Here is a 57,017-nt window from a genome sequence, read left to right on the forward strand (position 1 = left end):
TGGCGAGCGATGTCTGCCGCAAGATCGCGCCAGCCTTCGAAATCAAGGCTATCAACCATGGCGTTGCCTGCCACCATGCCGAGCGGACAGCAGAGGTCGCATGACACCGGTCCTGCTCGTTCAAAATCTCAAGAAATATTTTCCGGTTGGCGGCGGCTTTCCCGGCATCAGAAAACGCGTCGTCTACGCGGTCGATGACGTCACCTTCAGCATCGCGCGTGGGGAAACGCTGTCGCTGGTTGGCGAAAGCGGTTGCGGCAAGTCAACCGTCGGCAAGGCGATCCTGAAACTTTTTCCGCTGACCGGCGGCGATGTCATCTTGAATGGCGAGCGCTTCGACACGCTGGAGGGCCGCGCGCTGCAGGAGAAGCGGCGCTTCATCCAGGTGGTATTTCAGGATCCCTTCTCCAGCCTCAATCCGCGCATGAAGGTTGGCGATATCATCGCCGAGCCGCTGCGCAATTTCAAACTCGCTGAGGACCGTCAAACACTCGACAAGCGGCTTGCCGAGATCATTGCAAAGGTGGGCTTGCCGCGTGACGCCGCCGGGCGTTTTCCTCACGAGTTTTCCGGCGGGCAGCGCCAACGCATCGGCATTGCGCGCGCGCTTGCCGCGAGCCCCGACCTTATCATCTGCGACGAGGCCGTCTCGGCCCTCGACGTCTCGGTCAAGGCCCAGATCGTCAACCTCCTGCAGGATCTTCAGCGTGAGCTTGGCCTGACGCTTCTCTTCATCAGTCATGATCTGGCAATCGTCGAGCACATGACCCACCACGTGGCCGTCATGTATCTCGGGCGCATCGTCGAGATGGGCCCGCGCGAGGCTCTGTTTGCTGCGCCTCGCCATCCCTATACGCAGGCGCTTCTTTCCGCCGTGCCCTCGCTTGATCCTGACAAACGCGACGGGCGCATCATCCTGTCAGGCGATGTACCAAGCCCGATGTCGCCGCCATCGGGATGCCGTTTCCACACCCGCTGCCCGCAGGCCTTTGCGCGTTGCCGGGTGGAAGAGCCGGCAACCCGACAGGTGGGCCCTGATCATGTCGCGGCCTGCCATCTGAATGATCAGGCACCACAGCCGACGGGGGGTGCGACATGAGCCGGGTCCTGTCCATCGCCGCTGCCCAGCTGGGGCCCATCCAGCGCGCTGACAGCCGCGCGGCAGTGGTGACGCGCATGATTGCGCTTATGGAAGCTGCCAAAGCCAATGGCTGCGATCTCGTGGTGTTTCCCGAGCTTTGTCTCACGACGTTCTTCCCGCGCTGGTTCATGGAGGATGAGGCGGAGATCGACAGCTTCTTTGAGCGCGAGATGCCGTCCAACGAGACGGCGCCCCTGTTCACCTGCGCGCGCGAGCTTCAACTGGCCTTCTCCTTCGGCTTTGCCGAACTGGCGCAGGAAGATGGCCGCACACGACGCTTCAACACGCAGATCCTGGTCGGCAAGGATGGCCGCATCCTCAGCACATACCGCAAGATCCATCTGCCCGGGCATGCCGAGCACGAGCCATGGCGCGCGTTCCAGCATCTGGAAAAGCGCTATTTCGAAGTGGGCAATCTGTCCTGGCCGGTGGTGCGCGCGAGCTGTCTTCATGACGGCCTCTTCGGCCAGATGATCTGCAATGACCGGCGCTGGCCCGAAAGCTACCGCGTCATGGGATTGCAGGGCGTCGAGATGATCCTTCTTGGCTACAACACGCCCGTCCATAATCCGCCCGCACCTGCTCATGACCGCTTAAGCGATTTCCACAATCACCTCGTCATGCAGGCCGGCGCCTACCAGAATGCGAGCTTCGTGGTGGGCGTTGCCAAATGCGGGCTTGAGGAAGGCTGCGAGATGATCGGCGGCTCGTGTATCATTGCTCCCACCGGCGAGATCGTGGCGCAGGCGGTGACGCGCGAGGATGAGCTGGTGGTGGCGCGCTGCGATCTTGATCTTGGCCAGAGCTACAGGAATTCCACCTTCAATTTCGCCCGCCATCGCGAGCCGGAGCATTACCGCATGATTGTGGAGCGCAAAGGCGCCATAACACCGCCTTAAGCACAAAGGGACATCCCATGCACGACCTTATCCTCAGCGGCGGACACGTCATCGACCCCAGCCAGAAGCACGACGGCGTGGGCGATGTGGCCTTCACCAATGGCAAGGTCTCGGGCTTTGGCAAGGCCCTCGGCCCGGCCAAAGAGACGCGCTCGATGGCCGGCTATATCGTGACGCCCGGCCTCATCGACATGCACACTCATGTCTATTGGGGCGGCACCTCGCTTGGTATTGATGCCGATGAATTCTGCCGCTCCTCGGGGGTGACAACGAGCGTCGATACCGGCAGCGCCGGGCCGGGAAACTTCATGGGCTTTCGCCGCCATGTGATCGAGACATCGCAGGCACGCATTCTCGCCTATCTCCATGTCAGCCATGCCGGCATCTATGGCTTCGACCACCGGGTGATGGTGGGCGAGAGCCGGGAAATCCTCCATCTCAACCCCATCGATTGCGTGAAGGTGGCGGAGGAGAACCGCGATCTGATTGTGGGCATCAAGGTGCGCGTCGGGCTCCATTCGTCAGGCACGAATGGCGAGGCGGCGCTTGATATCGCGCTGCAGGTGGCGGCTGAAACCGGCCTGCCGCTGATGGCCCATATCGATTATCCGCCGCCAAGCTATGAGCATGTGGTGAACCGGCTTCGCGGCGGCGATATCCTCACGCACGCCTTCCGCCCCTTCCCCAACGCGCCGTGTACCGCGCAGGGGACCGTCAAGCCTGAGGTGAAGGCAGCCCGCGCACGCGGCGTGCTGTTTGACATCGGCCATGGCAAGGGCTCGTTTTCCTTTAAGACCACGCGCGCCATGCTGGCGAACGGCTTTATGCCCGACACCATCTCGTCTGACGTGCACACGCTGTGCATCAACGGGCCGGCCTATGACCTTGTGACCACCATGTCGAAGTTTTTAGTGATGGGGGTGAGCATGTACGAGGTGGTGAAGGCCTCGACGCTCAATGCGGGGCTGGCGCTGCAGCGCACCGAATATGGCTCGCTCAAAGTCGGCTCGCTCGGCGATGCCTCGATCCTCTCGGTGAAGGACGGCAAGTTTGATTATGAGGATGTCACCGGCGAGCACATGACGGGCGACAAAAAGATCATTGCCGAGGGCGTGGTGCTGAAGGGCAGATGGTGGCACCCGAAGCGGAGCCGGAAATTCGCGGTGGTGGGGTGAGACTAAAATAGGGTTCCTATCCATTTAAAAAATGGAAATTTGAACTGAATGGCGCTGGCTACCAACCAAGTAACGATAAGGCGTCGCCCCCATTTAACTAATGCCTCTCCATCCTTTGGACCTTGCTTCTTAAGGTACTCCGCTGCCCCTTTGCCCATCCCCTGAAAATATTCACTTATCGCTTTACGCCCGCCCTTCACAAACGGCGATGACCATTTTCCAGCCGCGAGCATCGCTTCCGCGATGCGTTTGAACACATTGTTGACGCTTTCAAGAGCGTCATACGCAAGTAAATTTCCACCAACTTCGATCGGATCGTAAGGTGTTTTCTTCTGATAATCTTGTTTTGCAATTTCGTTGATGGCATCAGGAATTTCACTGTGAATGAATTCTTGACTTTCTTTGTCCCGGAGCTGTTCCTCCGCTTCTTTCAGAAGCGCCGGCACGGCAACGATCTGTTCCGGCGTCAGACGATCTTTTTCAGCATTGCGCTTGAATTATCGCCAGTCAGGAAACTGGCGCATCGTTCGGTCAAATTGCAACGTCAGCGCATGGTAGCGCACCGCAAGAATGTCCGGCCATTCCTCTGAAACTTTGGACGCATAGCCAAACAACATCGCCTCATTATGCGCGATTGAATGCATCTCTAAATTGGTTGGCGGTGAGGCTGGGATGCGTTCGCCAATGCGGCGCAAATAGGCGATTGCCCGCCGATCAATATTGGCTTCGGACTCAGCATCATCCGCCAATTCGTTCAAACTCTGTTTGAGTGCTTCCAGTGCGTCTGACAGTTTGGTCTCAACGATATCAGCGGGTGCCAAAGAAGACGGCAGCTGGAGCTTACCGTCCTGCCATATCGGCTCGAGCGACGCCGGTTTCTGCGGTGGTATCTCGATTATCGTGTCTTCCGGTGGCGGCTTCTTTTGCTTGCCGAGTTCCTCCTCCCTTGCCGCCGCGACGATGCGCTTCATCTCGGCATTGACGCGGGCAGGGTCCTTCCAGAATTCATCGGGGATCAGCGCGATGTCGTGCCAGACCGCAAGCGCCTTTTTGCGCGTGAGGCCAAAGAGCGAGGGACCGCGCGACGGCGTTCCCTGCAACACGCCGGGGAAGGCTTTGCCGTTCCATGTCCCTCCGCCATACCAATCGGCCCAGATGTCGAAGTCATCGCCCATGCCGCGGAGGTCTTGCGCGAACTTGGACCATTCGGCGCTGATCTCTGACGGCATGCCGTCCGGCCACAACGTGGAGAGGGTGCGCGCGCGACGCGGCCCGGCCTTCCCGTCCAGCGCCGCGAGATCAATAGCAAAGGCGGCGGCGGAAAAGGAGGCGGCGGCGGAGGCGTAGGCGGCGTAGGCGGAGGCGGCGGAGGCGTAGGCGGCGGAGGCGTAGGCGGCGTAGGCGGAGGCGGCGGCGGAGGCGTAGGCGTAGGCGGAGGCGGCGGCGGAAAAGGAGGCGGCGGCGCGAAAACGCTCTCTTTCACTGGTTGGCGCAAGAGAAGCAACCAGTGAAAGAGCATTGCATCTCAGAACGCCTAAAAGATGACGCGCCCCTTCACTTTGTGGTGATGCCCCTCGTTCGCTTGCCGGGACAAATGATCGCAACAGGGGCACAACCCTGAGCGCCGCCCGCCCAGCGAGCAGAATGCAATCCTCGCGGCTGCGGCCTTTCAGCCGTGTTTCGAACCAGGCTCGCCGCTCCTCATGGTTTCCCGTAACCGGAAAATCCTCCGCGCCTTTTGCTGCCTTCGCCATTCCCTGCCCCCGGCACTTCTCTGCCTGAAGCATGAAAGCGCGGCAACCCTCTCCTCTCCCCAGCCAAGAGAAGGGGACGGCGACGCCGCCGGATGAGGGGCGGGGCGGCACACATGTTGAGGCTGAAGGTTGGCGCCGGCTGAAGGTGCCGTCAGTGCTGCGGTCACCTCGAGAGCGATGCGCTTGCCAGTTTGCGGTCAGCCGCTGGCGCGCGCCACACACAGGTCACATGACGCGACAGGGACGACAATTGAATGACGAACGTTCGAGATCCGTGGAGCGGACCGGCAGATGGCAGACGATCCGCAGTTTTCACGCGAACCGCTTCAGGCGGCGCCATCAACCATGATGTGGAGAGGAAGGCGCCGCCGAACACCAGCGTCAGCGACAGGACAGAACCAATCAGCAGAACCCGCATTGTCGTCAGCCTCCGTGATGAAATCGGTTGAACCTGCCCGGAAGGTCACGCTCACCGAGGTGACGGGCGGGAATGGACGCGCGCAGTCTCGCCCACCCTCGCGCGTCACATTCAGGCGTTGTCGACGAGCTTCTTCACCACGTCCTTGGCATCGCCCACGGCCTTCTGGGTCTTGCCCTTGCTTTCCTGCATGGCGCCTTCGACCTCAAGCCTCGGGTTGCCAATCATCTCTCCGGTGGCCTGCTTGATCTTGCCGGCAGCTTCGTTGGCAACACCTTTTGCCTTGTCCATCGTGCTTCCCATGATCTCTCTCCTGTTGTCTGGCGCGGGATCAGACCCGCTGTTTCAACAACCGGTGAGGACGCAACATGTTCCTGAAACGCTCATGAGAATGTGAGGAACGACGCCGGCTCGTTGTCGAATTCCGCCGCACCCGTCGGGCGGAAACGAAGCGTTGACAGCGTGCCCTGAGGCAGCGCCGCGCTCATGGTGAAGGTGCCGTTCAATTGCATGGCAAACAGCTTGATCAGTTGCAGGCCGACGCTTTCTGCCTCATCCAGCGAGAAATGCGCCGGCAGACCGACGCCATCATCCCGGACGCTGATTTCAGCACTCCCGTTGGCTGCATCAGCCCGCAAACGGACCGTCAACCTGCCCGAGCGGCTGTCTGGAAATCCATGCTCGAGCGCGTTGTTGATACATTCGGCGATCACCAGCCCGGTCGGCAGAAACTCGTCCTGTGACAGCAAAATCGTGTCACCCGCCACATCGATATCAACTGCTTGTCCCTGGCCGCCAACCTCCACGCAACGGGAGGCGAGATCGCGAACAAATTGCGCATCAAGCTGACCGCCGCTTCGTGACGGCTCAAGAAACAGACGATTGATGCTGGCAATGGTGCCGATGCGCTGCGCTGCCTCGACCAGAGCGCGGTGCGCATTTGTGTCGCCAATCGCGCGTGCCTGCAGGTTGAGCAATGCCGAGACCGCATTGAGATTATTGCCGATGCGGTGCTGCAGCTCGACAAACAGGGCATCACGCTGCGAGAGCGCGGCGATCGCCTCATTGCGGGCGCCGGCAAGTTCCGTCTGGGCGGCCACCATGCGGTCGATCACCAGGATGTCGACCCCGACCACGACGAGATAGAAGATCAGCGCAAGCATTGTCGTGCTGTCGGTAGCAAACGACCAATGAGGGGGCAGGAAGAAATACCAGGAGGCAAGGCCAGATAGAACAGCGCAAAAAATTCCCGCGCGCGTTCCCATGAAAAATGTCGAGAGCACGACTGCGGGAAAGAACGTTATGTAAGGAAAGCCGTCCGGCAGGACGCCATCGAGAGCGACGCGACTTGCAAGCGCTGCAGCAAACAGGGCAAAACTGGCGAGAACGCCAAAAAGCGGATCGCTTCTCCACCGGCCGGAGAGAGAAGCCACCGATTGCGCCATTACTCTCATGAGTACGTTTCTACCACAATTTCCATGACAGTGCCGGCAAGGCTCCTGCTTCATAATCCTCGTATCGCCAGACTGAAGCACAAGGCTCAGCAATATGATTTGACGCGCGTCAGGACAACAAACCCGAGGTGCGAATAATGATTGGGCATGCGTGAATTACGCGCAACACGCGATCTTGTTCCAGGAACATTTGACGCTGCCCGGCGTTGTTGCTGGAAAGGGCGTCAGTTTCTCTATTTTTCAGACAGCGCGCCCTTTGTCACACAAATGGGAGATATGAGCATGAATGGTATTTCGGCTGTTTCAGAAGATATGCTCAACGCAGTTTCCTCGGCTTCCAAGAGCGTCAAGGATGCGGCAAGTTCGGCAGCAAAAGCTGTCAGCAAGGACGCGTCGTGCCTGAGCGATACGGTCGGCCGGGAGGCCTCCGAGGTTGCTGACAAGGTCAGCGCGCACCTCAAGGATATTGGCGTTGATACCGGCGTGATGGCCAACGCCGCCAAGGAGCAGGTGAGCGAACTCCAGCGCCTGATTGGTGAGGAATTGCGCGCACGCCCGCTGCGCGCTCTGGGCATCGCCGCGGTGCTCGGGGTGTTCGTCGGCCTCATCTCGGCGCGCTAGGTCATGTGGCAGTCATTGCTACTTCTGGCGGCAAGCGAGGCGTCGGGCCTGGTCCGCCGCACCGTGCGGGCAGCCCTTTGCTATGGCGTGGCGATTATGTCCGTCCTCTTCGGTGTGGGATTTGCTCTTGTTGCGTTGAGAAACTGGCTCGCTCTCGCCTATCCCGATATCAATGCCGATCTGCTGATTGCAGCTGCAATGGCTGTCATCGCCGGCATGGCCTATGCGGGCGGTGTTGCCCTCCAGCACTATCGCCAGCGCCGCGAAACCCTGCGTGCGGCATCTCTTATCGCTGCGCCCGTCATCGCGGGTGCCGTCAGAAAGATGCCGCTGGCATCGGCCGCCTTGATCCTGGTTGCGGCGGTTGGCCTGTTCGCCGGCCGCGCCATCGCCAATGGAAAATAGGTGCCGCGGCGGCGTCGGGCGCCTTGCATCGGCGCGCGCAACAGACAATGCGATCGACAGCGGCAATCTTATCGAGATCAGGGATTAGACAGGCGCCTCCATGAAAATTGCCTATGGCTATGACATCGAGATCGAATGCGCCAATGAAACGCCCGTCATCGCCCTTGTGGATATTCATCCAACGCGGCGAGGGGATATTTGCCGCAACGATATTCCGGTCATCCGCTCACTGTCTTTTCCCGATCGCGATATCTCAAGCGAGCTTTACCAGGACAAGTTCGGCAATCTGTGTCGTCGGTTCGTCGCCCCTGCAGGGCGCCTCTCGCTGTGCGCATCCGGGCTGATTTCAGATAGCGGAATGCCGGATGGCTGCGACACGGACGCGGCTATGGTGCGCATCGAGGATCTGCCGAGCGATGTGCTTGAGTTCACATTGGGCAGCCGCTACTGCGAAACCGATATTTTGAGCGAACAAGCCTGGGCACGCTTCGGTCGTCCTGATCTTGGCTGGTGGACGGTGCAGGCCATATGCGATTACGTCCATGATCACATCACGTTTGACTATCTCCAGGCGCGCAGTACGCGATCGGCTGCGGAGGGCTTGCGTGAGCGCATCGGCGTGTGTCGTGATTTCGCCCATCTGGCGATCACGCTATGCCGTTGTCTCAATATTCCTGCCCGCTACTGCACCGGCTATCTCGGCGACATAGGGGTCCCTGCCGACCCCAATCCCATGGATTTCAGCGCCTGGTTTGAGGCCTATCTCGATGGACGCTGGTGGACGTTTGATGCACGGCACAACCAGCCGCGCATCGGCAGGATCGTTATCGCCCGCGGTCGTGATGCAACCGATGTACCAATCCTCAATTCCTACGGACCGCACGTGCTGCGGCGCTTCGACATTCTCACCCAGGAGATGGCCAGCAATGCCGACGTCCCTCCCTCTCCGCTCATGAATACGTTTGTTCAGTTAAGTTGAGGCGGGATCGGCAGGGCCTGCCTGCATCAGCTGATCGGTACCCGATCATCATGCTGTCGATGACGCCGAGTGTGGTGGTCTTCGGCAAACGCTCAGCACGTTTTGTCCGCGTCGCATCAACAGTGAAAACGCAAACGGATCACCCCGCCCGGCGCGGTTGGCACAATTTCGCCCTGCAACTGGCCGGCCAAACCTTTCAGGATCCGCGATGGCTGCTGGCTGTCTGGCAGCGTGCCATCGATCACCGCCTGCAATTCCACGCGACCATCTTCCATCGCTTCAAGCGAGATCGAGACTGATTGCGTGTCCGCTCCCTTGAATCCGGTCATGATGGCATCGACCAGCACCAGCCCCAAAGGGATGGCCCGGTCCACAGCAAGGCCTGCGTCACTCGTGATTTTAGCTTCGATCGACCGGCCGCTCTCGTTAAGGGCGCTGGCAAGTGTCAAAATGATTTCTTCCGTAAACGGTTTCAGCGGCACCGGCTGCATGTGGTTATCCGTCAGCGCCAATCGGTAGGCAACGGAGAGGACCAGCACCTTGGCCTCCATCTCGGCCAGGCTGGTGTCGGTACGGCTGCCCTGCTGCCGGCGCGACAGCGACATGTAGCTCTGAATAACCTGCAGGCTGTTTTTCAGGCGATGATGAAGCTCCCGGTTGAGAAAGCGGTTGGACGCCAGGGACTGGCTGAGGGCGCTTTCGCGCTTGATCGATTCATCGATCATGTCGTTAAAAGCCAGCGCCACCGATCTGATATCGGCCGGCATCTTTTCACCAACCGGCGCAAGTTCAGCCTTGCCGTGGGCGCGGGCACGCGCCGCCTGCTCGATACCCGAAATCCATCTGGTGATGCCGGTTCGAACAAAATGGGCATAGCTTGCAAACAGAGCCGCAAGCATCAGCACGGGGAGAGAGACAAGCATCACGAAGCGAAACCACGCATCGGCGCGCGGCTTATCGTCGAAGCGAGCGAGAATATAGAGGTCGGAATTGGAGATGGCTTCGGTGGTGTAATTGTATTCTTTTCCGTCCTGAGCGGAGGCACGCCAATGCGCCGATCCAGCCACAATGTTTTCGGCTTGCGGCAGCCATGACATGTCCTCCTCCCTCGCACCTCGCACCGCCATGGGTATGAGCCCCGGGCTCATCAGCGCGACAATCATCGACTTTCCCGAACCAAGTTCAAAAAAGCGATCGAGCAAGGACGGATCGACGAATGTCACTGATTCCCATTGGCTGCCGTTTTCCAGCACCGACCGTTCATAGACCGCCAGATGGCGTTCATTGCCTGCCCGCACCGGCCCGTAATCGGCTTCAACTTCAAGCGGGCTGAACGGCAATCTGACGTGGGGTTTTTCCCGGTATTCAGCCAACACCCGCAACGCCAGATCCTGGGTGATTGACGCGGTCCGCGAGGAAAAACACGACCGGCCATCAGCGTTGTTGATGGCGATGGCATTATAGCCTTCCATTTTATACAGCAATTGCGCCGCAACCGCGTAGCAGTCGATTGCGCCACCCGGTTGCGCCTGGATCGATTCGGTCAGGATAAAGACTGTCCGCAACACGCTGGTGACCCAGACGTCGGTTCGCACCGCAAAATCGGAAACTGCCTGGCCGCGCTCGTTTTCGATGCTTGTCAGAATCGACTGATAATTTCCGAATGCAAAAACAACGCTGAGACCGGCAATCGGAATCACAATCAGAATCATCAACGCCAACAGGCGTGCGCGGACGGTCATTAATCCCAGGCGTGTCAGCATCGGCGCGGCTAGGGCGTTGCGGAGCGATTGATGACAGCCAGGACAGACTTGTCAGCGGGCATATCGTCCACACCCGACATGCCAAGCAATTCAGCCAGCTTCACGCGCGCCCGATTGACGCGGCTTTTCACCGTTCCAATCGCAATACCGCAGATCTCCGCCGTCTCTTGGTAGCTCATGCCGGACGCGCCAACCATGATCAGCACTTCGCGCTGTTCTTCTGGCAGCTTGGCCAGCGCCACCCGGAAATCGGCGAGATCGAGGCTTCCCTCCTGTCCGCCGGAGACTGCGACATTCTGCGAGAACATCCCGTCGGTGTCCTGCACTTCGCGACCACGCTTGCGGTAGGCGGAGAAATAGGTGTTGCGCAGGATCGTGAACAGCCACGCTCTGATGCTGGTGCCTTCATGAAAGCTGGCGGCATGGCTCCAGGCCTTCAGGAGCGTGTCCTGGACCAGATCATCGGCCAGCTGGATAGAGCCGCTCAGGGACGCGGCGAAAACACGAAGCCGCGGGATTTCGGAGATCAGAAGCTCGCGGAAAGCCTTTCCGGCGGAATAAGCAGTCTTCTCGCAAGGCGCTGCTATCGACGCCGTTACCAGGACGATTGCATCACTGGTCATTGCTCTGCTCCTTGGCTTCCAGCTCAGCCAGAAGGGCCAGGAATCGATCGGGGATCGGCGCGCTCACCAGATCGTCGAAATGAGCTTTCAAACCGCGACCGATTGCATCCTGGACTTTGGGGTCCAGCGTTCCGGTCCGATGATCGTCGCCGAAGGCTGTCGATGTGTGCATTGATGAATCTTTTTCTTTGTCAGACATCATTTCAAGGTCCCGAAGAACAGCATCTGCAAAAATAATCAGCGCTCTCTTTACCTCATTCAATTCGCCAACGCACCAAATGCTCCCGGGTTCCACTTAAATTTAAAAATAAATTTCTTGCCAAAACGTATGAAGTCGCGATGCTCAACGCTACATCAGACGAGGTGTTTTTATGTCGATATCCAAGGAAATAGCCGCTCATCTTCCGTATCTTAGGCGGTTTGCGCGAGCGCTCAGCGGGTCGCAGCAAAGCGGCGACGCCTATGTTGTGGCAACACTTGAAGCGTTGATCGCCGACCCCACCATCTTCCCGCGCGACATGCCAGGCCGTCATGCCCTCTATCGCGTCTTTCTGGCGCTGTGGTCGACCACCAGCCAGCGCTCCCTTCCCGTTCCAGACGTTGACCGGCAGACGAGTGCCGAGCGCAATCTTGAAACGTTGACGCCGCGCCCACGACAGGCATTCCTTCTTTGCGCAGTTGAAGGGTTTTCCATCGATGAGGTCGCGCGCATCCTGTCCACCTCACGAGAGGACGCATCAGCCCTTATCCACAAGGCAGGCCAGGAAATCGCCGATCAGGTTGCGACCGATGTGCTGATCATCGAAGACGAGCCGATCATCGCCCTTGATATCGAGGCGCTGGTGGGAGATCTGGGCCACCGCGTTGTCGGTATTGCCCGCACTCATCGCGAGGCCGTCATCCTGGTCGCCAGCAAGACCCCGGGGTTGGTGCTTGCCGATATTCAACTTGCCGATGGCAGTTCGGGGCTGGACGCCGTCAACGAAATTCTCACTGCGGTCAACGTTCCGGTGATTTTCATCACCGCCTATCCTGAACGCCTGTTGACCGGTGACAAGCCCGAACCTGCTTTTCTCATCACCAAACCATTTCAGCCGGACGCGGTGAAGGCGGCGATCAGTCAGGCGCTGTTCTTTGACAGGAAAGCCCTGCAACCTGCCTGAGCAGGTAAAGCGCGCTGGCCTGCCGGCCTGCCTCTCGCCGCATCAAAAAATTACCCTTCGGCTCTCCATAGCCCGGATCGCCGTCAGGCTCTCCGTAGCAGCCCGGCGATCGCCGAAATGGCGAAGGCAATGAGGGCGACAACGAAGACGATCTGCGCAGCCGATACAGCGGTGCCGGCAAGGCCGCCGAAGCCGAGCGCAGCAGCGATCAGAGCGACGATAAGAAAGATAATGGCCCATTGGAACATGACTGCCTCCTAGAATGATGTGTGACAGGGAAGGAACGTCATTGTGTGCTGATTGTTCCAGGCGCGTGACAGGGTGGGTGGTGCCCATCCTGACGCTGAAGCCGCGTGAACTGCGCTGATGTGCCGGGCTCGGACGTTGATCTGTTGGCGATGGCGGCACGGTTTGAGAAGGAGCCACCCTCCCACTCCCGCGCTCCGCCCTGCGTCACATAAAGGACGCGCGAAACGCGGCAGCGCTTGGGCTCGTCCGGGCTTTCCGGCCGGCCAGTTGATCCACACTGATGGCCTCAATGGTGATCCGCGCCATCGCCTCTATGCAATCAATCAGCGGCACGCCCACCCGTGATGCCAGCGTCCCGGCGATCCCCGCAAGCCCGGCGCCGCCTAGAATGACGCGCTCCGCGCCATCGCCCGCGCATGCCGATATCTCTCCTGCGAGCGCATCCAGTGCACGGTCCGGATCGCGGGCGATCTCCCCACCGGTCATTGCCGTCGCCTTGATCGAGGCAAGACGGGCGGTGAGCCCGATGGATGCCACGAACTCCTCGAGCATCGGCACCCAGGCCGCGCCTCCGGTGACAATGGAAAACCGGCCCGCTGACCGCGATGCAAGGTGGCACGACGCCTCGGCCATACCAATCACCGGGACCGCCGATATCTCGCGCAACGCGGCCAGCGCCGGATCGCCGAAACAGGCGAGCATCACGGCATCAAGCGGCGTGCTGCAATGTCCGGCCAAGGCATCGAGCGCCGCATGCCCTCCAACAGCAAAGCTTGGCCGCGACGTGATATAGGGCGAACCAAACCGGCCGGTAACGCCCACAAGCTCGGTGCCCATTGGCAGAAACGATTGCGCCGCTTTCACCACCCGCGCGGTAATGTCCTGCGTCATGTTCGGGTTGATCACGAGGATGCGCATATGCGGCTTATCGTCCGGTTTTGGGCGGGGGCGCATTTCGCCCGGCGATACGCCCCTCGCGCCATTGTTCGACAGACATGGTCGGCAGATCAAAATAATCGCGCGTTGACGCGTAACCCTGCCCACCCATCCGGCCAATGGCATCCAGCGCCACAGGATCGACGTGATGGTTGGCGGGGTCAACCGTATCGGCATGAAAATGCGCAAAAACCACTTCGCCCAAGATGATCTCGCGTGAAGAGCCGATGCTCAGCGTCGTGTGATGGCGGCATTCAAATGCTGCGGGCGCCTCGCCAATCCACGGGCTTTGCACCTTCACGCCCGTCATCGCAGTCAGGCCGGCCTCGCGAAGTTCGTCGATGTCGGGACCAAAAGGCACGGCGCAAACGTTCATCGCCGCCAGAATGGTGTCCGATACGATGTTTACGGTAAAGACCTGGCTCTCGCGCACATTGCGACCGGTATCCTTCTGCGCGCCGGTCGGGCGATACTCGACGCCCAGAGCAAGGATGGCCGGGTCCGCCGACAGGCAATTGAAAAAGCTGAACGGTGCGGCGTTGACGACACCCTCCTTCGAGATCGTGGTCACCAGCGCGATGGGGCGCGGAACAACGGCACCGATCAGCAGCTTGTAGCGCTCGCGCGGGGTCAGTTTAGCGAAGTCGAAGGTGGTGATGCCGGTCGCTTCATCCGGTCTGGCAGCGTCCAGCGCAGGTGGGTGTGAAGTCAGGTTCATGGCCGGGCTGCTTCCTCTTTTCAGGTATAGAACGCGAGGAGTTCGCGAAATTCCGTGGCGCCGCGCGGCGCAGCATGGTTCGATCCTTGTTCCGGTTCTTTGCCCTGGTCAGGCTGCGGAGCCTTACTGCCATGGCACAACTAGAAAATCTACAAAACCGCTTGCTTCATTAATTTGCAGACAATGCGATGCGTCGATGATTTGAACCCCGTCAAGCACGCTCTTTAAAGCCGCAACAGGAGCCATTGAACAGGCAGACGCGACTACTGTTGCGCGAGGATACAACGCACCTGCCTCTGTGCCCCGACTGCGACATTCGGCGGCGGCTGGCTGGCGCATGTTTCGCGCGCCACCGGGCAGCGGGGCGCAAAGGAACACGCTGTGGGCCTGCTCTCCAGCGAAGGCGGCGCGCCAGAGATCGCATTGAGGCGCGCGCCCTTGACCGCGCCGTGGAGGTTCGCGGCCAGCAGCCCCTTGGTGTAGGGATGGCGGGCATCGCGGATGATATCATGCACGGTGCCCGTTTCGATGATCTCGCCCGCATACATCACCGCGACCCGGTCCGAGACCTCGACGACAACACCGATATCATGCGTGACGAAAATCATGCCCATGCCGAACTGGCGCTGCAGATCACGCAGCAGCAGCAGGATCTGGATCTGCACGGTCGCATCGAGCGCGGTGGTCGGCTCATCGGCCAGGAGCAGTTTGGGACGACACGCCAATGCCAGCGCAATCATGGCGCGCTGGCGCATCCCGCCGGACATTTCATGCGGATAAGCCCTCAGCCGACGCTCAGGTGAGGGCATCTGCACGCTTTTGAACATATCGAGCGCCCGCGCCATGGCTTCTGAGCGTGAGCAGCCTTCATGACGCATCACCGTTTCCGCGATCTGATCACCGATGCGATAAACAGGATCAAGCGCCAGCATCGGGTCCTGAAAGACCATCGAGACCGTACGTCCGCGATGATCCGCCAGCGCGCGCCCTTGCAGCGCCAGCACATCCTGACCATCAACGCGCAGCGTGCCGCCGATCTCGGTCCGGTTCTCCGGCAGAAGGCGCAGCAAGGTTTTCAGCGTCACGCTTTTGCCCGAACCGCTCTCGCCCAGAATACCCAGCGTTTCTCCTGATTGGAGCGTGAGGCTTACGCCGTTCACCGCGTGCACTGTGCGCTCGCCATGAAAGCGCACCGTCAGGTTTTCCATGTCGAGCAGGGGCGCGCTCATGCCTCCACCCCCCGGTTGCGATGGTTCGATCCGGGAATATGAATATGGCAGGCCACCTGATGCCCCTCGCCCGGCAGCCCGAAGAGACCAGGCTCAACCGCCGCGCAGATCGTGTCCGCATGCTTGCATCGCGTATGAAACCGGCACCCGGCGGGCGGATTGATCGGGTTGGGCGGATCGCCCGTCAGAGGGGCCTCCATCGTGCGCCGATCCGGGTCCATCGAGGGCATCGCCGACAGAAGCGCCGCAGTATAGGGATGCGCCGGCGCGGAATAGATCGCCTCCACCGTGCCGATCTCGGCCACTTGCCCGAGATACATCACCATCACCCGGTCGCTCATATGCCGCACGACATTGAGGTCATGCGAGATGAACACATAGGTGAGGCCCAGCTCCGCCTTGAGATCGGCCAGCAGGTTGAGAACCTGCGCTTCCACCGATTTGTCGAGCGCGGAAACAGATTCATCGAGCACGACGATTTTCGGTGAAAAGGCCAGCGCCCGCGCAATATTGACACGCTGGCGCTGCCCGCCGGAGAGTTCATGGGGATAACGGCCGGCGAAGCGGCGCGGCTCGAGCCCCACACGCTCCAGCAGCTCATGCGCCAGCCGGGCCGCCTGCTGCGGGCTCATCCCGTTCACCTTGGGGCCAAAGGCGATCGCATCTTCCATCGTCAGGCGCGGATTGAGCGACGCGTAGCTGTCCTGAAACACCATCTGGATCTGGCGACGCAATTCGCGCGCGGAGATATGCTTGCCCAGCAATTTGCCACCAAGCGTGATGGTGCCCGCATCGGGGGAGATGAGATCGACAATCAGCCGGGCGGTGGTGGATTTCCCGCACCCGCTTTCACCGACGATCCCCAGCGTTTCACCTTCAGCAAGATCGAAGCTGACATTGTCCACAGCACGAACCACGCCGCGCGATGAGCCCAGGAGCCCACCCTTGAGGCGGAAATGCTTCACCAGATTCTGGGCGGAGAAGAGCGGCGCGGGGATCATGATTTGAGATCCATCGCCGAGCGCAACCCGTCCGAGAACAGGTTGAATGAAATCGAGGTGCAGAAAATCATCAGGCCTGGGAGCGCTGCCACCCAGGGCTGCACGTAGATGGCATTGCGCAAGGTATTGAGCATCAGGCCCCATTCGGGCTCCGGCGGCTTGACGCCCAGCCCGAGGAAGGAAAGCCCGGAGGCGAGGATCAGCGAGACGGAGATCAACCCCGTCGCATACACAAAAATCGGACCAAGCACATTGCCCAGCACATGCACGCGCACGATGGTCATGGATGAAGCGCCCGAAGCGCGGGCCGCTTCGATGTATTCGAGTTTGCGCACGCCGGTGGTGACGCTTTCAGCAATGCGGGCAATGGGGGGAATAAACACAATCGAGAGCGAAAGCAGCCCGTTAAAAATGCCGGCCCCCAGCGCACCCGAGAGCGCGATTGCCAGCAAAACCGAGGGGAAAGCGAAGAACACATCGACGGTGCGCATCAGGAGGCTGTTCACCTTCCCACCGACGAAGCCGGCCGTGATCCCGATGAACGCGCCGAAAAAGAAGGCGATGAAGACGGGAGTGACGCCCATCAGCAGGGACAGGCGAGCCCCGTAGATGAGGCGCGACAGCATATCCCGGCCAAGTTCGTCGGTTCCCAGCGGGAATCCGGCTGTGCCGATCGGCCGCAGACGGCGGAGCAATTGTCCGCGATAGGGATCATTGGGCGCGATGTAGGGGGCAAAAAGGGCCATCAGCACCAGCGCCAGGATGACGAGGAGCGCGAACATCGCGACGGGGTCACGCCGCAGCCTGCCAATCACTCCGGACCAATAGCCGGGAGAAACCTCAAAGGGTGCTGAATTTTGCGATGCGGAGAGGCTGCTCATGATGTCAGGTCCGCTGCACGCGCGGATCGAGCATGGTTTGAACCACGTCCACGATCAGATTGAGCGCCACGAAAAACAGCGCCAGGATGAGGATCGTGCCTTGCAGCAACGGCAAATCACGCTGAAAGATCGCCTGCCCGAGCAGAAAGCCGGTTCCCGGCCAGGAAAAAACGGTCTCGATCAGGATCGATCCACCCAGCAGATAACCCAGTTGAAGTCCCATCACTGCGAGCGCCGTGGGCGCCGCGTTTTTCACGACGTGTCGGAAAACACCAAAATCCAGCAGACCCTTGGCCCGCTGGCCGACAATGAACTCCTGGCTGAGAATATCAGCCACCAGAGCCCGTACTGTCCGCGCAACAATCCCCATCGGGATCACGGACATGGTGATCGCGGGTAGGATGAGATGGCGCACATGCAACCAATTCCAGGCCCAGTCAGCCGATCCGCCCGGCCCGGCGCCAGTGGCGGGCAACCAGTTGAGCTGAACGGAAAAAATGATCACCAGCACCATGCCCAGCCAGTAATGCGGCACCGAAACCCCGATGATCGAAATGAATGAGGCCAGCCTGTCCACCCAGCCGCCGCGGAAATACCCGGCAACAAAGCCGAATAATCCGCCGAGCAGAAAGCCGATGAGCGTCGCGAGAACCGCCAGCATCAAGGTGTTGCCCAGCGCCTTGGATAATTCCAGAGCCACGGGCCTGCCAGTGGCAATGGAGACACCCAGATCACCCTGCACTGTCTTTGCCAGCCAGATGAAATACTGCACGGGCAGTGGCTTGTCGAAGCCGTAGAGCCGTCGCATCTCGGCTTGAAGCTGCGCCGAGGCGTCGGGCGGGAGAACCGAAGTCAGCGGGTCTCCCGGCGCGATATGCACGAGCATGAAGCATACAACACTGACGCCAAACGCCACCGGCAGGGTGTAGAGCAGCCGCTTGGCAATATACATCAACATGCAAAGCAACTTTCAACAAGGCAGGTTGGATCAGGGTGCCGGATCGGAAAACTGATCATGGGCCCGCAGGATGCCGCTTCGGTCCGAACGCCGCAGCGATTTTTCCAACCGCACTGGAGACCCCGCCGGACTGGTGCCGGCGGGGCGAGAGAGATCACTCGACCGACATCGGCGCGATATCGATGAACCAGCTCTTGGGTTGAACAACGCCTGTCACTTTTGCACTCATGGCGCGCGGGCCGGCATCATGGGCCACCCAGATGAACGGCGCTTCCTCGACAATACGCTTGTGCAAGGCGGCAAGCGCCGTATCGCGATCCTTGGCATCGAAGGTCGAGCGCGCCTTGGAGATCAGCCCGTCGAACTCGTCATTGCCGAAATAGCCCCAATTGTTCGAGACCGGCGGGAAGGTTTTCGTGGAGGTGAAGCGGACCATCGCGAAGAAAGGGTCCATGGTCGCGAAGGTGACGTTGATCGCGTTGGCGCCACGGGCCTTCGGGTCTTTTGCTCCTTCACGCCAGTTGGTGAAAACCGCATTCCACTCGATGACATCCAGTTCGACATCGAAGAAGCAGTCCTTCAGCGATTGCTGGAGGAACTCGTTCATCGGCACCGGCTGCATCTGGCCGGAGCCGGAAGCCGAGGTGAGCACTTTCACCTTCATGGGCTTGGCGGCCGAATATCCGGCTTCCGTCATCAGCTTTTTGGCTGCGGCGGCGTCATATTTGATGTCGAAGGTCGGGTTTCCCCACCAAGGATGGCTCGGATCAACGGAGCCTTTCGGCACGCCCATCATACCACCCAGAAGCGTCTTTAGTTCGTCGCGGTTGATGCACAGGTTGGCGGCATGGCGCGTGCGCTTGTCGAGCCAGGGAGACCCCTCGACGAATGAAAGCTGCCAGGGCCAGACATGCGGCTGCGGGTTTGAGTAAATCTTGAAGCCGCCACTCGTGATACGCGGCATCGCGTCTGGTGCCGGCGATTCAATCCAGTCGACCTGATTGGAAAGCAGCGCGGCGGTGCGGGCGTTTGCATCCGCCAGCGGCAGCAGCACGACGCGGTCGATCTTGGGCGTGCGCTTGGGATCCCAATATCCCTTGTTGGCGACCATTTCGAAACGCTCGCGCGGCTGGAGGCGAACCCCCTTGAACGGACCAGTGCCCGAAGGTTCGGCTGCAAAGGCTAACCAGGCCTGCTTGCCTCGCTCTGCGGCATCGCTCACGGAGGCCGGGACTGCGGCAAGCTTCGCTGCCCAATGGGCCGGAGAGGCCATGAACAGGTTTGTCAGATTGATGGGGAGGAAGCTGTCGGGCTCGGAGGTCGTCAGTTCCACCGTCAGATCATCGATCTTGCGCGCCGTACGCAGTGTCGGCATGCGCGAGACGGTGACGCCAACCTGGCTGGCGTCAAAATGGGCGGCTTCCTTCTTCAGAACCTTCTCGACATTCCACACGACAGCATCCGCAGTGAAGGCGGAACCATCATGGAACTTCACACCGGGGCGGAGCTTGAATATCCATTTTGTCTTGTCGGCGGCATCCACCGCCCATTCCGTTGCGAGACCCGGAATGACCACGCTCGCCTTGTCGGCTGACGACAGATCCCAATGCGTCAGCGCATCATACATCGGGATGCCGGTGAAGCGATTCCCTTCAAAGCCCTGATCCGGCTGGCCATGGGTACGCGGAATATCTGCCGCCGTCATGCCGATCCGCAGCACTTTCTCCTGCGCCGAAACTCCTCCGAGCATCGCCCCCAAGGCGATGCCCGCCAAAAGACTGCGACTGAGAACAGATGTCTTCATTTTCTTATTCCCCTCCATTTTCCGATACCCCTCCGCTGTTATGGCGTCTGCCAGACTGCTTTCAGGGCAACTAGCATGCCAGTTGGTTTTCCCGTCGATTGATCCTTATCAACGCTACTCTTGGCGGGGCAAGAAAGCGAGTATTGGCATTCCGCGTCATATTTTTAGACACTTCTCTATTTTGAGCAGATCAAACTTGCAGGCGATACGCCTAAAAACGAGGCGAACGCACAAATTTTAACACGGCCACACAAACGGAAACGTCTCAGAAAGCGCCCAGTCCCGCGCCCTGTTGCGACGTCCATCATCGCCATCCGCCGGATGATCTCGCGGCTGGTCTTGCAGTAGCGGAAGATGAACGGACTGCTCATACCCAGAAGACTACCGCCATAGGCTCAAACGACAAGCCGGTTTTCCTCTGGCAGTGCTGCGAGCGGGGCATTTACTGAAGCGCCGGATATCGCCGCGGTTTTTTGACAAACACGAAAAATAACGAGGTCGGCGGTGCGTGGCTGGTGCTGCTGGACAGGATTGAACTGTCGACCTCTCCATTACCAATGGAGTGCTCTACCACTGAGCTACAGCAGCCTGCAAATGGCCAAAACCAAATCTGGCGAAACACTTATAACGAATCGTTATCACCCGAAAGCCGGTGACAATCAATCGGCGCCGTTCCTGCCATAAGCAGGCTGCGCAGGCAAGCGCGAGGGCGCCGTTCAACCACCGAGATAAACCCCGCCATTGGCATGGAGCACCTGGCCGGTTACGTAGCGCCCGCCGGGGCCGGCAAGGAAGCGGCAGATGGCGGCGATATCGTCGGGCACGCCGCGCCGGCCGAGCAGCGTTGACTGCGTGGCGTGATGGCGCGGCTGCTGATGGCCGGTCGACGCGCCGCGCACCGTGTCCATCAGGCCGGGCGAGACGTTGTTGACGGTAATCGCATGAGGCCCAAGGTCATGAGCGAGTGCCCGGGTCAAGCCGACGAGACCAGCCTTGGCGGTAACCACATGAGGTCTGTCGGCGGCCCCCGTATGCGCCGTCAGCCCGCCGATATTGATGATAGTGCCGGCCCCGCTCGCTTTCAGCGCCGGCAGGGCGGCCTGCACACAGTGAAAGGCGCCATCGAGGCAGATCGCCAGAACGGTTTTCCAGGTGGCAAAATCAAGCGTGTCAAAGGCGCGCTCACCGCGCACCGCAGCATTGTTGACGACAATATCGAGCCTGCCGAAGCGGGCAAGCGTGGCAGCGATCATGGCATCGACGGCGGCACGGTCGGTGACGTCGGCCATCGCCACCATGGCGCGGTCACTGCCGATTTCGTCTGCCACCGCCTCGACCTCATCGCGGCTGGCGCGGGTGTTGACGATGATGCTGGCTCCGCCCGCCGCCAGGCTGAGCGCAATCGCCCGGCCGATATTGCGACCGGCTCCGGTGACGAGGGCTACCTTGCCGTCAAGTTCCTGCATGTGCGTGTCCCTTTCTAGCCGACGGCACGGCGCGGATCAGCGCCAACACCGGCAATCCAGTTGGCGAAACCGATGATGGCGAAGGTGAGGAGCAGCATCGTCACGCCGATGATGGCGATGGCGCCCAGATCACCGCTTTCGTTGAGATCGAAGATCACCACCGACAACACCTTGGTGTTTTGCGAGGAGAGAATGACGGCAGCCGACAGCTCACGCACAACGCCGATGAAGATCAGGCACCAGCCGGCGATGACGCCGCTTTTGAGCAGCGGCGCGGTAATGCGGCGCAACGTCCCCAGGCGCGTGGCGCCAAGAATGCGCGAGGCCTCCTCCAGCTCCGGATGGAGACCGCGAAAGGAGGCACGCATCTGCTGATAGGCGACTGGCAGCTCGATGGTGAGAAAGGCAAAGAAGAGGATCCACAACGTGCCGTAGAGCACGAGCGGGCCGCGCGTATAAGCAAGGAAGAGACCAACGCCCAGAACGATGCCGGGAATGGCGAGTGGAGCGCTCACCAGCGCTTCCAGCAGACGCCCCGTCCTGCCGCCCTGGCGGGCGACCCTATAGGCGATGAGGAGCGCGAGGATGGTGCCGGCACTGGCGGTTCCCAGCGCCAGAACGAAGGTATTGGCGAAAGCCCGCCGGGTCTGGGAAAATTCAATGAAGACGAAATTGACGTGGGCCAACGTCAGGTTGGCAAGATCGAGCGGGCCAGCGGGCACGCGCGAAAAGGCCGCCTTCAGCAACGCGCCATAGGGCAGGAAAAGCGGCAGCGCCAGAACCATCATGACCAGGGCAAAGGCCGGCCAGCGCCAGATACCAAGCGCCATGAGGCGCGCCTCCCCGCTCTTGCCGCCCACCACCGCATAGCCGCGCCGGCCGAGCAGACGGCTTTGCATGAACAAAAGAAGCATGGTGACAAGCAGCAACGGCAGGGCGGCGGCGGCGGCGACTTCCGGTTTCGGGGGAAACTGGAAGAGGGAATAGATTTTGGTCGTGATGGTATGAAAGCCTGCCGGAATGGCCAGGATGGCGGGTGAGCCGAAGAGGGTCATCGCCTGGAGGAAAGCGACGAGCGCGCCGGCCAGCAAAGCCGGCAGTGCGAGTGGCAGCGTGATCGCGCGCACGACCCGCCAGCGGCTGGCGCCAAGAATGCCGGCGGCGTCCTCAAGATCGGCTGGAATGCGATCAAGCGCGTTCGACAGCACGACGAACACATAGGGCGCGGTGTAGCAGGTGACGACAAAAACGAGGCCTGAGAAGGTATAGATATCAAACAGGGCTTCAGTGCCCCCGCTCATCTCGCGCCACAGGCGATTAAGGATGCCGCTATTGGGGGCAGCCAGGATTTCCCAGGAGATGGCGCCAAGAAAAGGCGGAGTAACGAAGCTGGCGGTGAGGAGCGCGCGGACGATCCGCCGCCCCGGCAGATTGGTGCGCGAGACCAGCCAGGCCAGAGGTGCCGCGCTTATCGCCGCGAAAACCGCCACCAGTCCGGCAAGGCTGAACGTGGTGATCAGCGGATCCAGCAAATCGGGATCGCTGACAAGATCGCCGAAATTGGCAAGCGTCGGCATGCCTTTCGCATTCGTGAAGGCAAACACCGCCAGCCACAACAGAGGCAGCCCGACGAGCGCCGACAAAAAAAGAACAATCGCGCCAAGCACGCCGGCGGAGAGGTCAATCCCCGCCGGATGCCGGCCATCCGCCGTCGCAAACGATTTCAGCGCCGGCGTTGCTGTCATGTTTTGAAGTAGCGCAAATAGCGCTTCTTGATATCACCCACCTGGCTGTCGACGCTGACCGGATCATCCTTCATCAGCTTGATCTCGGACAGTGGCTTGCGCCCCTGCGGCTCCTTGATGTCGGGGCGCAGCGAGCGCAATCCCCCCTTGTCGACGATCAGCTGCTGCGCCTCGAGCGTGAAACTCCACGCGTGGAAGAGGCGCGCGGCATTGGGATGCTGGGCGCTTTTCATGACACCCGTCGGGCCGATGACAAGAGGCGTTCCTTCGCTGGGATAAACGACCTCGATCGGGGCGCCACGCTCCTTTTCCAGAAAGACGTTGTACTCATTGCCATCGATCATGACGGGACGCTCGCCGGCAACCACCTTGCGCGGCGGATCGGTCGATGACTGGACCTGCATCACCTGCTGCGCGGCAAGCTTTTCAAAATAGGACCAGCCGAGATCACGCGCCATCTGGAAGGTGGCGGTGAGGATGGTGCCGGAATAGCCGGGATGGGCCTTGACCAGTTTTCCCTGCCATTTGGGTTCAAGCAGGTCGGCAAAGCTCTTGGGCGCGTCCTTCGCCTCGACCAGATTGGTGTTATAGGCGATCACGCTCAGGCTCGATCGCATGGCGGCGAAATAGCCTTCCGGGTCGAAGCTGCCTGCCGGATAGATTTTCTGGACTTCGTCGGGCAGGGCGGAAGCCAGCCAGCCCTCGCGCTTCCAGAAAATGAAATGGGCGGCATCCGAGCTGTTGACGATATCGACGTTGTAGATCTTGCTCGAATATTCCTGGCCGATTTTCGAGAATTGCCGCTCGGCGCCATTGCGTTCAACGACCACGTCGATACCAGGATATTTTTTCTCGAAAGCCTTCGCCAATTCCTCGGCGACCTTCACTTCGATCGAGGTGTAATAAACGACCTTGCCTTCCTTGCGGGCTGCCTCCTCAAGCTCGGGCGTGATCTTATATGTCGGGGTTTGTGCCTGCGCTGCCATGGTCATGACAATCAGCAGGGCCAATGATCGGCATATTCCGTTGATCATAGAGTTCCTCCCTTTTTTAGTCTGTTTTATTTTCGTACGTCTTGTCGTTCCAACCTCGTCATAACGTCACCGGACGGCAGCGCTGCGGGTCGAAGCGAACCCACACCGCGCCGCTCTCAGGAATGCGCAGATCGGGCGTGGTGGACGCCCGCAATGTCGTACCATTGGCAAGGACCAGCGAGAGATCGCGCGTTGCGCCAAGGAAAGTATGGCGGGTGACACGGGCCTGCACCGTGTTGACGCCCTCTTCAGCGCGGATATCAAGCTCGTGAAAGCGGATGGAAAACGCTCCCCTCGCATCTTTCGTAAACAACGGTTCGGCGCAGCGCACGACGCCAGCACCGATATCGAGATGGATATCATCGAGCGCTTTACCGCTCAGCACGTTGGCGCCACCCAGAAAGTTCGCGACGAAGCCGGAACGCGGGCGCGAGTAGATGTCTTCTGGCGAGCCGATCTGTTCGATACGCCCGCCATTCATGACGACGATGATGTCGGCAGCCGTCATCGCTTCGGCCTGGTCATGAGTGACGTAGACTGTCGTGTAGCGGAACTCGTCATGGAGGCGGCGCACCTCGAAACGCATTTCCTCACGCAACGCCGCATCGAGATTGGAGAGCGGCTCGTCGAGCAACAGGATTTCCGGATCAACCACCAGGGCGCGCGCCAGTGCCACGCGCTGCTGCTGGCCACCCGACAATTCGCCGGGATAGCGCTCAGCGAGGTGGTCCAGCTTGACAGCCGACAGCATCCTGCCAACGGCAGCGCCGATCTGCGCCTTGTCGATTTTTCGTAACGTCAGACCAAAGGCGACGTTTTCAAAAATTGTCATATGGGGCCATAGCGCATAGGACTGGAAGATCATCGACATGCCGCGCCGCTCGGGCGCCAGCACGTTTCCCGGTCGCGACAGAATATTGCCGCCCACGCTGATGGTGCCTGTGCTGGGCTCGACGAAGCCGGCAATCAGCCGCAAGGTTGTGGTCTTGCCGCAGCCCGACGGGCCCAGCAGGCACACCAGAGCGCCGCGCTCGACTGCAAGATCGATGGAATCGAGGACTGTTGTCGAACCATAATGCTTGCTGACACGTTCGAGGAGGAGGTGGCTCATGCGACGACCCGCTCCTCACGGTGGCCGGTGCGCCGGCGGGCGCCAGCCGCCACATGAGCCTTGAGTGCTGCGGATGCGGCGGCCGGATCGCGTGCGGCCAAAGCCTCGACGATGGCGCGGTGTTCGGTATTGGACACCGACAGGCCACCACCTCGCAGCAGACCGTTGCGGCGGATGGTGTGCAGTTCGTTGGTGAGGCGCTGGTATATCTCGATCAAACGACCATTGCCGGTCATCTCGAAAATGCGGCGATGGAAGGTAAGATTCAACGGAAAGTAGCGGTGAAAATCCGCCGGGTCGAGATAGGTTTCCATTTCATCGACGCGAGCGCGAAGCTCAGTGATTTCCTCGTCGCTGATGCGTGGCGCCAGGAGCGCACCAGCAAGACCTTCCAACGCCTCGCGCACGACATACATTTCCCGCGCCTCGGCCTCGCTCACGACACGCACGAAGGCGCCCCGATTTTTTTCGATCCTGACAAGTCCCGCCGCCTCAAGAGCACGCAGCGCCTCGCGCACGGAGGAGCGCCCTACTCCCAGACGTTCGGCGATTTTGACTTCCTTGATCTGCTCGCCTGAATCAAGGTCGCCGGCAAGAATGAGACGCATCACCTCCGCCTCCACCAGGCTCGAGAGTGAAGCCGTGCGGACCAGGGCGATGGCAGCCGGCGTGTCGATCACGAGGTCAACTCCCGGTGAATTCAGGCTTGCGCTTTTCCATGAACGCCTTGCGGCCCTCGCGATAATCGGCGCTGGCAAAACACGCCGCCACCATGCGATCGCAAAGCGCGATATCCTGCTCAGCCGGATCTTTGAGGATTTCGATGCTCGCCTGTTTCAGTGTCGCAATCGTCAGCGGCGCGTTGTCGGCGATCATGCCGGCGGTCGCCATGACGGTTTCCTCAAGCTTGTCGTCAGCCACCACCTGATTGACAAGCTGCAGGCGGAACGCCTCCTCGCTTGAAAACTGACGGGCGGTGAAGAAGATTTCCTTGGTTGCCACCGGGCCGATGGTCTCGATGTAACGGCGCAGCCCATTATAACCATAGCCGAGGCCCAGTTTGGCGGCTGGCAGGGCGAATTTTGATTTCTCAGTGGCAAACCGCATATCGCAGCACACTGCGAGATTGAGACCGCCACCGATGCAGAAACCGCGGATCATGGCGATCGTCGGTTTCGGCATGCGGTAGATGCGGGTGTACACGCGGTCGACGAGGGCGTTATAGCTTTTCACCGCTTCCTCGCCGGCGCGCTCACTTTCAAACTTCGAAATGTCCGCCCCTGAAACGAACGCCTTGCCGCCGGCGCCCGTCAGTACGATCACACGAACTGAAGGATCGGTGACGAAATCGTCGAGGATCTTCTCGGCTGCTTCCCACATGTCGAAGGAGACGGCATTGTGTTTTTCAGGGTTGTTGAAGGTCATGATGGCGACCTTCCCCTCTTTGCGCGACAGCATTTTATCAGTCATCGTCTGGGTCCCTCAAATGGTTCCGGCAGCACGCAAGGCTGCGATCTCGTCGGCGCCGAGGCCGATCTCGTGTAAAATTTCGTCCGTTTCGCCACCACAGTCCGGCGGCGCACGATCAAGATGGCTTGGGGTCCGGCTGAGGCGTACCGGCTGGGCCATCAGCCTCATATCGCCATCCGCCACTTTGGCAGCGATGCCGAGATGGTGCACCTGCGGGTCGTCGAACATTTCGTCGATGCGATAGATCGGGCCGCAGGGAACCCCCGCTGCATTCAATCGCTCGACCCAGGTGCTGGTGGGTGCGGTGAGGAAAACAGCTTCAAGTTCGCGATTAAGCGCGTCGCGATTGTCCGAGCGCAACACCATCGTCTTGTACTCATCTCGCGCCAGCAGGCTTTCGGCATCAAGCGCTTTGGCGCAACGCTCCCAGATCGACTGTCCGGTGGTCGCCAGATTGAGGAAGCCGTCGCTCGTCCTGAAGACGCCGGTCGGGATGCTGGTCGGGTGGTTATTGCCGGCCTGCCTGGCGACTTCGCCCTTCACCAGAAAGCGCGCCGCCTGAAAATCGAGCATGAAGGCCTGCGCCTGCAGCAGCGAGGTCTGTACCCATTGCCCTTCGCCCGACACGTCCCGCTCCAGCAGGGCGGTCAGAATGCCCAGCGCGCAGAAGAGGCCGGCCGTCAGATCCGCCAGCGGAATGCCAACCCGCACCGGACCATCGCCCGGCAGGCCGGTGATCGACATCAGGCCGCCCATGCCCTGGGCAATCTGGTCGAAGCCCGGACGCTTGGCATAGGGGCCATCCTGGCCGAAGCCCGATATGCTGGCGTAGATGAGGCGCGGATTGATCACCTTCAGATCGTCATAGGCAATGCCGAGACGATGCTTCACGTCCGGGCGGAAATTTTCGACGATCACATCGGCACCCGCCACCATGCGCTTCAACAAGGCGATGCCATCGGGCGATTTCAGATCAAGCGTCATCGAGCGCTTGTTGCGGTGCAGATTCATGAAATCCGGGCCCTCGCGCGGACCGCCCAGTGCTTCGCCTTCATCCAGATGCGGTGGCATCTCGATCTTGATGACGTCAGCCCCCCAATCAGCGAGCTGGCGCACACAAGTCGGGCCGGAGCGCACCCGCGTCAGGTCGAGCACGCGAAATCTCTTGAGAGCAGCAGAAGCCTGCGGCGCCGGCATGGTCATCCCCCAAAGATCAGACGTTGGCCGCCTGATATTGGCCTGACGCTTCACGTCGGCCTTTGATGACAGCATCTTGTCGATTGTCGACAATGTCAACCGCCCGAACGCGCAGGCAGCCGAGCGGTGATTTCAATCGCCGCGCTGCTGTTTTCAGCCGTGGCGAAGGGCAGCGACAATGGCAAGGAGGGCCTGTGTCGAGCCATCGATCGCGGCCGGCGCCGCCTTGCCCTGAAGAGCCGGGAGAAGGGCCGAGGCGCGTTCCTTGCCAAGCTCGACGCCCCATTGGTCGAATGAATTGATGCCCCAGATCATTCCTTCGACGAAAACGCGATGCTCGTAGAGTGCCAGCAGCATGCCGAACATCGCCGGATCAAGACGCGGGTACAGGATCATCGTCGAGGGCCGGTCGCCTTGAAAGACCCGATGAGGAGCCAGTCTGGCGATGGCGGCATCATCCATCCCTTGCGCTTTCAGTATCGCCTCGACCTCGCCCCGGTTCCTGCCCTGCATGAGGGCCTGCGCCTGGGCCAGGCAATTGGCGACAAGGACGTCGTGCTGATCGCCATCAGCATTTGTCGGGTTGGCGGCAAGCAGGAATTCGACCGGCACGATGTCGCTTCCCTGATGCAGGAACTGGAAGAAGGAATGCTGACTGTTGGTGCCGGGCTCTCCCCAGATGAGCGGGCCGGTCGGGCCATCAACAGGCGTGCCATCGGCCTGCACCGACTTGCCATTTGATTCCATGTCGACCTGCTGGATGAGGGCTGGAAAGCGGGCAAGGCGCTGATCATAGGGGATGATGGCACGGCTGGCATAGCCACAGACAGAGCGGTGATAAACGCCGATGACGCCCAGCAGCAGCGGGATGTTGTCGCGCGGTGGGGCGGTGCGGAAATGATCATCGACCATCCGCGCGCCTTCCAGCATGGCGCGGAAATGAGTGGCGCCGATCAGGATGGCGAGGCTGAGGCCGACGGACGACCACAGAGAATAGCGCCCGCCGACCCAGTCCCAGAAACCGAAAATGCGCTCCGGCGGAATACCGAATGCCGCCACGGCGGCGTGGTTCGTCGATACAGCGCAGAAATGGCGTGCCACCGCCGATTCACCGAGATGCCCGGCAAGCCAGGCCCGCGCCGCGCGCGCATTCATCATCGTTTCAACCGTGGTGAAGGTCTTGGAGACGACAATCACCAGAGTTTCTGCCGGCTCCAGCCCGGCCAGCGCTTCGCAGAGATCAGCACCATCGACATTGGCGATAAAATGGCAGGTGAGATGAGGTGCGCCGAAGGGCTTCAGCGCCCGTGCTGCACAGGCCGGCCCCAGATCGGAACCGCCGATACCGATATGAACAATATGGCGGATGGGGCAGGTGGCCGGATTGCGCATCGCCTCGGCAAAGGCGAGCATCCGCTCGCGCTCTATCACTACATCGGCCATGACGTCGCGGCCATCAACGAGCGCGGGCCGGTCGGTCATAGCGCGCAGGGCCACGTGCAGAACCGCACGGTTTTCGGTGATGTTAAGGCACTCTCCAGCAAACATCGCGTCGCGGGCGGTGGTGACGCCGGCTGCATCGGCAAGCGACAATAGCAGGTCGAGCGTCTCGTCCGTCAGTTTCTGCTTGGCAAAATCGACATGAAGACCGCCCAGTCGGCGGCTGAAGCGGGTAGCGCGAGTGCTGTCGGCGGCGAACAGATCAGCAATGCGGCGCGGGGCGAGCGCGGCATGGTGCGCGGCAAGGCGCGCCAGCGACGATTTAACCAATCGTGTCATGTCAGCTTCTGCTCCTGCCTGACGAATGGGCCGTCGACCCGGTCGATCCTTTTCCTTGACCACAAGCGTGCTCGCTGCCTAGCCTGAAATCTGTCCCGGAGAACCGCATAATCATGACGCCGAAAGATATTCTGGCGAAGCTCGTTTCGTTTCCGACCATTCCTGCCGTGTCCAATCTCGATCTCATCGGCTGGGTAGGCGATTATCTCGCCCGCCACAGCGTGCCCTTCACGCTTATCCCCAGTCCCGACGGAACGAAAGCCAATCTCTTCGCGACCATCGGCCCCGATGTTCCAGGTGGAGTGGTGCTGTCAGGCCATACCGATGTCGTGCCGGTCGACGGGCAGACCTGGGCCAGCGACCCGTTCACGCTGACACTGCGTGGCGACAAGCTCTATGGGCGCGGCACCTGCGATATGAAGGGATTTGACGCCGTGGCGCTGGCGCTGGTGCCGGACATGCTGGCGGCCGGGCTGAAGCGGCCGATCCATCTGGCGCTCTCCTATGATGAGGAAATCGGCTGCCTCGGCGCGCCGTTGATGGTGGAGCGGATGGTCGCCGACGGGCTGAGGCCGGCAGCCGTCATTGTTGGTGAGCCCTCACGCATGAAAGTCGTCAGCGCGCATAAAAGCGGCCTGCGCTACTGGGTCAAGGTGACGGGTAAATCCGTGCATTCGAGCCGGATCGATACGGGCGTCAGTGCGGTGATGGTGGCGGCACGGCTGGTCACCTGGCATGATGACCGCTTGCGCCGGAATGCCGCGCAGGCCGACAAATCCAATCCTTTCGAGCCGCCCTACACGACGCTCCATTGCGGCACGATCGAAGGCGGAACAGCCCCCAACATCACCGCTGAACATTGCCGTTTCACAGCTGAAATCCGCGCCATCCCGAGCGAAGACGGCGAAGCACTGCTCGATGAATTTCGCCAGTTCGTCGATCGCGACGTCGTGCCGGAAATGAAGCGCATCGCGCCTGAAAGCCGCGTTGATATTGACGTGTGGACATCAGTGAAGGGGCTGCGACCGGAAGACAATGGCGTGGCCGAAGCACTGGCCAGACGTCTGACGGGCGATAATGGAACGCATGTGGTCGCCTACGGAACCGAAGGCGGTATCTTTCAGGCAGGCGGCTATTCAACCGTCGTCTGTGGACCGGGCGATATTGCCCAGGCTCACCAGGCGGACGAATTTATCGAGGAAGGCGAAATGGTGGCGGCCGAGCGCTTCGTGCGCGGCATCATCGCCGAGCTGGCGGCGTAACACGGCCTTGCGGTCAATTCGTCACAACGCCCTTCCCCGCCAGGCGTTGTAAGGCTGGCATGCCGGCAACGGGTGATCCGGGAGATGAAAATGCGTTATGCTGTGTTGACTGCCACCCTATCTGCCGTGCTTGCCTGTCATCCGGCGTCGGCGCAATCACCTGCGGCGCTCGTGAGCCCAACGCTGGAGGCAGCGAAAGCACGCGGCCATGTCCTGTGCGGCGTCAATGAAGGGCTGACCGGCTTTGCCGCACGCGATGCCACCGGCGAATGGCAGGGCTTCGAGGCCGACATCTGTCGCGCCGTTGCCGCCGCCACTCTCGGCAAAGGCGAGGCGGTGCGCTACGTGCCGCTCGATACCAATAGCCGTTTCTCCGCCCTGCAGGCCGGCAAGGTCGATATTCTGGCGCGCAACACGACGTGGACCATGGAGCGTCAGGTCAAATTCGGCTTTGAATTCGTCGGGATCAGCTTTTTTGACGGCCAGGGCTTCATGATCCGCGCCGATCGCGGCGTCGTCTCGGCGCTGCAACTGGCCGGCACGCGTATCTGTGTGGTGGCTGGTACCACCAGCGAGGCCAATCTCAACATCTATCTGCAGCAGCAGGGCGTGCCGTTCACCGCTTTGCCATTAGCCTCGCACCAGCAGAATATCGAGGCCTATCGCGCCGGCAAATGCGATGTTTATTCTGCGGATTATTCTACCTTGTTTTCACTTCGCACCTCCCTCGAACAGCCAACCGACCATGCGATCCTGCCCGAGCTCATTTCCAAGGAACCGATTGGTATTGCCGTGCGCGAGGATGACAGGGCGTGGGGCGAGATCGTCCGCTGGACGCTCAACGGCCTGATCAACGCCGAGGAATTCGGTCTCACCCGTGCCATTGCCCTCAGCGGGGCGGCGGCCGGCGATGCGGCACGCCTGATGGAAGGCTCGGATGTGTCGGGGGTACGACTTGGGCTGAAGCGAGGCTGGCTTGGCGCTGCGGTAGCAGCCGTTGGCAATTACGCCGAGCTTTTCGACCGCACCATTGGCGATGCCGGGCCGCTTGGCATGAAGCGCGGCCTCAACGCGTTATGGCGCAATGGTGGCATTCTCTATGCCCCGCCGATGTGGTGAGGAGCGTCGATGTCCATCGAGCGGCGGACTTTCCTGCTGGCTTCCCTTGCCGGCCTGACTGCAACAAGCGCCCGGGCGGAAATCCCGCTGGCGTTCAAACCCGGCGATTCGCCGCTGATCAGCAGCGAAACCGAGCAGGGCATGGTGCGCTATATCGGCCTTTATCGCCAGATTGCGGCGAGCGGCGGCTGGCCGCGGATCGAGACCAACGGGCTGCAGGCGGGAGACAATACGGCTGACGTTGCCGTCCTGCGCCGACGGCTGGTGGCGTCGGGCGATCTCCCGCGCGCCAGCAATGAGACGGCTTTTGACGGCGAATTGCGTGATGCGGTGCTGCGCTTTCAGGCACGCCACGGCGTCGCTCTCAATGGCCGGGTGACCGGCATCACGCTTGCCCACATGAACGTTTCGGCCGCCGACCGTGCTGTGCAACTTGAGGCCAATCTGGAACGGTTGCGTCAAATCCTGCCCAGGGTCAGCCGCAGCCGCCATGTGGTGATGAACGCGCCTTCCTTTGAAGCCCAGGCGGTTGGCGATGGCCGCGTGCAACTGGTCACCCGCGTGATTGTCGGCAAGCGGGCGACACCAACCCCCGTCATCAGCGCCGCCATCCAGAATGTCGATCTGCTGCCCTACTGGCATGTGCCGTCAACCATCGCGTTCCGTGATCTCGTGCCGACGGTGAGAAAGGATCCGACCTATCTCGCCTCGAGGAAAATTCGCGTCTACTCCTCGTTTGGCGGGCAGGAGATCGACCCGGCGGTCGTCAACTGGTCCGGGCAGGAGGCACAGCGCTACGTCTTCCGCCAGGACCCGGGACTGCAGAATGCCCTTGGCCTCATCCGCCTCGACATGCCCAACCGCGAAATCGTTTACATGCACGATACACCGACCAAGGAATTATTCGCGCGTGATGAGCGTGCCTACAGCGCCGGCTGCATCCGTGTGCAGTCGATTTTCGACCTCGCCACCTGGGTTCTGAACGGCACCGATGGGTGGTCACGGGGGCGCCTTGAACAGGCCACCAGCGGGGGCCAGAAGACAACGATCCATCTGCCGCAGCCGGTGCCGGTGCATTTTGTCTATATGACTGCCTGGGAGGATCAGGGTCAGATCCACTTCCGCAACGACCTCTATAATCGCGACGCGTCCGCCTCGACATTAGCCCAAACAGCCGATGCGGCAGGACGAGCCCCCTTCCAGCAGATCGCGCCCTAAGGCCGCGATCAGAGTCAACGACAGCCAAGGAGATGATGATGGCTCAAAAGGTCACCTGGCAGGGGGTCTATCCGGCAGTAACAACCCAGTTCAACGATGATTTCAGCCTCAACATCGCCGCCACCCACAAGGTGATGGAAGGGCTGGTGCGCGACGGCGTGTCAGGACTAGTCGTCTGCGGTACGGTTGGCGAGAACGGAACGCTGGCGCGCCACGAGAAGATCGCGGTCATGGAAGCAGCCAAAGACGCAGCGCGCGGGCGGGTGCCGGTCATTTGCGGGGTGGCTGAATTCTCCGCCGCCTTCGCCGGAGAGATGGCCAAAGAGGCGCAGCGCGTCGGTATTGACGGCATCATGGTGATGCCAGCCATGGTCTATACCGCAAAGCCCCATGAGACGGTCGCCTTCTACCGCGCGGTGGCGAAAGCCTCCGACATGCCGATCATGGTCTACAATAATCCCCCGATCTATCGCACCGACGTGACGCCGGCGATGCTGGCCGAGCTTGCCGATTGCGAGACCATTGTCAGTTTCAAGGAAAGCTCGGGTGCCACCAACCGCTTTAGCGATGTGCGCAATCACGTGGGTGAGCGCTATGTGATGTTCTGTGGCCTTGATGACGTGGTGGTGGAAAGCGTGGCCATGGGGGCGGTTGGCTGGGTGTCGGGCCTGTCGAATGCCTTTCCGGTCGAGGGTGAAACCTTGTTCCGCCTGGCACGCGCCGGGCGCTTTGCCGAGGCGATGGCGCTATATGACTGGTTCATGCCGCTCCTCCATCTCGATGCCCGGGCGGACCTCGTGCAGTGTATCAAGCTGTGCGAGGCGATCATGGGACGTGGCAGCGCGCTCACCCGCCCGCCCCGGCTGGCGCTGCCGGCAGCGGAAGCGGCGCATGTTGAGGCGCTGATGGCAAGAGCGCTTGCCAACCGGCCGGCGCTTCCCGATGTCGGATTAAAGAACGCCGCCTGAGGCAGCGATGACAATATCGACATTCTTTTGCATCGATGGCCATACCTGCGGCAATCCGGTGCGTGTGGTAACCGGCGGGTCCATCCCGCAGCTTGCGGGCGCGACCATGTTCGAGCGCCGCCAGCATTTTCTGGCAGAATTCGACTGGATCCGCACCGGGCTGATGTTCGAGCCGCGCGGCCACGACATGATGTCGGGCTCGATCCTCTATCCGCCGACGCGGGATGATTGCGATGTCGGCATCCTGTTTATCGAAACCTCCGGCTGCCTGCCGATGTGCGGGCATGGAACGATCGGCACCGTCACCACCATCATCGAGCACGGGCTCGTCAAGCCCAGGGAGCCGGGCGTGCTTTATCTCGATACGCCTGCCGGCAAGGTGGTGGCGCGGTACGCCCAAGAGGGCCGCTATGTCGAGAGCGTGCGCCTTACCAATGTGCCCTCCTATCTGCATGGGCAGGGTTACCGGATCGATGTCGAGGGGCTTGGCGAGATCAGCGTCGATGTTGCCTATGGCGGCAATTTCTACGCCATCGTCGAACCACAGGCGCATTATCGCGATCTGTCGGAGGTAAAACCCTCCGATATTCTGGCCTGGAGCCCGAAATTGCGCAAAGCCTTCAACGCGCGCCATGCCATCGTCCATCCCGAGAACCCGGCGCTTGATCGCCTCACGCATGTCCTGTGGACCGGCAAGGCGACGAAGCCTGGCGCCAGCGCCCGCAATGCGGTGTTCTATGGCGACAAGGCGATTGATCGCAGCCCGTGCGGCACCGGCACTTCGGCGCGCATGGCGCAGCTGGCTGCCACGGGGCGGTTGAACGACGGCGAGGATTTCGTCCATGAATCGATCATCGGCTCGCTGTTCAACGGGCGCATCGACGGGCGCACCCATGTCGGCCACAAGGACGCCATCATTCCCTCGGTCGAAGGCTGGGCGCGGGTGACGGGCATGAACACCATCACCATTGATGAGCGCGACCCGTTCGCCGCCGGCTTTTCGGTCGCCGATCCCAACTGAACGGAATTCCTATGAACCCTATTTTTGCCGATCTGCCGACAACGGTGTTCGAAGTGATGTCACGGCTGGCGCGCGAGCATGACGCGGTCAATCTGGGTCAGGGCTTTCCCGACGATCCGGGCCCGGCGGATGTGCGGGCAAAGGCTGCCGCAAGCGTCGTTGACGGGTGGAACCAGTATCCACCGATGATGGGCATCCCCGAATTGCGTCTGGCTGTTGCAGCGCATCACCGGCGCTTCTACGGGCTCGACATCGATGCCGAGCACGAGGTGATGGTGACGTCTGGCGCGACGGAAGCGCTGGCCGGCGCTATTTTCTCTCTGATAACACCCGGCGATGAGGTGGTGCTGTTCGAGCCGCTTTACGACGCCTATCTGCCACTTGTCAGGCGCGCTGGCGGCGTGCCGCGGCTGGTGACGCTGAAACCACCCCATTGGCGGTTCAGCGAAAGCGATCTGAGCGCTGCCTTCAGCGCGAAAACCAAAGTGGTCCTTATCAACGACCCGCTCAATCCGGCAGCCTCGATCTGGCCGATCGAGGATCTCGACATGCTGGCCCGCTTTGTTGAAAAATCGGGCGCGGTCGTCATCCAGGATGCGGTGTGGGAACATGTGATTTTCGACGGGCGCGCGTTTACCCCGCTGATCACACGGCCCGGCATGCGCGAGAGGGTGGTGCATATCGGCTCGGCGGGAAAAATCTTTTCGCTGACCGGTTGGAAAGTGGGGCTGGTGACAGCGGCGCCCGCCCTCATGCGCGTGCTGGCCAAAGCGCACCAGTTCCTGACCTTTACAACCCCGCCCAATCTGCAGGCGGCGGTAGCCTATGGCCTGGCGAAAGAGGATCGCTATTTCACGACGATGCGCAGCGATTTTGCCAAGGCCCGTGACTATTTTGCCAACGGCTTGCGGCAGATGGGCTTTGATCCGCTGCCCTGTCATGCGACCTATTTCGTCAATGTTGATCTGGCGGCCATCGGCATTAACGAGACCGACCGGGCGTTTGCCGAGCGGCTGGTGAGCGTCGGCGGCGTCGCCACCATCCCGGTCAGCGCGTTCTACGACACACAGGCCGTCACCACGGTTGTGCGTTTCTGTTTTGCCAAGAAGCAGTCAACCCTCGATGCGGCACTGGAGCGGCTGGACGCCTTCCTGAAGCATCATCGTCGATGAGCTTGGGAGGTTCACTGGCGATCGTTGATGCGGCGCAGCACAGTCGAGACAATCGGCAAAGTGAGCGCCAGCGCCAGAAAGCGGAGGAGGTGGTGTGTGCCCACATAGGCAACATCGAGGCCAAGCGAAAAGGCGATGATCGTCATGGCCTCAATACCGCCGGGGGCAAAGGCAACCATGGTCTCGGTCAGCGGGATGGCAAGCAGCCAATGGACCAGAAAGGCGCCGGCGAGGGCGACAATCGTCGATGACAGAAAGATCAACGCCGAGGCGGCGATTTCCGCCCGCAACATCGCGAATGTCGTGCCGTGAAAACGCAAACCCATATAGGCGCCGAGTATAACGAAAGCCGGGAGCTGGATGGCCAGGGGAACCGGCGCCTCGATGAGGTCAAGCCCGTGGACAAGGCTGGAGGCGATGGCAGCGCCAATCAGGATGGGCGCTGGTATCCGCAAAAGGCGGGCAAGGGCGGCGCCCGCAACACCGGCGACAAACAGCAGGATATAATCGAGAAGGGCCGTATTGGCCTGGCCCTGTGCGCGCAGGCCCGTGCCGATGGTGTGCGGATCGATGAGCGCCAGCACGAAGGGCAGCACGGCGACGAGCAAAAACAGACGGATTGTCTGGGCGATGACGACGCGGCGCATGTCAGCGCCACTCTCTTCCGCCAGGATCAGAACGGTCGAGAGAGCGCCCGGCGCGGACGCATACATGGCGGTGTTGCGGTCCCAGCCAAAGGTGCGGCTGACGATGATGGCCGCACATATGATCGCCACAACCGTTGCGCCCAGGATGGCGAGGCTTGCCGGCCAGCGCGCCATGGCATGCAGGGTTGCGGGCGTCACGCTGACCCCCATGGATACGCCCAGCACGAGCATGGTCAGGTCACGCAGCGCGTTGGGGACGTGAAGGCGCAGGCCAAAGATCAGGCCGCAGGTGGCACCCACCATGGCGCCTGACAGCCAGGCCGCAGGCAAGCCTACCGCCGCAAACGCGGTTCCCCCCAGCGTCGCCAGTGCGAGCGTGGCCAGGGTGCGCATGATTTCGGAACGGCTCGGCAGGGATGGCTTCAGCGGCATGGCAAGGCACTACATCATTTTTCAGCTGTTGTGCACGCCGCGCCAACGCTTATCCGGCGATTGGCGCTCACAACAAACCGGATCACCTGCCGCCCCACCCTTGCCCCTCAATTGTCGTTATGATCGTGCCAGATCGCGCCCGTCCCCGCAGCCGTTCACATCTGCGGCTCAACGGACGATGGCTTCGAGAACGGCCTCGCGGGTCAGCGGTTTGCGCAGCATCTTCTTGACACGCAGATCACGCAGCTGGCGTGAAATGACGGATTGGGACTGCGCGGATACGACGATGATGTCGGGCGGGGACGACATCGCCTGCACCCAGCGCACGACCCCCGCTCCATCAATACCAGGCAGTGCAAGATCGACGATCAGCGCGTCTTCCGGACAGGGTGGGCCAGCGGCAAAAAAAGCCTCGGCTGATGCATGCGTGAACGCCTCAAACCCCTGAAGCCGCAGCAGATACGCCATAGCGTCGGCGACCGCGTGGTCGTCCTCAACGATGTGAATTGCCATGCATCCCTTTCCCGCTTGCCACCCCACGCTGACTTCAACGGGCGGAAGGCGATGATTCAGAAAGCATTTTGCATTTGAAGAATTAATTATTCAACGGCGATTGAATACTTATATGGGCAAAAAGCGACGTAAAATTGAATTACACATATAAACAACCCCTTGTTTTACTGCAATTCGCCGGTCAGAACGATGCGCACGAGATCAGCCGCATTGCGCGCACCGAGCTTTTCCATGATCCGCGCGCGATGGACTTCGATTGTCCGCGGCGAGATGCTCAGCGCCCTGCCCGCTTCCTTGTTGGACGCGCCGGCGGCAATCTGCTGGAGGACTTCCCGCTCGCGGGGCGTCAACAGATCCTGTCCGGCGAAAGCCGGCGCTGCCGCCGCGCCTGACTGGCGCTTCTCATAAATATCAATCGATTCACGGACGCGCTGGATGACCGTATCGGCGTTGAACGGCTTTTCAAAAAAATCAAAAGCGCCATTCTTTATCGCCTGGACGGCCATGGGAATATCACCCTGACCTGAGATGATAAAAATCGGCGCCGGATAATGATTGGCGTCAAGATCGCTGAGGATTTCTATACCGGACTTTCCCGGCATGTTAACGTCAAGGATGACGCAATGCGGCGTTTCCTTCAGCGCCGTTTCAAGAAAGCTGCGCCCTTCCGCAAATTCGCGGACAATGAACCCTTCAAACGACAACAAGACCGCCAGTGAATCACGAACCGCAGCATCATCATCGACCAGATAAATCACACGTTCATTTTGCACGTTCGACCTCACCAGATGTGGTTACAGGCACAGAGAGTGTTGGAGACATCGCCGCCGGCTGCCCTGACGGCAGACGAAGCACGAAGGTTGCCCCCTCGCCCTTCCCGCCCGGCAGGCACTGCAATTCGCCGCCGTGGTTCTGGGCGATAGATCGCGAGATCGCCAGCCCGATCCCAAGGCCGGAGCGTTTGCTCGTTGAAAAGACCTTGAACAAACTCGGCAGGATATCGACGGGTATTCCCGGTCCGTTATCAGCGATTTCGACGATGATGTCGTCGTCGATTGCTTTCGTTTCAATTCTGATCTCGGCTGCTGGCCGGCCGCGCACAGCTTCCATGGCGTTGCGTCCGAGATTGACGATGATCTGCTGAAACTGAACGCCATCGACAAGGAGTGGCGGCAGGTCGGGCGCATCACGACGCACGATCCGTACCTTCGTGTGATTGCCAACCAGGGTCAGCTCGATGGCATCATCGATCAACGCCTTGACGTCATGCAGTTTGCGTTGCGGTTCCCGCTTTTCGGCAAACGAACGCATACGCTGAATGATTTTTCCGGCACGCTCCGCTTCATGAGCGGCCTTGGCGAGAATTGCGACCGAGCCGGGTGGCATGTCCCTGGCTGCGTCGCCTTTCTGCCCTCCGCGCAGGATCGTCTGCAGATACAGCAGCACCGCCGTCAGCGGCTGATTGAGTTCATGGGCAAGTGCTGCGCCCATCTCGTCAATCGCTGATACACGGGCAAGATGAAGGTGGTCGGCCTGCAGGCGGTCCAGACGATCAGCGACCTCCTTGCGTGAGCGCAAATCACGCACAATGGCGATGAACTGGATACCATCGAACGTTGCGGCAATGCCAACCGTCAACTCGACAGGAAATTCATCTCCCGATTTATGACGCGCCTGGATTTCCCGTGTCTGGGCCGCCAGAAGGCCGGATGAAGCGACAAATTTTTGCCGGGACAAGGCGTCAAGCGGCAGCTCTGATTCGTGATAAAACAACGATACGATATTCGATCCCATGGCCGCCGAAGCGTGATAGCCAAACAGGCGTTCGCAGGTGCGGTTGAAGGTGAGGATGGTGCCTGACGCATCGAAGATGATGATGCCATCAAGGGCAATATCCAGCACACCTTTGAGCTGCGCAGCGGCTGCGCCATCATTCATATGATAGCTCGCCGGATGGTTCATTGGACCTCGACACACGACATGGGCGGCAGGACGATGCGCTCGCCATCAATGGGCAACATGGTGTTGGTTGCTTCATCCAGAACCAGCAGTCGACCGGTGGCGATCGAAAAATAGACCGCGTGAAGAGCAAGCCGGCCCTTTTCCTCCAGGATCGAAATACAGGGAAACGTTCGCAGATTGGCGAGGCCACGGCGAAGCGAGGCCACTTCCAGCAAGCTGCAATCCTCGTCCTCATTACCCGACAGGACGCCTGCAATATCGTCATGAGCGGGGCCGAGGATCGATACCCATTTGCCGACGAAATCGCCCGGCGACAACGGGGCGCGGCGCGCACTCAAAAAAGCGCGCACCCCCCCACAACGCGCATGCCCGAGGATGACGATGTTCGCCACCTTCAATTCCTGAACGGCGAATTCGAGTGCAGCACTTGTCGAATGCTGACCGCCATCCGGCTCATAGGGAGGAACAAGATTGGCGACGTTTCGCACGACAAACAATTCGCCGGGATCAGCGTCAAACACCACTTCGGGGGGCACGCGCGAATCGCAACACCCGATCAGGGCGGTCAACGGGCGCTGCCCGCTCCAGCCCATTTTCCGGAACCGTGCCTGTTCATCATCCAGCCTGCGCGTGCGGAACGCGTGGTAGCCCTGGAGCAGATGATCGGGTAGCGCCAAGACACGGCCTTTCAGGTTTTTTGTCGCAAGTCCTTCATATAAATGAATTTGTTTTTTGTGCAAGACTAATTATGCAACCGCGCTCCTACCGTTTCAGCCACGCGACCAGACGGAAAACCGCTTCTTCAACAAGGTCTTCGCGGCGCAGGAAACAAAATCTCATATAGCCTTCCCCGCCCGGGCCGAAGGCGGTTCCCGGCGCCATACCGATATTCGCTTCGTCGACGAGACGCAGCCCAAGCTGGCGCACATCCTTCTCGCCATCGATGGAAAAGAAGAGATAGAAGGCGCCGTCGGGCGGCGTGAAGCGCACGCGGCCGGTTGAAGCCAGGCCATCGCAAACGATGGCCCGCCCCCGTCTGGCACGATCGATCACATGCTCGACATAGGGCTCGCCATGGGTGAGGGCGACGATGCCGGCGCGCTGCATGAAGGCGGCCACGCCCGATGTCGCGTATTGTATGAGATTTTCCACCACCTGGCCCAGCCGTGGCGGCGCCATGATCCAGCCCATGCGCCAGCCGGTCATCGACCAGTTTTTTGAAAAGGTATTGACGAAGAGGATCTTGTCATCCTCCTCCATGATATCGAGGAAGGAGGGAGCGCGGGCGCCGGCATAATAGAAGCGGGTGTAGATCTCATCAGCGATGATCCACAACCCATGCTGGCGCGCAAAGGCAAGGATAGCACGAAGCTCATCGGCTGTTGCGGTCCAACCGGTGGGATTGGACGGCGAGTTGATGAAGATGGCACGGGTGCGATCGGTGCGGGCGGCGAAGAGTTTTTCGAGATCAAGCTGCCACCCGGTATTACCGAAAGTCATCGGTATAAACCGTACCTTGCCGCCATTGACGCCGGCGGCTGCCGCAGCATTCGGCCAGGCGGGAGAGGGAATGAGGATTTCATCGCCAGCGCCAACCGTCATGCCAAGCGCCACCTGGATGGCCTGCATCCCGGAACCGGTGACAAAGAACTGCTCAGGAGAAAACATCTTGCCGAACAGGCGCTGATGATAGTCAGCGAGCGCCTGGCGCAAATCCGGCAGGCCGCGCTGATAGGTATAAAACGTCTCGCCAGCGGCAAGCGCGCGGGTGGCGGCCTCGGCGATAAAGGCGGGCGTCGGCTCGTCCCCTTCGCCTGCCCATAACGGGATCAGCCCGGGGCGCATGCGACCGTAATTCATCACTTCCACGATTCCGCTTTCAGGGGCCGAAAGCGCCTCGGGGCGCAGTGATGATGCAAGAGTGGACGTGTCGCTATGAATGGTCATGGGAGCCCGCTTTCTGTGCTGAAGCTCCGGATGTAGCCAAGGACGGGTGGATTAGAAAGCGCTGGATCGTGATGGTTCTCATCACGATCCGCGATGACATCGAGTCGCCGAGCGCCACCTACTTCTTCAGCAGGTCACGAATTTCGCTGAGGAGCGTGACCTCCGCCGTAGGAGCGGCTGGGGCCGGGGGCGCTGCGGCCTCCTTGCGCTTCAAATTGTTCATCAACTTGACCACCATGAACATCACCCAGGCGATGATGATGAAATTGATGGCAATCGTTACAAAGCGGCCCCAGGCAAGCACGGCGCCCTGCTTCTGCGCTTCAGCAAGGCTTGTGGCGGTGACCGATTTGGCAAGACCGACAAAATAATTTGAAAAATCAAGACCGCCGGTGATCGCGCCGATAATGGGAAGGAAAATATCGCCAACCATCGAATCGACGATCTTGCCGAAGGCGGCGCCGATGATCACACCGATCGCCAGATCGACAACATTGCCTTTCATGGCAAATTCTTTGAATTCCTGAAGCATTGAACACCCCTCTGCGTCTATCGCCTCACTCACTGGAGGTGAATTGATGTTAGTGAAGAGCGGCACAATTGGAAGTGCTAAATCCACCTCCCGCACCCTTAGCGTTTTTTTCCAAAGCGGCTAATGTTCCCGGACGTGTGAGGAGTGCAAATGCTGTTTGGCTGGGCTGTTGTCGTCATTGCGCTTGCCTATATAGGCGCGCTCTTTGCAGTCGCCGGCTGGGCCGAGAAGCACGGCGCAACCTATCTCGCCCGTCATCGCCCCACGATCTATGCGCTGGCGCTTGGCGTTTACTGCACCTCCTGGACTTTCTACGGGTCGGTTGGCATGGCCACGACACGTGGTTTCGACTTTCTGGCGATCTATCTAGGCCCCATCCTTCTGTTTGCGGTCACGCCTGGCCTGCTGCGCCGGGTCGTCGCCTTGAGCAAGACGCAGAAGATCACTTCGCTGGCGGACTTCCTCGCGGCACGCTACGGCAAAAATCAACGTGTCGCAGTCGTTGCAACCATCATTATCGTCGTCGGCGTCCTGCCCTACATCGCCCTGCAGCTCAAGGCGATTTCGACCTCGATCACCGCACTGCTGGGCGGCGAGGGGACGATTGCCTATGTCACCGCGCCGCTGGTCGGCGATCTGCCTTTGCTGGTGGCGCTGTCGCTGGCGCTGTTTTCGATCCTCTTTGGTACGCGGACGCTTCATCAAAGCGAGCGCCAGTACGGGTTGATGTTTGCCATCGCTGTCGAAAGCGTCGTCAAGCTCGCCGCCTTCCTTGTGGTTGGCGGGTATATTGTCTTTGTCCTTTATGACGGGCCGGGCGATCTCCTCGAAGCGGCGGCAATTACACCGGGGGCGCTTGCCCCCTTCAGCCGCGACATCGATGGCGGGCAGTGGATCACGCTCACCGGCCTGTCCTTTGTTGCCGCCTTGCTGCTGCCGCGCATGTTTCATATGGCGGTGATCGAAAGCGATACGGCAGACGACGTCCGTCGCGCGACATGGCTGTTTCCACTCTATCTGGTGGCAATCAACCTCTTCGTACCCTTCATCGCCATTGCCGGGCTGACCGCTTTTGCCGGCCAGACGTTCGATGCGGACATGCTGGTTCTGGCACTGCCGCTGTCGGGGGGCGCAAGCGCGGTATCGATCATCGCCTTCATCGGCGGCCTGTCATCGGCAACCGCCATGGTGATCATCGCCAACGTCGCCATCTCGGTGATGATTGCCAATGAGATCGTGACGCCCCTCCTGCTTTTTCGCCGGCAGAAATCGCAGGTCGGCGAAGCGGATATGGGACGAACCGTCCTGTTGGCGCGCCGCATCGGTATCCTGGTGGTGCTCATGCTGGCCTATGCCTACCAGAAGTTTGCAGTCAGCGATCAGCACCTGGCCGCCATCGGTCTTCTGTCGTTTACCGCCATCGTCCAGCTGGCTCCGGCATTTTTCGGTGGGCTGATCTGGCCAGGTGCCAGCGCCGCCGGCGCCTTGTGCGGGCTGATCGCCGGCAGCCTGATGTGGGCCTATACCCTGCTGCTGCCGAGTTTTGCGGCATCAGGCCTGATTTCCTCCACGTTTCTGACGCTCGGGCCTTGGGACATCGGCTGGCTCAAACCGCAGGGTCTTCTTCATGTCGGGCTTGATCCGCTGACGCATGGCGTTTTCTGGAGCCTGCTGGTCAATCTCATCGGCTATGTCGCCGGGTCGCTTTTCTTCCAGCCCAAAGACATTGAAGCCTCGCAGGCAAAGACGTTCATTGCCCCTCCCAACAGCAGCCCCTCGACGCGGCTGCGCATCTGGCGCACCGCCATCACCGTCCGCGATCTCGAGGAGACGGTATCGCGCTATCTGGGCGCGGCGCGGACGCAGGCCTCCCTGCAAGGCTTTGCGCAAGCACATCGCGTTGATCTGCAACCAGGCATGGAAGCGGATATCGAACTGTTACGCCATTGCGAATACCTTCTGGCGAGCGCCATCGGCGCAGCCTCGGCACGCCTCGTTCTTGCCCTGCTGCTGCGCCGGCGCAACGTGTCGGCCAAGGCAGCGCTGCGCCTTCTCGATGATGCCTCGGCCGCTCTCCAGTATAATCGCGACCTGCTGCATACGGCGCTCGATGAGGTCAATCAGGGGATTGCGGTTTTTGATCGTGATCTGCGGCTGATCACGTGGAACCGTCGTTTTGATGCGCTGCTGGAACTGCCGACGAACCTCATCAGCATCGGCACATCGGTGCAGGATATCATCACCTATCTTGCGAACCGCGGAGAATTCGGAGCGGGCAGCGCGGACGAGCTTGTGGCAACACGACTGGCTGCATTCCTTGCCACCGGCAAAACGCAGCGCCGGCCGTTCCTCGCGCTCGGTCTCATCCTCGAAATCAGAACGGCAAGACTGCCGGGTAGTGGCTATGTTTCGACCTTCAGCGATGTCACCCAACAGGTGCAGGCGGCTGAAAATCTCGAACGCGTCAACGCAAGCCTCGAAATCCGTGTCCGCGAGCGCACCGATCAGCTGATGCGTCTCAACGACGAGCTGGCGCGCGCCCGGGCGACGGCGGATGACGCCAACCTCGGAAAAACCAAATTTCTTGCAGCCGCCGGCCATGACATTCTGCAACCCCTCAATGCGGCCAGGCTCTATATTTCCGCCCTTCTCGAGCGCGATGCATCAAGCGAGCACAACCGGCTGGTCAGCAATGTCGACCAGTCGCTTGAGGCGGTCGAAGAAATCATCGGCGCCTTGCTCGATATTTCGCGTCTCGACACGGGAGCGCTCAAGACCGAGATCACATCCTTTCCGCTCGGCGAATTAATGCGCCAGATCGACATCGAATTTGTTCCAACCGCGCGTGATCGGGGGCTTGACCTTGTTGTCCTTTCAACCGAGCTGTGGGTGACGTCCGATCGACGATTGCTGCGAAGGCTGCTGCAAAACCTCGTGTCAAACGCGCTGAAATACACGAGGGAAGGGCGCGTTCTTGTCGGCTGTCGGCGGCGCGGCGCGCACCTCGACGTGCAGGTATGGGATAGCGGCCTTGGCATACCTGAGCACAAACAGGAGGTGATCTTTCGCGAATTCGAACGGCTGGATCAGGGTGCACGCATGGCGCGCGGCCTGGGCCTTGGTCTGTCGATTGTCGAGCGCATCGGCAAGGTGCTTGACCATCCCATCATGCTGCGCTCGTGGCCGGGGAAGGGCTCGATGTTTTCAGTCAGCCTGCCACGCACGGTTGCGCGGGCAGTGCCGGCCAGCGCACGCGCGGACCCGACATCAGCCAATGCCTTTGCTGGAATCAAGGTTGCCTGTATCGACAACGACGTCACCATCCTCGATGGCATGTCGGTGTTGCTGAGCGGCTGGGGCTGCACGGTGGTCACGGGCCAGACCAGCGGCGAGGTGATGGAGAGCTACGCTGCAAAAAATGCGGAACCTGCCATTGTTCTTGTTGACTACCATCTCGACAGGGCGAGCGGCATCGACGCCATAGCAGACCTGCGGCGGCACTTCGGCGCTCGTCTGCCGGCAGCGCTGGTGACGGCCGATCGATCTCCAACGCTGCGTGCCGAGGCCGCTTCAAGCTCGATTGCGATTATCAACAAACCGGTGCGGCCGGGTGCGCTCAGAGCACTCGTGGCGCAACTGCACGCGCAACGCACGGCTGCGGAATGACGGCTGGCCTGCAGCCCTCGTATCAGCTCAACGCTGGCAGCGTGCCGTTGCCGGCCTGCCAGGCGGCGATATCAATCCTGGAGGCGGCGATCACCGCCTGCGTCCGGCTTTCGACGTCGAGCTTTTGCAGGATCGCCGAGACATGCGACTTGACGGTCGCCTCCGACACTCCCAGCTCATAAGCAATCTGCTTGTTGAGAAGCCCCTCGGTCAGCATCATCAGGACACGGACCTGTTGCGGCGTCAGCGTCGTCAGACGGTTAATGAGGGTCGCGGTTTCCTGGTCGTTATCAGCGCCGCGCCCCAGTTCCGGCGGCAGCCAGATGCCCCCATTCAGCACGTGCTGGATCGCGTGCCTCATCAAGTCAGCACCAAGCGATTTGGGAATGAAGCCGGAGGCACCAAAATCGATGCAGCGCCTCATCACCCCGTGATCTTCATTGGCGGAGACGACGACGACAGGGACCGCCGGATATTGGGCACGCAGATACATCAACCCGGAAAAACCCTTGATGCCAGGCATCGCCAGATCAAGCAGGACAAGATCGACATCGCTGCGCTCGGCCAGCAGCCGGGTGACATCTTCAAAGGCCGCCGCCTCGTCAATGGTCAGGTCCGCGTCAAACCCGCTCAGCGCCTGGCGCAACGCGCCGCGAAACAGTGGATGATCATCAGCAATGACGATCGAATAGGCGTGAGCCATCAAGCTGCTCTCCTTCCCAAAGCCACAGCGTATCGATGGCCTCATTTAAACAATGCGCGGTCACGAAAACAAGATCGCTTCACTATCCGCCAGATTGCGTCAGACGTCCAAGCCAATTAGCGTCAACCAACCACCAAGCAGGGATATTGCCTCATGTCGACCCCAAGCCTGCCCTTCTTTCCCGATCTTGAACCTTACCGGCGTGGAAGCCTCAAGGTAAGCCCGCGCCATACGCTTTATTTCGAAGAGTGCGGCAACCCGGCAGGCAAACCCGTCGTGTTGCTGCATGGCGGGCCGGGAGGGGGCGTCAATCCGCTGATGCGGCGCCTGCATGATCCACAGGCCTATCGCATGGTTCTCTTCGACCAGCGCGGTTGTGGACAGTCGACACCCTACGCCGATCTTGAGGATAATACGACTTGGTCGCTCGTTGGCGATATCGAGGCGCTGCGACAGCATCTGAGCATACAGCGATGGCAGGTGTTTGGCGGTTCCTGGGGCTCGACATTGGCGCTCGCTTACGCGCAGGCGCACCCGGAACGGGTGAGCGAGCTGGTATTGCGCGGGATATTCCTGCTGCGTGAAGCCGAAATCCGTTGGTTCTACCAGGAAGGAGCGAGTTGGGTTTTTCCGGAAGCATGGGAAGGCTTTCTGGCGCCCATTCCGCTTGCCGAGCGTGGCGATATGATCACCGCCTACCATCGGCGCCTGACGGGCAGCGATCAAACCGCACAGCTGGAGGCCGCCCGCGCCTGGAGCCGGTGGGAGGGCTCGGCCCTGTCGCTACTGGAAGACCCCGGGCGTGTGGAGCGGTTCGGCAGCGACAGCTACGCACTCGCCTTCGCGCGCATCGAGAACCACTATTTCGTCAATCGCGGTTTTCTGCGGCAGGACGACCAGCTGCTGGCCGACGCTCACCGGCTCAAGGGCATTCCCGGGCGGATTGTGCACGGGCGCTATGACATGTGCACGCCAGCCAAGAATGCCTGGGACCTGAGCAAAGCGTGGCCGGATGGTGATCTGACATTTGTCGGTGACGGCGGCCACGCGCTGAGCGAACCGGGCATTGCGCGCGGCCTCGTTGCTGCAACTGACGCCTTCAAGTCGCGCGCGCCGTAGACGCGAGACGTTGCGCCAAGGCCGGCAGTTTCCAGGCAAGCCAGATGGCGCTGACGATGTTGCCAAGGATGAGGAGAGCAAGAATGAAGCCCGCCGCATGCAGCTTCCGGGGCTCAGCGATCCAGAAGAGCGTCGATGTAACGGCAAAACCAAGGTAGAGATCGCTGAAGGTCACCACCCCCCAGGGATCATCGCCGATACGGATAAAAGCAGCGATCATATCTTCGGCGAGTGCCGCGCGGATGATAAGCGCGACCAGCACCAGAGCTGCTGCAATCAGAATCGCGCGCCATATCCTCATCTCGATCTCCTCTGTCAGGTTGACGTGAGTTGTACCTTGCCAATCGCCTGCTGATGCCCGATTTTCACGGGCACGCGCAGGAGCGCTCGCACATCTTACATCAGCAGGACGATTCATGCCCCTAGCCATCGACCCCGCCCTTTTTGCTGACAGCGCCATCAGCGCTGAGACGCTGGCGCTCAACCGCCACATCGTCGATACATTCGCCGGATGGCCCGACCCCTGGGCCTTCCCGCCTTCCGTCATCCGTGAGGCACGCAAGCAGGGGCGTGGCATTTTCCCCATCAGACCAGCCTCGCCGCGTGCCGAGAGCCTCGACATTCCAGGTCCGCGCGGGCCGATCAATCTGCGGATCGTCAAGCCGTTGCAACCCTCACGCGGCGCCTTCCTGCATCTCCATTTCGGCGGCTGGACGCTCGGCTCGAATGACATGCATGACTGGTTCTTCGAGCGCATCGCCGACGCAACCGGGCTTAGCGTCGTCTCGGTCGATTACAAGCTGGCGCCGGAATTTCCTTATCCCGCCGGGCCGGATGATTGCGAGGCCGCCGCCTTGTGGCTGACGCGCGAGGCGGGGGTGCGGTTTGGCGGGACGGTGCTGGCGATTGGCGGTGAATCGGCGGGCGCGCATCTGGCGGTGGTGACGATGGTGCGCCTGCGCGAGCGCCATGGGTTGGTGCCGTTCCGGGCTGCGGCGTTAACGGCTGGCAGTTTCGATCTGACGATGACGCCGAGCGCTGCCAATTGGGGAGCGGAAAAGCTCATTCTCAACACCCGCGACATCGTGAATTTCGCCCGCTGCTACGTTCCTGCCGGCGTCGCGCTCAATCACCCGGATGTATCGCCCATGTATGCCGATGTGCGCGGCCTGCCGCCAGCGCTCTTCAGTGTGGGCACCAAGGACCCGCTGGTTGATGATTCAATGTTCATGGCCGGGCGGTGGATCGCTGCCGGCAACAGCGCCGAGATCGCCATCTATCCCGGCGGCTGCCATGTCTTTCACATGTTCGATGGTGCCTTGAGTGAAACCTGCCTGACGCGGCTGACAGATTTTCTGGCAACCATGACAGCGTGAAGTTCAGCAGATGACAGCCCCAGCCGGACGGGACGCGCGCTCCCGCCAGGCAGAAGAGGCTGCGCCTTTCAAGCCGCCTGTCTGGCGCCAGCGCCTGAAGCAAAGCGACCGTAGAACGTCTCGTTCTTCTCCGCCATCTCTTTCAGGAGCTTGTTCGGCTTGAAGCGCTTGCCGTATTTCTTGGCGAAGAACTCGCAAAGTGCGACAAAGGCTTCGGTTCCCATCTGGTCGATATAGGTGAGAACGCCGCCGGTGAAGGGGGAGAAGCCAAAGCCGAGTATCGAGCCGACATCGGCCTCGCGCATATCGGTGATGACCCCGTCCTCGACGCAGCGCGCGGCTTCGAGCGCCTGTGTCACCAGAAAGCGGCGCATCAAATCGTCGCGATCGAATTTGTCCGGGTTATCAGTCGGCTTGATGATATCGACGATGCCCGGCCACAGGGATTTCTTGCCGCCTTGCGGATAGTCATAGAAACCCTTGCCGTTCTTGCGACCGAAGCGCTCGCGCTTCACCACCATTTCTTCCAGCAGGCTTTCCTGACGCTCATCAACCGCCTTCACGCCGAGATCGGTCTTGGTTGCCTGCAGGATCTTCCAGGCAAGATCAAGCGCCACCTCGTCGTTGAGTGACAGCGGGCCAACCGGCATGCCGGCCATGCGCGCCAGATTTTCAACCATCGCCGCCGGCACGCCTTCGGTCAGCATGATATGGCCTTCGCGGACATAGTTGAGGACACAGCGATTGGCGAAGAACCCGCGCGAATCATTGACGACAATCGGCGTCTTGCGGATGGCCTTGACGAAATCCATCGCGGTGGCGAGCGCCCGGTCATTGGTCTTCTTGCCGAGGATCACTTCAACCAGCATCATGCGGTCGACGGGCGAGAAGAAATGCACGCCGACAAAATCGTCCGGGCGGCTCGAATAGGCGGCCAGCGACGTGATCGGCAGCGTCGAGGTGTTGGACGCAAAGATGACATCCTTGCCGATCACAGCCAGCGTCTTCTCGATGACATCCTTTTTGACGTCACGATTCTCAAATACCGCCTCGACAACAAAATCGACGCTTCTGAGGTCTTCATAATTGGCGGTCGGGCGCACCCGCTCAAGGATCATATCCTTCTCGGCGGCTTTCATCCGGCCCTTGTTGACCTGATCGGTCAGCGCCTGAACGATATGCTCCTTGCCCTTCTGCGCGGCCGCCTCATCACGATCGACGAGATAGACCATCATGCCGGCACGCGCGCTCACCTGGGCGATGCCGGCACCCATGAAGCCGGCGCCGATGACGGCAATGGTCTGCAGTTTCGATGGCGCCACGCCGGGCGGGCGTCGCGCTCCCTTGTTCAGCTCACCCATCGACATGAAGAGGGTACGGATCATGGCGGCAGCTTCCGGCGAGCGCAACACGGAGGTGAAGTAGCGTGCCTCGATGCGCAGCGCTGTGTCGAAGGGAACGAGCAACCCTTCATAGACTGCGCTGAGGATCGCCTTCACGGCCGGGTAATTGCCATTGGTTTCGCGGCGCGCAATGGCAGCAGCGGCCGGCCAGACCTGGGAGCCACCGGCCGAATAGACCGGCCCGCCAGGAAGTTTGAAGCCATCACGATCCCACGGCGCTGCCGCTTTCGGGTTGGCCTTGATCCAGGCCTTGGCCTCAGCAATGAGATCGGCTGGCGGCACAACCTTGTCGACGAGCTTCATGGCTGATGCCCGGTCGAGCTTCAACTCCTGCCCCTGGACGATAAGCTGAAGGGCATCCTGCGCCGGGACCAGGCGGGGAATGCGCTGCGTGCCGCCGGCGCCGGGAATAAGACCAACCTTCACTTCGGGAAGGCCAAGCCGGGTCTTGTCGTTCTGCGCGGCGATGCGGCCATGGGCGGCCAGTGCCAGCTCGAACCCACCGCCCAGCGCCGTGCCGTTGAGGGCAGCCACCACCGGCTTCTTGGCAAGTTCCAGGCGGCGGAACATCTGGCCGAGTTTCGAGGCTTCCTCAAAGAGTGCTTTCATCGCCGGCTTTTCGCCACGCTCGATCGTGAGGCGCTCAAAACGCGCCTTCATGGTGCTGAGCAATGTCAGGTCGGCGCCAGCACAGAAGGTTTCCTTGCCCGACGTGATGACCATGCCCTTGATGGTGTCATCCGTATGCAGCCGTTCAACGATGGCGGCGAATTCGCCAATGGCGTCCTCGTTCCACACATTCATGGAGCGCCCTGGCATGTCCCAGGTCACGGTCGCGATGCCATCGCTATCGATCTCTAGTTTGAAATTGGTCATGCTCATATGGTGCCTCCCCGGCTTAACCAGCGCGTTGTTGCGGCTGTGAAATCTGTATGTCCGCGATGATCGCGGCAGTTGTGGTGATAGTGGCGAATTCGCCAGCCAGATTGGCAAGCGACATCTGATGAATATCCTCGGCGCGATGATGCTCGCCGTCAGGGCCTGTGCGCCCGTAGGTCCAGGTTGCATCCCGCACGAGAAAAGCGCCGTAACCGAGATTGCCGGCCATGCGTGCTGTGGTCTCGACGCAGTGATTTGTGGTGGCACCGGTGATGATGAGTGAAGCGATATCCCATGCCTGCAATCGTGCCTCCAGATCAGTGCCGATGAAGGCGCTGTTGGCGGATTTCGTTACGACCACTTCGCCCGTGCGTTCAGCGGCAAAAGGCTGGACGGCAAAGCCGGGCTTGTCACGACGAAACGGTGAATGCGGATGGCGCGAGGCGTGGCGGATATGGATCACCGGCACGCCCGCCCCGCGACAGGCGGCGAGCAACACGGCAATGTTTGCCTCCGCCTGCGGATTATTGCGGGCGTTTCCGGCCGAAGCCATCTCGACAAAGGCCTGCTGCACGTCAATCACCAGCAGGGCCGCATGGCGTGCGTCCAATTGCGTCATCTCAGACACGTTCGATGATGGTGGCCGTTCCCATGCCAGCGCCGATGCACAGGGTGATGAGCGCGGTGTTGAGATTGCGCCGTTCCAGCTCATCGAGCACGGTGCCTATCAGCATGGCACCGGTTGCTCCCAGCGGATGGCCCATGGCGATCGCCCCGCCCGTCACATTGACCTTGTCATGGGGCACATCGAAGGCCTGCATGAAGCGCAGGACAACGGAGGCAAAAGCCTCGTTGACCTCGAACAGATCAATGTCGGAAATCGACATGCGCGCCTGTTTCAGAAGTTTCTGCGTCACATCGACCGGGCCTGTCAGCATGAGGGCCGTATCGGAACCGATATTGGCGTAGGCGCGGATACGGGCGCGCGGCTGCATGCCGAGCTTTTTCGCGCCCTTCTTGTTGCCGATAAGCACGGCAGCCGCGCCATCGACGATACCCGAGGAATTGCCCGCATGATGGACGTGGCGGACGGTCTCGACGTCGGGATGTGCCTGGATCGCCACCGCGTCGAACCCGCCCATCTCGCCCATCATCTGGAAGGAGGGTTTCAACTGGGCAAGCGACTGCATGTTGGTGTCAGGGCGCACGATTTCGTCATGGGCTAGGATGGTGAGGCCGTTGACGTCGGTCACCGGCACCACCGATCTGGTGAAGCGCCCGTCAGCCCAGGACTGGGCGGCACGCTTGTGGCTTTCTACCGCGTAGGCATCGACCACGTCGCGGGTGAAGCCATATTTGGTGGCGATGAGATCAGCGGAGACACCCTGCGGCATGAAGTAGGATTTCATGGCAATCTCAGGGTCCATGGCAATCGCTGCGCCTGAGGCGCCAAGGCCAACGCGCGACATGGATTCAACGCCGCCGGCGATCATCACATCATCAGCGCCGGCGATCGTCTGCGAGGCGGCGAAATTCACCGCATCAAGCCCCGAGGCGCAGAAGCGGTTGATCTGGATGCCGGGCACCTTGGTGCTGTAGCCGGCATTCAGCGCGGCGGCGCGGGCAATATCGCCTCCCGCCTCACCCACCGGATCAACGCAACCGAGAATGACATCGCCAACCACCGCCGTGTCCATGCGATTGCGCTCGGCCAGCGCTTCCAGCGACTGGGTGGCAAGTTGCAGCGCCGTCACCTCGTGCAGCGAGCCGTCCTTCTTGCCGCGCCCGCGCGGGGTGCGAACCGTATCGAAGATAAAGGCGTCAGCCATATGGAGCTCCCGAAATCGTTTTTGTGCCTTGACGGCATGGTCGTGATGATTTGAGCAAATTCATGGACAGGCCGGGCGGAATGCCGCCCGGCACTGCCGGATCAGAAAGCCTCAGGCGCCAGCGCCATCATGGTCTTGGCTCCCGTCGACAGGCGCGCCAGATGGGCGGCCGTTTCTGGCAGAACGCGTTCAGCGAAATACTGGGCGCTGACGAGCTTGGTTTCGTAAAAGCTCTTGTCGCCGGCACCGTTTGCCAGCTTCTCCTGAGCCGTCTTTGCCATCATCGCCCACATATAGGCAAAACAGACAAGGCCAAGCAGATGCATATAGTCAGTCGAGCCGGCCCCGGCATTATCGGGATTGGCAAGGCCGTTTTGCATAAACCACATGGTGGCCTGCTGGAGATGCTGCAGGCTGTTGGCGAGCGGGCCGACGTAAGCCTTCATTGCCGCATCGCCTTCATGCTGCTTGATGAAGGCGCTGACTTCATTGAAGAACGCAGTGATCGCCCGCCCGCCATCGCGGGGCAGCTTGCGGCCGATGAGATCGAGCGCCTGCACGCCGTTGGCGCCTTCATAAATCATGGCGATGCGGGCATCGCGCACATATTGCGACATGCCCCATTCCTCGATGTAGCCATGCCCACCCAGCATCTGCTGGGCGTTGACCGCGTTCTCGAAGCCCTTATCGGTGAGAAAGCCCTTCAGCACCGGCGTCATCAGACCCATATGGTCATCGCCCATCTGCTTCTCGGCCTTGTCCTCGGAGCGATGCGAGATATCGCCGCGGATCGCCGTCCATACAACAAACGCCCGCGCCGCCTCGTTGAAGGTCTTGATGTTCATCAGCGTGCGACGGACATCGGGGTGGACGATGATGGGATCGGCCGCCTTGTCCTTGGCCTTCACGCCCGAGAGCGAGCGCCCCTGAATACGGTCCTTGGCGTAGGCCAAGGCATTCTGATAGGCGACCTCGGACTGTGACAGGCCCTGGATGGCAACGCCGAGACGCGCCTCGTTCATCATGACGAACATGGCGTTGAGGCCGCGATTGGCCTCGCCCACCAGCCAGCCTACCGCGCCGTCATAGTTCATGACGCAGGTGGCGTTGCCGTGAATGCCCATCTTGTGCTCGATCGACCCGCAGGCAACCGGATTGCGGGCGCCCAGCGACCCATCGGCGTTGACCATAAACTTCGGAACGACGAAGAGCGAAATACCCTTGGTTCCTTCCGGCGCGCCATCGATGCGGGCAAGCACAAGATGGATGATGTTCTCGGTGATGTCCTGCTCGCCGGCGGAAATGAAAATCTTGGTGCCGGAAATCTTGTAGGAGCCATCGCCCTGCGGCGTGGCCTTGGTCTTGATCAGACCAAGATCGGTGCCGCAATGCGGTTCCGTCAGGTTCATGGTGCCTGACCAGCGCCCTTCCACCATTTTCGGGACATAAATCTGTTTCAGCTCTTCGGAGGCGTGTTCAATGAGGGCGGCAATCGCCCCCATGGTGAGGCCGGGATACATCGACAACGCCATGTTGGCGCTCGACGAGAATTCATTCATGATCGCGCCAAGCGTATAAGGCAGGCCCTGGCCGCCATATTTGGGGTCGGTCGCCAGACCAATCCAGCCGCCCGCAGCATAGGCTTCATAGGCTTCCTTGAAGCCCTTGGGCGTGGTGACGCGCCCGTCCGCATGGCGCTTGCAGCCCTCGACATCGCCACTGCGATTGAGCGGCTGGAAGACTTCTTCCGTCAGTTTGGCAGCCTCGCCGAGAATCGCTTCGATGGTTTCGGGGGTTGCATCCTCGAAGCCTGGAAGATTGCCGTATTTTTCGAAGTGAAAGACATCATTCAGCAGAAAGAGCGTGTCATGTACCGGCGCCTTGTAGCTTGGCATGGTCTAGTTCTCCCGACGTGCCGCGACATTTCAGTCCGCGCGGCTACTTTGCCATTATCATACCCGTGATGGGGCGACGCTCCGCGCCGCGACGCTATTTCTAACGTCGCATCGCGCGTGCAGCAGCGCCGCCTTCTCAAGGATGACAATGTGCGCCGAACCTAAGCCCGACGCAATATTGACCGCACACACCACGAGAGCTTTTATACGACATCGCGGGCGATGTCGTGCGGACAACCCCTAGGTGCGTACCGCACCAATAATTGGGGTGCGCCCGCCGATCGCAGGTTCAGTACTATGTTCCCCTGACCGCCAGATCGCTGTCGAGGCCAGCAATGTGACCGCTCAGCTCGTCAATTGCCTTTTCCACCTCATCCCTGCGCTCGATGAGCATGGTCAGCTGGCGGGAAAAACGATCACGTATGGTGAGCTGGTGTTTATGGCCACCTGCGGCGTTTCGCGCCTGGTGGTCGAGCGCCAGCATCTCACCGATATCGATGATGGACATGCCGACACGCTTGCACAGAAGAAGGAGCGTCAACTGCTTCCTGTCGGCTTCGCTATAGAATCGCGACGACCCCTCCCGTCTGGGATGAAGAAGCCCACGGTCCTCATAAAATCGCAGGGCGCGCAAAGTAATACCGAAATCACGTGCCATCTCGCCGATGGTAAACACGTCTTCCTTACGCGTGGTCTCCAAGCTGGACAAAGACGTTGTTCTGACCTCTTCGATAACCTGAATGTTCTGTGGCACGTCTTATCTCTCGAATTTCATGATGGCGTCTTTCCATCTTCAGCTTAACAAGCGGGATATGGTCGACCGTGGCCAGTCAGTGACCTGTTATCTTATTGTTCCAGCCAAAAGATCCTCACCTACGTTTTGATTTTATTCGTTTTTCAACGTTTAGCGTCGGTGATTTACGCATACGTCCAAGTGACCTGCCAATCACCTGTTGTAAAATTTGCGTGACATGACTCGCTTATTTTGCGGCACCGTCCTCGATACGATGGCGTGATCAGACGCGACGCGTAGCGCGGACTGTTCTGAACTGCGCAGTCAATGGCCAGCGCCGGCGTTGAGCCTCTTCCCGGAAACGCCGGCAGCCACCCGTTAACCAGGTATTTACCATAATGGGTTGAAGGTCTCGCCAGATCGGATGGCGCCTGCTGTGCCAGATCCGATTGGATGGCCAGAGCCGGAAGGCAGGCCAGCGGGTGGAGCGGGATATGGCCGCGCGTAAGTCATGGACCAACGACAGGCCTGTCGGCTTCGTTGAGGACGAGGAAGTAGGCTATGAGCGGGCGATGGACATCGCGCGCCGCTCCGGGCTGTCGCTGGGAGCATGGCTCAATGGTGTCATCAGTGACGCGTCGGCGCGCG

The 57,017-nt window shown here is 60.5% G+C and carries 56 protein-coding genes and 1 tRNA gene (2 of these 57 running past the window's edge); 18 read left to right on the top strand and 39 right to left on the bottom strand.

From position 1 onward, the window contains the following. The 4 genes in view from ACINK1_RS00835 to ACINK1_RS00850 are tightly spaced (at most 17 nt apart) and all read left to right on the top strand, a layout consistent with a single transcriptional unit that may run on beyond the window. Positions 1-104: the 3' portion of an ABC transporter ATP-binding protein gene (locus tag ACINK1_RS00835; RefSeq protein WP_376799848.1), read on the top strand. 886 nt of this gene lie to the left of the window's left edge; the window shows 104 of its 990 coding nt (coding positions 887-990); the start codon falls outside the window, past its left edge; the stop codon is at positions 102-104. Next, on the top strand, positions 101-1,099 hold the full coding sequence (locus tag ACINK1_RS00840) for an ABC transporter ATP-binding protein (protein ID WP_376799847.1): 999 nt from the start codon (positions 101-103) through the stop codon (positions 1,097-1,099). The genes ACINK1_RS00835 and ACINK1_RS00840 overlap by 4 nt, the downstream gene beginning before the upstream one ends. After that, positions 1,096-2,040: an N-carbamoyl-D-amino-acid hydrolase gene (locus ACINK1_RS00845; RefSeq protein ID WP_376799846.1), complete on the top strand. Its 945-nt coding sequence runs from the start codon at positions 1,096-1,098 to the stop codon at positions 2,038-2,040. Before ACINK1_RS00840 ends, ACINK1_RS00845 begins: the two co-directional genes overlap by 4 nt. Before the next feature lie 17 nt (positions 2,041-2,057). Then, a complete protein-coding gene (locus ACINK1_RS00850) occupies positions 2,058-3,215 on the top strand; it encodes an amidohydrolase/deacetylase family metallohydrolase (RefSeq protein WP_376799845.1) in 1,158 nt (385 codons plus the stop codon). 2 nt (positions 3,216-3,217) lie between these two features. On the opposite strand, the gene ACINK1_RS00855 is transcribed toward ACINK1_RS00850, so the two are convergent. The 5 genes from ACINK1_RS00855 to ACINK1_RS00875 form a co-directional block, all read right to left on the bottom strand. After that, positions 3,218-3,661 carry a hypothetical protein gene (locus ACINK1_RS00855; RefSeq protein WP_376799844.1) on the bottom strand — a complete coding sequence of 148 codons (444 nt, stop codon included), beginning with the start codon at positions 3,659-3,661 and terminating at the stop codon, positions 3,218-3,220. Positions 3,662-3,712: 51 nt separating this feature from the next. Beyond that, positions 3,713-4,969, bottom strand: a complete 1,257-nt coding sequence (locus ACINK1_RS00860) for a hypothetical protein (RefSeq protein WP_395759930.1) — start codon at positions 4,967-4,969, stop codon at positions 3,713-3,715. A gap of 163 nt (positions 4,970-5,132) precedes the next feature. Next, positions 5,133-5,387, bottom strand: coding sequence for a hypothetical protein (locus tag ACINK1_RS00865; RefSeq protein WP_376799842.1), 255 nt, complete (start codon positions 5,385-5,387; stop codon positions 5,133-5,135). 111 nt (positions 5,388-5,498) lie between these two features. Next, positions 5,499-5,690, bottom strand: coding sequence for a CsbD family protein (locus ACINK1_RS00870; RefSeq protein WP_376799841.1), 192 nt, complete (start codon positions 5,688-5,690; stop codon positions 5,499-5,501). Positions 5,691-5,770: 80 nt separating this feature from the next. After that, a complete protein-coding gene (locus tag ACINK1_RS00875) occupies positions 5,771-6,832 on the bottom strand; it encodes a sensor histidine kinase (RefSeq protein ID WP_376799840.1) in 1,062 nt (353 codons plus the stop codon). Between the two features lie 291 nt (positions 6,833-7,123). Between ACINK1_RS00875 and ACINK1_RS00880 the strand changes: the two genes are divergently transcribed. From ACINK1_RS00880 to ACINK1_RS00890, 3 genes are all read left to right on the top strand, one after another. Next, positions 7,124-7,462, top strand: coding sequence for a hypothetical protein (locus tag ACINK1_RS00880; protein WP_395759931.1), 339 nt, complete (start codon positions 7,124-7,126; stop codon positions 7,460-7,462). A 3-nt stretch (positions 7,463-7,465) separates the two neighbouring features. Continuing rightward, complete coding sequence (locus ACINK1_RS00885; RefSeq protein ID WP_376799838.1) at positions 7,466-7,867, top strand: phage holin family protein; 402 nt, start codon at positions 7,466-7,468, stop codon at positions 7,865-7,867. Between the two features lie 100 nt (positions 7,868-7,967). Next, positions 7,968-8,846, top strand: coding sequence for a transglutaminase family protein (locus tag ACINK1_RS00890; protein ID WP_376799837.1), 879 nt, complete (start codon positions 7,968-7,970; stop codon positions 8,844-8,846). Positions 8,847-8,962: 116 nt separating this feature from the next. Here the strand turns inward: ACINK1_RS00890 and ACINK1_RS00895 are convergent, their stop codons facing one another. Genes ACINK1_RS00895 through ACINK1_RS00905 form a run of 3 tightly spaced genes read right to left on the bottom strand, consistent with a single transcriptional unit; the run spans position 8,963 to position 11,494 of the window. Next, positions 8,963-10,558, bottom strand: a complete 1,596-nt coding sequence (locus ACINK1_RS00895; RefSeq protein WP_376799836.1) for a sensor histidine kinase — start codon at positions 10,556-10,558, stop codon at positions 8,963-8,965. Positions 10,559-10,617: 59 nt separating this feature from the next. Then, complete coding sequence (locus ACINK1_RS00900) at positions 10,618-11,232, bottom strand: sigma-70 family RNA polymerase sigma factor (protein WP_376799835.1); 615 nt, start codon at positions 11,230-11,232, stop codon at positions 10,618-10,620. Further along, positions 11,222-11,494, bottom strand: coding sequence for a NepR family anti-sigma factor (locus ACINK1_RS00905; protein WP_376799834.1), 273 nt, complete (start codon positions 11,492-11,494; stop codon positions 11,222-11,224). The genes ACINK1_RS00900 and ACINK1_RS00905 overlap by 11 nt, the downstream gene beginning before the upstream one ends. A gap of 109 nt (positions 11,495-11,603) precedes the next feature. Here ACINK1_RS00905 and ACINK1_RS00910 point away from each other — a divergent pair, with 109 nt between their 5' ends. Continuing rightward, positions 11,604-12,395 (top strand): response regulator, encoded by a 792-nt coding sequence (locus ACINK1_RS00910; protein ID WP_376799833.1) that lies wholly within the window; start codon positions 11,604-11,606, stop codon positions 12,393-12,395. Positions 12,396-12,478: 83 nt separating this feature from the next. Here the strand turns inward: ACINK1_RS00910 and ACINK1_RS00915 are convergent, their stop codons facing one another. From ACINK1_RS00915 to pgi, 17 genes are all read right to left on the bottom strand, one after another. Next, complete coding sequence (locus ACINK1_RS00915; RefSeq protein ID WP_376799832.1) at positions 12,479-12,643, bottom strand: DUF1328 domain-containing protein; 165 nt, start codon at positions 12,641-12,643, stop codon at positions 12,479-12,481. Positions 12,644-12,848: 205 nt separating this feature from the next. Continuing rightward, positions 12,849-13,598, bottom strand: coding sequence for an aspartate/glutamate racemase family protein (locus tag ACINK1_RS00920; RefSeq protein ID WP_395759932.1), 750 nt, complete (start codon positions 13,596-13,598; stop codon positions 12,849-12,851). Further along, positions 13,570-14,298: a flavin reductase family protein gene (locus ACINK1_RS00925; protein ID WP_376799830.1), complete on the bottom strand. Its 729-nt coding sequence runs from the start codon at positions 14,296-14,298 to the stop codon at positions 13,570-13,572. The genes ACINK1_RS00920 and ACINK1_RS00925 overlap by 29 nt, the downstream gene beginning before the upstream one ends. A 263-nt stretch (positions 14,299-14,561) precedes the next feature. Further along, a complete protein-coding gene (locus ACINK1_RS00930; RefSeq protein WP_376799829.1) occupies positions 14,562-15,527 on the bottom strand; it encodes an ABC transporter ATP-binding protein in 966 nt (321 codons plus the stop codon). Then, a complete protein-coding gene (locus tag ACINK1_RS00935; protein ID WP_376799828.1) occupies positions 15,524-16,528 on the bottom strand; it encodes an ABC transporter ATP-binding protein in 1,005 nt (334 codons plus the stop codon). Before ACINK1_RS00935 ends, ACINK1_RS00930 begins: the two co-directional genes overlap by 4 nt. Beyond that, the gene (locus ACINK1_RS00940; RefSeq protein ID WP_376799827.1) at positions 16,525-17,409 is read right to left on the bottom strand and encodes an ABC transporter permease; all 885 of its coding nucleotides are present in this window, start codon (positions 17,407-17,409) and stop codon (positions 16,525-16,527) included. Before ACINK1_RS00940 ends, ACINK1_RS00935 begins: the two co-directional genes overlap by 4 nt. 4 nt (positions 17,410-17,413) lie before the next feature. Further along, a complete protein-coding gene (locus tag ACINK1_RS00945; protein ID WP_376799826.1) occupies positions 17,414-18,367 on the bottom strand; it encodes an ABC transporter permease in 954 nt (317 codons plus the stop codon). Between the two features lie 154 nt (positions 18,368-18,521). Then, entirely contained in the window at positions 18,522-20,171 is a 1,650-nt protein-coding gene (locus ACINK1_RS00950) for an ABC transporter substrate-binding protein (RefSeq protein WP_376799825.1), read from the bottom strand. A 513-nt stretch (positions 20,172-20,684) separates the two neighbouring features. Continuing rightward, a tRNA-Thr gene (locus tag ACINK1_RS00955) sits at positions 20,685-20,759 on the bottom strand. Between the two features lie 128 nt (positions 20,760-20,887). Then, complete coding sequence (locus ACINK1_RS00960; RefSeq protein ID WP_376799824.1) at positions 20,888-21,637, bottom strand: SDR family NAD(P)-dependent oxidoreductase; 750 nt, start codon at positions 21,635-21,637, stop codon at positions 20,888-20,890. Positions 21,638-21,651: 14 nt separating this feature from the next. Further along, positions 21,652-23,382: an iron ABC transporter permease gene (locus ACINK1_RS00965; RefSeq protein ID WP_376799823.1), complete on the bottom strand. Its 1,731-nt coding sequence runs from the start codon at positions 23,380-23,382 to the stop codon at positions 21,652-21,654. Beyond that, positions 23,379-24,416: an ABC transporter substrate-binding protein gene (locus ACINK1_RS00970; RefSeq protein WP_376799822.1), complete on the bottom strand. Its 1,038-nt coding sequence runs from the start codon at positions 24,414-24,416 to the stop codon at positions 23,379-23,381. Before ACINK1_RS00970 ends, ACINK1_RS00965 begins: the two co-directional genes overlap by 4 nt. Positions 24,417-24,474: 58 nt before the next feature. After that, positions 24,475-25,527: an ABC transporter ATP-binding protein gene (locus tag ACINK1_RS00975; protein ID WP_376799821.1), complete on the bottom strand. Its 1,053-nt coding sequence runs from the start codon at positions 25,525-25,527 to the stop codon at positions 24,475-24,477. Further along, a complete protein-coding gene (locus ACINK1_RS00980) occupies positions 25,524-26,207 on the bottom strand; it encodes a GntR family transcriptional regulator (protein WP_376799820.1) in 684 nt (227 codons plus the stop codon). Before ACINK1_RS00980 ends, ACINK1_RS00975 begins: the two co-directional genes overlap by 4 nt. A gap of 4 nt (positions 26,208-26,211) precedes the next feature. Then, entirely contained in the window at positions 26,212-26,997 is a 786-nt protein-coding gene (locus ACINK1_RS00985) for an enoyl-CoA hydratase (protein ID WP_376799819.1), read from the bottom strand. A gap of 12 nt (positions 26,998-27,009) precedes the next feature. Then, positions 27,010-28,194 (bottom strand): CaiB/BaiF CoA-transferase family protein, encoded by a 1,185-nt coding sequence (locus ACINK1_RS00990; protein WP_376799986.1) that lies wholly within the window; start codon positions 28,192-28,194, stop codon positions 27,010-27,012. 153 nt (positions 28,195-28,347) lie between these two features. Next, entirely contained in the window at positions 28,348-29,973 is a 1,626-nt protein-coding gene (gene pgi / locus ACINK1_RS00995) for a glucose-6-phosphate isomerase (protein ID WP_376799818.1), read from the bottom strand. 113 nt (positions 29,974-30,086) lie between these two features. Here pgi and argE point away from each other — a divergent pair, with 113 nt between their 5' ends. From argE to ACINK1_RS01025, 6 genes are all read left to right on the top strand, one after another. After that, positions 30,087-31,235 carry an acetylornithine deacetylase gene (gene argE, locus ACINK1_RS01000; protein ID WP_376799817.1) on the top strand — a complete coding sequence of 383 codons (1,149 nt, stop codon included), beginning with the start codon at positions 30,087-30,089 and terminating at the stop codon, positions 31,233-31,235. 90 nt (positions 31,236-31,325) lie between these two features. Beyond that, the gene (locus tag ACINK1_RS01005; RefSeq protein WP_376803897.1) at positions 31,326-32,354 is read left to right on the top strand and encodes an amino acid ABC transporter substrate-binding protein; all 1,029 of its coding nucleotides are present in this window, start codon (positions 31,326-31,328) and stop codon (positions 32,352-32,354) included. A 9-nt stretch (positions 32,355-32,363) separates the two neighbouring features. Then, a complete protein-coding gene (locus ACINK1_RS01010; RefSeq protein ID WP_376799815.1) occupies positions 32,364-33,572 on the top strand; it encodes a murein L,D-transpeptidase in 1,209 nt (402 codons plus the stop codon). 35 nt (positions 33,573-33,607) lie between these two features. Then, positions 33,608-34,540: a dihydrodipicolinate synthase family protein gene (locus ACINK1_RS01015; protein ID WP_376799814.1), complete on the top strand. Its 933-nt coding sequence runs from the start codon at positions 33,608-33,610 to the stop codon at positions 34,538-34,540. Positions 34,541-34,547: 7 nt separating this feature from the next. Continuing rightward, positions 34,548-35,561: a 4-hydroxyproline epimerase gene (locus ACINK1_RS01020; protein WP_376799813.1), complete on the top strand. Its 1,014-nt coding sequence runs from the start codon at positions 34,548-34,550 to the stop codon at positions 35,559-35,561. An 11-nt stretch (positions 35,562-35,572) separates the two neighbouring features. After that, positions 35,573-36,733: an aminotransferase gene (locus ACINK1_RS01025; protein ID WP_376799812.1), complete on the top strand. Its 1,161-nt coding sequence runs from the start codon at positions 35,573-35,575 to the stop codon at positions 36,731-36,733. Positions 36,734-36,744: 11 nt separating this feature from the next. On the opposite strand, the gene ACINK1_RS01030 is transcribed toward ACINK1_RS01025, so the two are convergent. The 7 genes from ACINK1_RS01030 to mscL all read right to left on the bottom strand — a co-directional run bounded on the left by ACINK1_RS01030 (position 36,745) and on the right by mscL (position 42,766). Further along, positions 36,745-37,773, bottom strand: coding sequence for an AbrB family transcriptional regulator (locus tag ACINK1_RS01030; RefSeq protein ID WP_376799811.1), 1,029 nt, complete (start codon positions 37,771-37,773; stop codon positions 36,745-36,747). 207 nt (positions 37,774-37,980) lie between these two features. Next, positions 37,981-38,325, bottom strand: coding sequence for a response regulator (locus tag ACINK1_RS01035; protein ID WP_376799810.1), 345 nt, complete (start codon positions 38,323-38,325; stop codon positions 37,981-37,983). A 164-nt stretch (positions 38,326-38,489) separates the two neighbouring features. Next, positions 38,490-39,098 carry a response regulator transcription factor gene (locus tag ACINK1_RS01040; protein WP_395759933.1) on the bottom strand — a complete coding sequence of 203 codons (609 nt, stop codon included), beginning with the start codon at positions 39,096-39,098 and terminating at the stop codon, positions 38,490-38,492. Further along, on the bottom strand, positions 39,088-40,287 hold the full coding sequence (locus ACINK1_RS01045; RefSeq protein ID WP_395759934.1) for a nitrogen regulation protein NR(II): 1,200 nt from the start codon (positions 40,285-40,287) through the stop codon (positions 39,088-39,090). Before ACINK1_RS01045 ends, ACINK1_RS01040 begins: the two co-directional genes overlap by 11 nt. Continuing rightward, the gene (locus tag ACINK1_RS01050) at positions 40,284-40,979 is read right to left on the bottom strand and encodes a carbonic anhydrase (protein WP_376803320.1); all 696 of its coding nucleotides are present in this window, start codon (positions 40,977-40,979) and stop codon (positions 40,284-40,286) included. Before ACINK1_RS01050 ends, ACINK1_RS01045 begins: the two co-directional genes overlap by 4 nt. Before the next feature lie 70 nt (positions 40,980-41,049). Further along, positions 41,050-42,234, bottom strand: coding sequence for a pyridoxal phosphate-dependent aminotransferase (locus ACINK1_RS01055; RefSeq protein ID WP_376799806.1), 1,185 nt, complete (start codon positions 42,232-42,234; stop codon positions 41,050-41,052). Between the two features lie 118 nt (positions 42,235-42,352). After that, positions 42,353-42,766, bottom strand: a complete 414-nt coding sequence (gene mscL / locus ACINK1_RS01060; protein WP_376799805.1) for a large conductance mechanosensitive channel protein MscL — start codon at positions 42,764-42,766, stop codon at positions 42,353-42,355. Between the two features lie 150 nt (positions 42,767-42,916). Here mscL and ACINK1_RS01065 point away from each other — a divergent pair, with 150 nt between their 5' ends. Beyond that, positions 42,917-46,432: a NahK/ErcS family hybrid sensor histidine kinase/response regulator gene (locus ACINK1_RS01065; RefSeq protein WP_376799804.1), complete on the top strand. Its 3,516-nt coding sequence runs from the start codon at positions 42,917-42,919 to the stop codon at positions 46,430-46,432. 22 nt (positions 46,433-46,454) lie between these two features. On the opposite strand, the gene ACINK1_RS01070 is transcribed toward ACINK1_RS01065, so the two are convergent. After that, the gene (locus ACINK1_RS01070) at positions 46,455-47,135 is read right to left on the bottom strand and encodes a response regulator (RefSeq protein ID WP_395759935.1); all 681 of its coding nucleotides are present in this window, start codon (positions 47,133-47,135) and stop codon (positions 46,455-46,457) included. Positions 47,136-47,288: 153 nt separating this feature from the next. Between ACINK1_RS01070 and pip the strand changes: the two genes are divergently transcribed. Continuing rightward, positions 47,289-48,254, top strand: a complete 966-nt coding sequence (pip, locus tag ACINK1_RS01075; protein WP_376799802.1) for a prolyl aminopeptidase — start codon at positions 47,289-47,291, stop codon at positions 48,252-48,254. Here pip and ACINK1_RS01080 read toward each other — a convergent pair. Beyond that, on the bottom strand, positions 48,235-48,555 hold the full coding sequence (locus ACINK1_RS01080; RefSeq protein WP_376799801.1) for a hypothetical protein: 321 nt from the start codon (positions 48,553-48,555) through the stop codon (positions 48,235-48,237). The two genes, pip and ACINK1_RS01080, sit on opposite strands and share 20 nt — an antisense overlap. 115 nt (positions 48,556-48,670) lie before the next feature. Here ACINK1_RS01080 and ACINK1_RS01085 point away from each other — a divergent pair, with 115 nt between their 5' ends. After that, entirely contained in the window at positions 48,671-49,630 is a 960-nt protein-coding gene (locus ACINK1_RS01085) for an alpha/beta hydrolase (protein ID WP_376799800.1), read from the top strand. A 68-nt stretch (positions 49,631-49,698) separates the two neighbouring features. Here the strand turns inward: ACINK1_RS01085 and ACINK1_RS01090 are convergent, their stop codons facing one another. The 5 genes from ACINK1_RS01090 to ACINK1_RS01110 form a co-directional block, all read right to left on the bottom strand. Continuing rightward, a complete protein-coding gene (locus ACINK1_RS01090) occupies positions 49,699-51,915 on the bottom strand; it encodes a 3-hydroxyacyl-CoA dehydrogenase NAD-binding domain-containing protein (protein WP_376799799.1) in 2,217 nt (738 codons plus the stop codon). 16 nt (positions 51,916-51,931) lie between these two features. Continuing rightward, positions 51,932-52,531, bottom strand: a complete 600-nt coding sequence (locus ACINK1_RS01095) for a cysteine hydrolase family protein (RefSeq protein ID WP_376799798.1) — start codon at positions 52,529-52,531, stop codon at positions 51,932-51,934. A gap of 1 nt (position 52,532) precedes the next feature. Then, the gene (locus tag ACINK1_RS01100; RefSeq protein WP_376799797.1) at positions 52,533-53,741 is read right to left on the bottom strand and encodes an acetyl-CoA C-acetyltransferase; all 1,209 of its coding nucleotides are present in this window, start codon (positions 53,739-53,741) and stop codon (positions 52,533-52,535) included. Between the two features lie 101 nt (positions 53,742-53,842). Continuing rightward, positions 53,843-55,636 (bottom strand): acyl-CoA dehydrogenase C-terminal domain-containing protein, encoded by a 1,794-nt coding sequence (locus ACINK1_RS01105; RefSeq protein ID WP_376803893.1) that lies wholly within the window; start codon positions 55,634-55,636, stop codon positions 53,843-53,845. 295 nt (positions 55,637-55,931) lie between these two features. Continuing rightward, the gene (locus tag ACINK1_RS01110; RefSeq protein ID WP_376799795.1) at positions 55,932-56,336 is read right to left on the bottom strand and encodes a MerR family transcriptional regulator; all 405 of its coding nucleotides are present in this window, start codon (positions 56,334-56,336) and stop codon (positions 55,932-55,934) included. A 527-nt stretch (positions 56,337-56,863) separates the two neighbouring features. On the opposite strand from ACINK1_RS01110, the gene ACINK1_RS01115 reads away from it, so the two are divergent. Continuing rightward, a protein-coding gene (locus tag ACINK1_RS01115; RefSeq protein ID WP_376799794.1) for a hypothetical protein crosses the window boundary here: on the top strand, positions 56,864-57,017 show its 5' portion. Its footprint extends 3,197 nt past the window's final position; 154 of the gene's 3,351 nt are visible here — the first part of the coding sequence; its start codon is at positions 56,864-56,866; the stop codon falls past the right edge of the window.

Source organism: Raskinella chloraquaticus (SeqCode) (assembly GCF_021731865.1).
GTDB classification, from domain to species: Bacteria; Pseudomonadota; Alphaproteobacteria; order Rhizobiales; family UBA4765; genus Raskinella; species Raskinella chloraquaticus.

Bases quoted from the DNA above. Each gene is read 5' to 3' on its own strand.
- pip (WP_376799802.1), top strand. From the start codon at position 47,289: ATGTCGACCCCAAGCCTGCCCTTCTTTCCCGATCTTGAACCTTACCGG.
- ACINK1_RS01035 (WP_376799810.1), bottom strand. From the start codon at position 38,325: ATGGCAATTCACATCGTTGAGGACGACCACGCGGTCGCCGACGCTATG.
- ACINK1_RS00860 (WP_395759930.1), bottom strand. From the start codon at position 4,969: ATGGCGAAGGCAGCAAAAGGCGCGGAGGATTTTCCGGTTACGGGAAAC.
- ACINK1_RS01070 (WP_395759935.1), bottom strand. From the start codon at position 47,135: ATGGCTCACGCCTATTCGATCGTCATTGCTGATGATCATCCACTGTTT.
- ACINK1_RS00910 (WP_376799833.1), top strand. From the start codon at position 11,604: ATGTCGATATCCAAGGAAATAGCCGCTCATCTTCCGTATCTTAGGCGG.
- ACINK1_RS00875 (WP_376799840.1), bottom strand. From the start codon at position 6,832: ATGGCGCAATCGGTGGCTTCTCTCTCCGGCCGGTGGAGAAGCGATCCG.
- ACINK1_RS01025 (WP_376799812.1), top strand. From the start codon at position 35,573: ATGAACCCTATTTTTGCCGATCTGCCGACAACGGTGTTCGAAGTGATG.
- ACINK1_RS01015 (WP_376799814.1), top strand. From the start codon at position 33,608: ATGATGGCTCAAAAGGTCACCTGGCAGGGGGTCTATCCGGCAGTAACA.
- ACINK1_RS00965 (WP_376799823.1), bottom strand. From the start codon at position 23,382: ATGACAGCAACGCCGGCGCTGAAATCGTTTGCGACGGCGGATGGCCGG.
- ACINK1_RS01065 (WP_376799804.1), top strand. From the start codon at position 42,917: ATGCTGTTTGGCTGGGCTGTTGTCGTCATTGCGCTTGCCTATATAGGC.
- ACINK1_RS00985 (WP_376799819.1), bottom strand. From the start codon at position 26,997: ATGACTGATAAAATGCTGTCGCGCAAAGAGGGGAAGGTCGCCATCATG.
- ACINK1_RS01055 (WP_376799806.1), bottom strand. From the start codon at position 42,234: ATGACCATTCATAGCGACACGTCCACTCTTGCATCATCACTGCGCCCC.
- ACINK1_RS00885 (WP_376799838.1), top strand. From the start codon at position 7,466: ATGTGGCAGTCATTGCTACTTCTGGCGGCAAGCGAGGCGTCGGGCCTG.
- ACINK1_RS00895 (WP_376799836.1), bottom strand. From the start codon at position 10,558: ATGATTCTGATTGTGATTCCGATTGCCGGTCTCAGCGTTGTTTTTGCA.
- ACINK1_RS01100 (WP_376799797.1), bottom strand. From the start codon at position 53,741: ATGGCTGACGCCTTTATCTTCGATACGGTTCGCACCCCGCGCGGGCGC.
- ACINK1_RS00845 (WP_376799846.1), top strand. From the start codon at position 1,096: ATGAGCCGGGTCCTGTCCATCGCCGCTGCCCAGCTGGGGCCCATCCAG.
- ACINK1_RS01020 (WP_376799813.1), top strand. From the start codon at position 34,548: ATGACAATATCGACATTCTTTTGCATCGATGGCCATACCTGCGGCAAT.
- ACINK1_RS01095 (WP_376799798.1), bottom strand. From the start codon at position 52,531: ATGACGCAATTGGACGCACGCCATGCGGCCCTGCTGGTGATTGACGTG.
- ACINK1_RS01030 (WP_376799811.1), bottom strand. From the start codon at position 37,773: ATGCGCACCCTGGCCACGCTCGCACTGGCGACGCTGGGGGGAACCGCG.
- pgi (WP_376799818.1), bottom strand. From the start codon at position 29,973: ATGACACGATTGGTTAAATCGTCGCTGGCGCGCCTTGCCGCGCACCAT.
- ACINK1_RS00950 (WP_376799825.1), bottom strand. From the start codon at position 20,171: ATGAAGACATCTGTTCTCAGTCGCAGTCTTTTGGCGGGCATCGCCTTG.
- ACINK1_RS00915 (WP_376799832.1), bottom strand. From the start codon at position 12,643: ATGTTCCAATGGGCCATTATCTTTCTTATCGTCGCTCTGATCGCTGCT.
- ACINK1_RS00920 (WP_395759932.1), bottom strand. From the start codon at position 13,598: ATGCGCCCCCGCCCAAAACCGGACGATAAGCCGCATATGCGCATCCTC.
- argE (WP_376799817.1), top strand. From the start codon at position 30,087: ATGACGCCGAAAGATATTCTGGCGAAGCTCGTTTCGTTTCCGACCATT.
- ACINK1_RS00945 (WP_376799826.1), bottom strand. From the start codon at position 18,367: ATGTTGATGTATATTGCCAAGCGGCTGCTCTACACCCTGCCGGTGGCG.
- ACINK1_RS01045 (WP_395759934.1), bottom strand. From the start codon at position 40,287: ATGAACCATCCGGCGAGCTATCATATGAATGATGGCGCAGCCGCTGCG.
- ACINK1_RS01105 (WP_376803893.1), bottom strand. From the start codon at position 55,636: ATGCCAAGCTACAAGGCGCCGGTACATGACACGCTCTTTCTGCTGAAT.
- ACINK1_RS00850 (WP_376799845.1), top strand. From the start codon at position 2,058: ATGCACGACCTTATCCTCAGCGGCGGACACGTCATCGACCCCAGCCAG.
- ACINK1_RS00940 (WP_376799827.1), bottom strand. From the start codon at position 17,409: ATGAGCAGCCTCTCCGCATCGCAAAATTCAGCACCCTTTGAGGTTTCT.
- ACINK1_RS00840 (WP_376799847.1), top strand. From the start codon at position 101: ATGACACCGGTCCTGCTCGTTCAAAATCTCAAGAAATATTTTCCGGTT.
- ACINK1_RS01010 (WP_376799815.1), top strand. From the start codon at position 32,364: ATGTCCATCGAGCGGCGGACTTTCCTGCTGGCTTCCCTTGCCGGCCTG.
- ACINK1_RS01005 (WP_376803897.1), top strand. From the start codon at position 31,326: ATGCGTTATGCTGTGTTGACTGCCACCCTATCTGCCGTGCTTGCCTGT.
- ACINK1_RS00935 (WP_376799828.1), bottom strand. From the start codon at position 16,528: ATGATCCCCGCGCCGCTCTTCTCCGCCCAGAATCTGGTGAAGCATTTC.
- ACINK1_RS01085 (WP_376799800.1), top strand. From the start codon at position 48,671: ATGCCCCTAGCCATCGACCCCGCCCTTTTTGCTGACAGCGCCATCAGC.
- ACINK1_RS00925 (WP_376799830.1), bottom strand. From the start codon at position 14,298: ATGAACCTGACTTCACACCCACCTGCGCTGGACGCTGCCAGACCGGAT.
- ACINK1_RS00930 (WP_376799829.1), bottom strand. From the start codon at position 15,527: ATGAGCGCGCCCCTGCTCGACATGGAAAACCTGACGGTGCGCTTTCAT.
- ACINK1_RS00880 (WP_395759931.1), top strand. From the start codon at position 7,124: ATGAATGGTATTTCGGCTGTTTCAGAAGATATGCTCAACGCAGTTTCC.
- ACINK1_RS00960 (WP_376799824.1), bottom strand. From the start codon at position 21,637: ATGCAGGAACTTGACGGCAAGGTAGCCCTCGTCACCGGAGCCGGTCGC.
- ACINK1_RS00865 (WP_376799842.1), bottom strand. From the start codon at position 5,387: ATGCGGGTTCTGCTGATTGGTTCTGTCCTGTCGCTGACGCTGGTGTTC.
- ACINK1_RS00890 (WP_376799837.1), top strand. From the start codon at position 7,968: ATGAAAATTGCCTATGGCTATGACATCGAGATCGAATGCGCCAATGAA.
- ACINK1_RS00870 (WP_376799841.1), bottom strand. From the start codon at position 5,690: ATGGGAAGCACGATGGACAAGGCAAAAGGTGTTGCCAACGAAGCTGCC.
- ACINK1_RS00975 (WP_376799821.1), bottom strand. From the start codon at position 25,527: ATGAGCCACCTCCTCCTCGAACGTGTCAGCAAGCATTATGGTTCGACA.
- ACINK1_RS00970 (WP_376799822.1), bottom strand. From the start codon at position 24,416: ATGATCAACGGAATATGCCGATCATTGGCCCTGCTGATTGTCATGACC.
- ACINK1_RS01080 (WP_376799801.1), bottom strand. From the start codon at position 48,555: ATGAGGATATGGCGCGCGATTCTGATTGCAGCAGCTCTGGTGCTGGTC.
- ACINK1_RS01090 (WP_376799799.1), bottom strand. From the start codon at position 51,915: ATGAGCATGACCAATTTCAAACTAGAGATCGATAGCGATGGCATCGCG.
- ACINK1_RS00990 (WP_376799986.1), bottom strand. From the start codon at position 28,194: ATGCCGGCGCCGCAGGCTTCTGCTGCTCTCAAGAGATTTCGCGTGCTC.
- mscL (WP_376799805.1), bottom strand. From the start codon at position 42,766: ATGCTTCAGGAATTCAAAGAATTTGCCATGAAAGGCAATGTTGTCGAT.
- ACINK1_RS00900 (WP_376799835.1), bottom strand. From the start codon at position 11,232: ATGACCAGTGATGCAATCGTCCTGGTAACGGCGTCGATAGCAGCGCCT.